The organism is Citrobacter sp. Colony219 (assembly GCF_019382635.1).
GTDB classification, from domain to species: Bacteria; Pseudomonadota; Gammaproteobacteria; order Enterobacterales; family Enterobacteriaceae; genus Citrobacter; species Citrobacter youngae.
In genome coordinates this window covers 323,790-370,698 of record NZ_CP080033.1, presented here as the reverse complement: position 1 = coordinate 370,698, position 46,909 = coordinate 323,790, and the positions used below count along the sequence as shown (strand labels likewise).

The 46,909-nt window shown below is 53.0% G+C and carries 42 protein-coding genes, 6 tRNA genes and 1 rRNA gene; 11 read left to right on the top strand and 38 right to left on the bottom strand.

The annotated features are described in order from the left end of the window. Positions 1-34: 34 nt before the first annotated feature. From yigB to JTI85_RS01610, 5 genes are read right to left on the bottom strand one after another with little or no spacing between them, the layout of a single operon-like run. Positions 35-751 (bottom strand): 5-amino-6-(5-phospho-D-ribitylamino)uracil phosphatase YigB, encoded by a 717-nt coding sequence (yigB, locus tag JTI85_RS01630; protein ID WP_219352026.1) that lies wholly within the window; start codon positions 749-751, stop codon positions 35-37. Continuing rightward, positions 751-1,653 carry a tyrosine recombinase XerC gene (gene xerC, locus JTI85_RS01625; RefSeq protein WP_115644220.1) on the bottom strand — a complete coding sequence of 301 codons (903 nt, stop codon included), beginning with the start codon at positions 1,651-1,653 and terminating at the stop codon, positions 751-753. Before xerC ends, yigB begins: the two co-directional genes overlap by 1 nt. Further along, positions 1,650-2,357 (bottom strand): DUF484 domain-containing protein, encoded by a 708-nt coding sequence (locus tag JTI85_RS01620; protein ID WP_061066917.1) that lies wholly within the window; start codon positions 2,355-2,357, stop codon positions 1,650-1,652. Before JTI85_RS01620 ends, xerC begins: the two co-directional genes overlap by 4 nt. Then, entirely contained in the window at positions 2,354-3,178 is an 825-nt protein-coding gene (gene dapF, locus JTI85_RS01615) for a diaminopimelate epimerase (protein WP_005133314.1), read from the bottom strand. The genes JTI85_RS01620 and dapF overlap by 4 nt, the downstream gene beginning before the upstream one ends. 36 nt (positions 3,179-3,214) lie before the next feature. Further along, positions 3,215-3,418 (bottom strand): lipoprotein, encoded by a 204-nt coding sequence (locus JTI85_RS01610; protein WP_005133315.1) that lies wholly within the window; start codon positions 3,416-3,418, stop codon positions 3,215-3,217. 137 nt (positions 3,419-3,555) lie between these two features. Between JTI85_RS01610 and cyaY the strand changes: the two genes are divergently transcribed. Continuing rightward, positions 3,556-3,876 (top strand): iron donor protein CyaY, encoded by a 321-nt coding sequence (cyaY, locus tag JTI85_RS01605; protein ID WP_003828967.1) that lies wholly within the window; start codon positions 3,556-3,558, stop codon positions 3,874-3,876. Between the two features lie 46 nt (positions 3,877-3,922). Here the strand turns inward: cyaY and cyaA are convergent, their stop codons facing one another. Further along, a complete protein-coding gene (gene cyaA / locus JTI85_RS01600; protein ID WP_048214075.1) occupies positions 3,923-6,469 on the bottom strand; it encodes a class I adenylate cyclase in 2,547 nt (848 codons plus the stop codon). Between the two features lie 389 nt (positions 6,470-6,858). On the opposite strand from cyaA, the gene hemC reads away from it, so the two are divergent. Genes hemC through hemY form a run of 4 tightly spaced genes read left to right on the top strand, consistent with a single transcriptional unit; the run spans position 6,859 to position 10,942 of the window. Then, entirely contained in the window at positions 6,859-7,800 is a 942-nt protein-coding gene (gene hemC / locus JTI85_RS01595) for a hydroxymethylbilane synthase (RefSeq protein ID WP_145993858.1), read from the top strand. Then, positions 7,797-8,537, top strand: coding sequence for a uroporphyrinogen-III synthase (gene hemD / locus JTI85_RS01590; RefSeq protein ID WP_048214074.1), 741 nt, complete (start codon positions 7,797-7,799; stop codon positions 8,535-8,537). The genes hemC and hemD overlap by 4 nt, the downstream gene beginning before the upstream one ends. Before the next feature lie 21 nt (positions 8,538-8,558). Then, positions 8,559-9,740 (top strand): uroporphyrinogen-III C-methyltransferase, encoded by a 1,182-nt coding sequence (gene hemX / locus JTI85_RS01585; protein WP_048214073.1) that lies wholly within the window; start codon positions 8,559-8,561, stop codon positions 9,738-9,740. Between the two features lie 2 nt (positions 9,741-9,742). Beyond that, positions 9,743-10,942 carry a protoheme IX biogenesis protein HemY gene (hemY, locus tag JTI85_RS01580; protein WP_048214072.1) on the top strand — a complete coding sequence of 400 codons (1,200 nt, stop codon included), beginning with the start codon at positions 9,743-9,745 and terminating at the stop codon, positions 10,940-10,942. A gap of 456 nt (positions 10,943-11,398) precedes the next feature. On the opposite strand, the gene JTI85_RS01575 is transcribed toward hemY, so the two are convergent. From JTI85_RS01575 to trxA, 20 genes are all read right to left on the bottom strand, one after another. Then, a tRNA-Pro gene (locus tag JTI85_RS01575) sits at positions 11,399-11,475 on the bottom strand. Between the two features lie 41 nt (positions 11,476-11,516). Continuing rightward, positions 11,517-11,602, bottom strand: a tRNA-Leu gene (locus tag JTI85_RS01570). 20 nt (positions 11,603-11,622) lie between these two features. After that, positions 11,623-11,698 (bottom strand) — tRNA-His (locus tag JTI85_RS01565). A 56-nt stretch (positions 11,699-11,754) separates the two neighbouring features. After that, a tRNA-Arg gene (locus JTI85_RS01560) sits at positions 11,755-11,831 on the bottom strand. Positions 11,832-11,933: 102 nt separating this feature from the next. Beyond that, a complete protein-coding gene (locus JTI85_RS01555) occupies positions 11,934-13,319 on the bottom strand; it encodes an amino acid permease (RefSeq protein WP_048214071.1) in 1,386 nt (461 codons plus the stop codon). A 278-nt stretch (positions 13,320-13,597) separates the two neighbouring features. Further along, complete coding sequence (wecG, locus tag JTI85_RS01550) at positions 13,598-14,338, bottom strand: lipopolysaccharide N-acetylmannosaminouronosyltransferase (protein ID WP_219352025.1); 741 nt, start codon at positions 14,336-14,338, stop codon at positions 13,598-13,600. Beyond that, the gene (gene wzyE, locus JTI85_RS01545; RefSeq protein ID WP_048214069.1) at positions 14,338-15,693 is read right to left on the bottom strand and encodes an ECA oligosaccharide polymerase; all 1,356 of its coding nucleotides are present in this window, start codon (positions 15,691-15,693) and stop codon (positions 14,338-14,340) included. The genes wecG and wzyE overlap by 1 nt, the downstream gene beginning before the upstream one ends. Beyond that, positions 15,690-16,769, bottom strand: a complete 1,080-nt coding sequence (locus tag JTI85_RS01540; RefSeq protein WP_219352024.1) for a TDP-N-acetylfucosamine:lipid II N-acetylfucosaminyltransferase — start codon at positions 16,767-16,769, stop codon at positions 15,690-15,692. Before JTI85_RS01540 ends, wzyE begins: the two co-directional genes overlap by 4 nt. Beyond that, a complete protein-coding gene (wzxE, locus tag JTI85_RS01535; protein WP_219352023.1) occupies positions 16,766-18,016 on the bottom strand; it encodes a lipid III flippase WzxE in 1,251 nt (416 codons plus the stop codon). Before wzxE ends, JTI85_RS01540 begins: the two co-directional genes overlap by 4 nt. A gap of 1 nt (position 18,017) precedes the next feature. Continuing rightward, a complete protein-coding gene (rffA, locus tag JTI85_RS01530; RefSeq protein WP_048214066.1) occupies positions 18,018-19,148 on the bottom strand; it encodes a dTDP-4-amino-4,6-dideoxygalactose transaminase in 1,131 nt (376 codons plus the stop codon). Between the two features lie 4 nt (positions 19,149-19,152). Continuing rightward, positions 19,153-19,830, bottom strand: coding sequence for a dTDP-4-amino-4,6-dideoxy-D-galactose acyltransferase (rffC, locus tag JTI85_RS01525; protein ID WP_124022127.1), 678 nt, complete (start codon positions 19,828-19,830; stop codon positions 19,153-19,155). Continuing rightward, positions 19,808-20,689, bottom strand: a complete 882-nt coding sequence (gene rfbA, locus JTI85_RS01520) for a glucose-1-phosphate thymidylyltransferase RfbA (protein WP_048214064.1) — start codon at positions 20,687-20,689, stop codon at positions 19,808-19,810. Before rfbA ends, rffC begins: the two co-directional genes overlap by 23 nt. 33 nt (positions 20,690-20,722) lie before the next feature. Next, a complete protein-coding gene (gene rffG, locus JTI85_RS01515; protein WP_200045142.1) occupies positions 20,723-21,790 on the bottom strand; it encodes a dTDP-glucose 4,6-dehydratase in 1,068 nt (355 codons plus the stop codon). Beyond that, positions 21,790-23,052, bottom strand: coding sequence for a UDP-N-acetyl-D-mannosamine dehydrogenase (wecC, locus tag JTI85_RS01510; protein WP_048214062.1), 1,263 nt, complete (start codon positions 23,050-23,052; stop codon positions 21,790-21,792). The genes rffG and wecC overlap by 1 nt, the downstream gene beginning before the upstream one ends. Next, entirely contained in the window at positions 23,049-24,179 is a 1,131-nt protein-coding gene (gene wecB, locus JTI85_RS01505; RefSeq protein WP_048214061.1) for a non-hydrolyzing UDP-N-acetylglucosamine 2-epimerase, read from the bottom strand. The genes wecC and wecB overlap by 4 nt, the downstream gene beginning before the upstream one ends. 55 nt (positions 24,180-24,234) lie before the next feature. Then, a complete protein-coding gene (gene wzzE / locus JTI85_RS01500) occupies positions 24,235-25,281 on the bottom strand; it encodes an ECA polysaccharide chain length modulation protein (protein ID WP_048214060.1) in 1,047 nt (348 codons plus the stop codon). Between the two features lie 12 nt (positions 25,282-25,293). Continuing rightward, positions 25,294-26,397 carry a UDP-N-acetylglucosamine--undecaprenyl-phosphate N-acetylglucosaminephosphotransferase gene (wecA, locus tag JTI85_RS01495; protein WP_005133353.1) on the bottom strand — a complete coding sequence of 368 codons (1,104 nt, stop codon included), beginning with the start codon at positions 26,395-26,397 and terminating at the stop codon, positions 25,294-25,296. Positions 26,398-26,636: 239 nt separating this feature from the next. Then, entirely contained in the window at positions 26,637-27,896 is a 1,260-nt protein-coding gene (gene rho / locus JTI85_RS01490; RefSeq protein ID WP_002437993.1) for a transcription termination factor Rho, read from the bottom strand. 78 nt (positions 27,897-27,974) lie between these two features. Then, positions 27,975-28,058, bottom strand: coding sequence for a rho operon leader peptide (locus JTI85_RS01485; RefSeq protein WP_101743114.1), 84 nt, complete (start codon positions 28,056-28,058; stop codon positions 27,975-27,977). A gap of 176 nt (positions 28,059-28,234) precedes the next feature. After that, positions 28,235-28,564, bottom strand: coding sequence for a thioredoxin TrxA (gene trxA / locus JTI85_RS01480; protein WP_001280776.1), 330 nt, complete (start codon positions 28,562-28,564; stop codon positions 28,235-28,237). 239 nt (positions 28,565-28,803) lie between these two features. Between trxA and rhlB the strand changes: the two genes are divergently transcribed. Both rhlB and gppA read left to right on the top strand, forming a co-directional pair. Then, positions 28,804-30,072: an ATP-dependent RNA helicase RhlB gene (gene rhlB, locus JTI85_RS01475; RefSeq protein ID WP_048214059.1), complete on the top strand. Its 1,269-nt coding sequence runs from the start codon at positions 28,804-28,806 to the stop codon at positions 30,070-30,072. Positions 30,073-30,080: 8 nt separating this feature from the next. After that, positions 30,081-31,565 carry a guanosine-5'-triphosphate,3'-diphosphate diphosphatase gene (gene gppA, locus JTI85_RS01470; RefSeq protein ID WP_048214058.1) on the top strand — a complete coding sequence of 495 codons (1,485 nt, stop codon included), beginning with the start codon at positions 30,081-30,083 and terminating at the stop codon, positions 31,563-31,565. Between the two features lie 50 nt (positions 31,566-31,615). Here gppA and rep read toward each other — a convergent pair whose 3' ends face one another. Beyond that, entirely contained in the window at positions 31,616-33,637 is a 2,022-nt protein-coding gene (gene rep / locus JTI85_RS01465) for a DNA helicase Rep (protein WP_115601246.1), read from the bottom strand. A gap of 84 nt (positions 33,638-33,721) precedes the next feature. Between rep and ppiC the strand changes: the two genes are divergently transcribed. Further along, positions 33,722-34,003 carry a peptidylprolyl isomerase PpiC gene (gene ppiC, locus JTI85_RS01460; RefSeq protein ID WP_003017999.1) on the top strand — a complete coding sequence of 94 codons (282 nt, stop codon included), beginning with the start codon at positions 33,722-33,724 and terminating at the stop codon, positions 34,001-34,003. A gap of 93 nt (positions 34,004-34,096) precedes the next feature. On the opposite strand, the gene ilvC is transcribed toward ppiC, so the two are convergent. After that, a complete protein-coding gene (gene ilvC / locus JTI85_RS01455) occupies positions 34,097-35,572 on the bottom strand; it encodes a ketol-acid reductoisomerase (protein WP_124022123.1) in 1,476 nt (491 codons plus the stop codon). Between the two features lie 156 nt (positions 35,573-35,728). Between ilvC and ilvY the strand changes: the two genes are divergently transcribed. After that, positions 35,729-36,619, top strand: coding sequence for an HTH-type transcriptional activator IlvY (gene ilvY / locus JTI85_RS01450; RefSeq protein ID WP_101743117.1), 891 nt, complete (start codon positions 35,729-35,731; stop codon positions 36,617-36,619). 55 nt (positions 36,620-36,674) lie between these two features. On the opposite strand, the gene ilvA is transcribed toward ilvY, so the two are convergent. The 6 genes from ilvA to ilvL form a co-directional block, all read right to left on the bottom strand. Further along, positions 36,675-38,219, bottom strand: coding sequence for a threonine ammonia-lyase, biosynthetic (gene ilvA / locus JTI85_RS01445; RefSeq protein ID WP_048214102.1), 1,545 nt, complete (start codon positions 38,217-38,219; stop codon positions 36,675-36,677). 5 nt (positions 38,220-38,224) lie between these two features. Continuing rightward, positions 38,225-40,075, bottom strand: a complete 1,851-nt coding sequence (ilvD, locus tag JTI85_RS01440; protein ID WP_061066909.1) for a dihydroxy-acid dehydratase — start codon at positions 40,073-40,075, stop codon at positions 38,225-38,227. 60 nt (positions 40,076-40,135) lie between these two features. Continuing rightward, positions 40,136-41,065, bottom strand: a complete 930-nt coding sequence (locus tag JTI85_RS01435) for a branched-chain amino acid transaminase (protein WP_003018014.1) — start codon at positions 41,063-41,065, stop codon at positions 40,136-40,138. Positions 41,066-41,082: 17 nt separating this feature from the next. Further along, positions 41,083-41,346 (bottom strand): acetolactate synthase 2 small subunit, encoded by a 264-nt coding sequence (gene ilvM / locus JTI85_RS01430; RefSeq protein WP_003018017.1) that lies wholly within the window; start codon positions 41,344-41,346, stop codon positions 41,083-41,085. After that, positions 41,343-42,989 (bottom strand): acetolactate synthase 2 catalytic subunit, encoded by a 1,647-nt coding sequence (ilvG, locus tag JTI85_RS01425; protein WP_219352022.1) that lies wholly within the window; start codon positions 42,987-42,989, stop codon positions 41,343-41,345. Before ilvG ends, ilvM begins: the two co-directional genes overlap by 4 nt. 139 nt (positions 42,990-43,128) lie before the next feature. Beyond that, positions 43,129-43,227 carry an ilv operon leader peptide gene (ilvL, locus tag JTI85_RS01420; RefSeq protein WP_001311244.1) on the bottom strand — a complete coding sequence of 33 codons (99 nt, stop codon included), beginning with the start codon at positions 43,225-43,227 and terminating at the stop codon, positions 43,129-43,131. 352 nt (positions 43,228-43,579) lie between these two features. Between ilvL and JTI85_RS01415 the strand changes: the two genes are divergently transcribed. Continuing rightward, on the top strand, positions 43,580-45,100 hold the full coding sequence (locus JTI85_RS01415) for a YifB family Mg chelatase-like AAA ATPase (protein WP_137364803.1): 1,521 nt from the start codon (positions 43,580-43,582) through the stop codon (positions 45,098-45,100). A gap of 24 nt (positions 45,101-45,124) precedes the next feature. Here JTI85_RS01415 and maoP read toward each other — a convergent pair whose 3' ends face one another. Beyond that, entirely contained in the window at positions 45,125-45,463 is a 339-nt protein-coding gene (maoP, locus tag JTI85_RS01410; RefSeq protein ID WP_003018025.1) for a macrodomain Ori organization protein MaoP, read from the bottom strand. Between the two features lie 106 nt (positions 45,464-45,569). Here maoP and hdfR point away from each other — a divergent pair, with 106 nt between their 5' ends. After that, positions 45,570-46,415, top strand: a complete 846-nt coding sequence (hdfR, locus tag JTI85_RS01405; protein WP_101743119.1) for an HTH-type transcriptional regulator HdfR — start codon at positions 45,570-45,572, stop codon at positions 46,413-46,415. Between the two features lie 102 nt (positions 46,416-46,517). Here hdfR and JTI85_RS01400 read toward each other — a convergent pair. From JTI85_RS01400 to rrf, 3 genes are all read right to left on the bottom strand, one after another. After that, positions 46,518-46,593: transfer RNA gene (locus JTI85_RS01400), tRNA-Trp, on the bottom strand. Between the two features lie 52 nt (positions 46,594-46,645). After that, a tRNA-Asp gene (locus tag JTI85_RS01395) sits at positions 46,646-46,722 on the bottom strand. A gap of 55 nt (positions 46,723-46,777) precedes the next feature. Then, positions 46,778-46,893 (bottom strand): 5S ribosomal RNA (gene rrf / locus JTI85_RS01390). Positions 46,894-46,909 lie beyond the last annotated feature (16 nt).

The following is a 46,909-nucleotide window of genomic DNA, read 5'->3' as shown; positions in this document are numbered from 1 at the left end:
GGGCCCCTGGGAATTTATACAGAGTTGTTGGTGATTATATCAGCGAGGTCAGAGATGCCAACTGTGAAATTTCGATATGCGGCAGCAAACGACTGTCTGCGGTGTGCATCAGGTCGGCATTTTCCGGTTTGATCCAGCAGGCCTGCATACCACAACGGATGGCGCCCGCGACGTCTGTCGTCAGGTCATCGCCCACGTGCAGAATCTCACCCACGGGCATGTTCAGTTTTTCCGCCGCCAGCGCGTACATGTCGCTGAATGGTTTTGATCGTCCGTCGGGACCGGCGCGCAGCACAAACTCAAAGTAATCACCCAGGCCAAACAGTTCCGGCTGCGCGTTACCGTTGGTGATCACCACCAGCGGCCATTTGCGAGCCAGCGCCTTCAGCGTGTCATGCGTCGTCTGCGGGACTTCAATGCGGCTACGCCATTTGGCAAAATTCATCATCGCCGCATTCGCCCCCATTCTGGCTTCTGCCGCTGACAAACCCACTTCCAGCATAGCGCGCTCTACGGCACGGTGACGCCATTGGGTAACATCGTGGTAGATTTCCGGCTCGGCGTCGCGAACGGCCTGACGTAAGCGCTGGAGGTCGCTATTTTGCAGCGAACTCAGCGCCGGATGGTAATTCTGTACAAACGCGAGCGCTTCCTGCTCGGTGCGTGTGATAACGGGACGGTTATCGTAAAGAGTGTCATCAAGGTCAAAGGTGAGCGCAGAAATGCGCCCCAAAGGCCGGTAAAAACGCATTATTTCCCCCGTTTGGCGCGCGGATGCGCCGCATCGTACACTGAAGCCAGGTGTTGAAAATCAAGATGGGTATAGATTTGGGTTGTGGAGAGATTGGCATGACCCAATAACTCCTGCACTCCGCGCAGATCGCCGCTCGACTCCAGCATATGCGTCGCAAAGGAGTGGCGTAATTTGTGGGGATGTACGTGGCTGTTCAACCCCTGCTTGATACCCCATTCAGCAAAGCGTTTCTGCACGTTCCGCGCAGAGATGCGTTTGCCCAGTTTTGACAGAAATAGCGCATCGTCATCGCAACCAAAGAGTCCGCGCAGATCCAGCCAGTGCTCAATCCACGCCACCGCATTGCGGCCAATCGGCAGGCGGCGCTCTTTACTGCCCTTGCCCATCACCCACACTTCGCCGGTGTCGAGATCGAGATGTTTAATATCCAGCCCAACCAGTTCAGATAAACGCAGCCCGGCACCGTACATCACTTCCAGCATCGCACGGTCGCGCACGGCGAGGGGATCGTTGAGATCGATATCCAGCAGGCGATTAACGTCGTCGACGTCGATATTTTTGGGTAAATGGCGCGGCGCTTTGGGTGCGGAAACGCTTTTTGCCGGATTGGCGTTCAGCTCGCCCTGACTGACCATCCAGTCGAAGAAACTGCGTAACGCGGAAAGTCGCAACGCCAGGCTCGCCGGCCCCAGCCCTTTACGACGGCTGCGAACGGCAAAACTGCGCACCATGGCGGCATCACATTGTTGCCAGCTTTGCAGACCGGTTTCTCCGGCTAACGCGATGATGGCATCAAGCTGACGCTGATAATTAAGCAATGTGATCGGGCTAAGCTGGCGCTCAACGCCCAGATAGCGCAAAAAGCGCGCCACATCCTGAGAAAGGGGTGAATCGGTCATACGCGTTCAATCCAGCGCTCCAGCAGCTCCGGCAACATCAGCGAGATTTCCTGCAGCAATTGCGTGCCTTGCCCCTGCTGGTAATGATTAACATCACGACTGCTGAACAGCATCACGCCAAGGGATCCATCCTGCCCGAGCATCGACATCGCGACTGAGCCTATGGCTTTCGCCTCCGGCATCATCACCAGCAATTCCGGGCCATTAAGCGGCCCAAGATAGTGCTGCGACTGACCCAGACGCTGGATACGCAACGGTTCAAAAGCCTGACGGCTTAATGCCAGATGGGTGAATTTTGATGGCGCGCCAAGTCGCCAGCGATCCGGGAACAGACGAACCGTCGCTCCCGCCAGCCCTAACTCACGCGCCCAGCGATGAAGTCGCATCAGCATGTCGTCGAGACTGTTCGCGGACACCAGTCGTCCTTGCAGATTTAACAGTCGATAGAACAGGCTTTCGTTGGCATTCGCTTGTTCCATCAACAGCGCCATGTTCTCTTCCAGCACGTTGATATGATTGCGTGCCCGAGCCATATGCCATTCAACTAAAGAGACCGTGCCCCGCACCGGGTGCGGGACGCGCATCGCTTCAACCGCTTGAGCATTACGGATAAAAAACTCAGGATTACGTTGCAGATAATCGACGACCGCCCGGTCGTCCAGTTCCATGAGCGTTTCCTGTAGTTCTTCCCCTGGTTGCTTCATAAGTGAATAAATCCGTCGTAGACATGTGCCGCCGGGCCAGTCATATATAACGGATGACCCGGACCTTTCCAGGCGATATCAAGTCGACCGCCCGGTAATTCCACCCTCACTTCATCTGCCAGCAGACCCTGCTGAATACCAACCGCAACAGCGGCGCACGCCCCGCTGCCGCAGGCCTGCGTTTCACCCGCCCCGCGCTCATAAACACGCAGTCGAATATGCTCACGCTTGACCACTTGCATGAAGCCGATATTGGCGCGTTCAGGGAAGCGCTCGTGACTTTCCAGAACCGGTCCCAGTGTTTCTACCGTGGCCGTATCAACATCATCAACCTGAATCACGCAGTGCGGATTCCCCATTGAAACTACGCCGCACAATACTGTCTGCTCGGCCACTCGCATAATATAGGTCTTCTCTGCTTTATTGGCACGAAAAGGGACCTGCGAGGGTTCAAAGTTGGGTTCACCCATGTTGACCCGCACCAGCTCATCATCCGTTACGCTTAATACCATCCGGCCATTCGCGGTACTGACGCGAATATCGCGCTTATTGGTCAGCCCTTTCAGGCGAACAAAGCGGGCAAAACAGCGGGCGCCATTGCCACACTGTGACACTTCACTGCCGTCGGCATTAAAAATACGGTAGTGGAAATCCAGCTCCGGATCGTATGGAGGCTCAACCACCAGCAGTTGATCAAATCCAACGCCGAGATGTCTGTCGGCCAGGCGACGGATCAGCTCGGGTGAGAAAAAGACATTCTGCGTTACCGCGTCGACGACCATAAAATCGTTGCCAAGGCCATGCATTTTAGAGAATTGCATTGTTTACTCCGTTCACGCGGGTACAGAAACTTACCGTCAGTAATTCACCTGAGAAGGTCCATCACTGATTCCACGATCGTTTTTATCTGGCGTCGTAGATTGTGCTGGTGACTGAATGCTCTTCGTCGGAGGCGGCGCGTTTTTGTCTGCTGGCGGGAAATAGAGAGGTCCCTTCAGACCACAGCCCGTCAGGCTGAACAGTGTAAAAAGTACAGCGAGTGCCTGAAACACGTTTTTCATTATGGATTGCCTGTAAGTTCATGCTTTCTGTTTTCTATCATCGCAGGAGAAGGCGTAAAAGCAAGAGTTTGGCTAAAAACTGCAACGTGATTTATTCCGCGTTATACTGCGACCATCACGAAAAACAGGATAAAAAAATGAACGACAGTGAATTTCATCGCCTTGCCGACACCCTGTGGATGACCATTGAAGAACGCCTGGACGACTGGGACGGCGACAGCGATATCGATTGTGAAATCAACGGCGGCGTGCTGACCATCAGCTTCGAAAACGGCAGCAAAATTATCATTAACCGTCAGGAGCCGCTGCACCAGGTGTGGCTGGCGACCAAACAGGGCGGCTACCACTTTGATCTGAAAGGCGACGAGTGGATCTGCGATCGCAGCGGCGAAACGTTCTGGGATCTGCTGGAACAGGCGGCAACGCAGCAGGCAGGCGAAGAGGTGAGCTTCCGCTAAGTGTGATTGCCGGATAAGGTGTTTACACCGGCATCCGGCATCATGTTCACGAAAAATACTGCTGCAACAGCGGCGTGTCGTTATCCTGACTGGTTTGCGGGACTGGACTAATCGGCTGGGTGCGGAACGGGATCACCTGCGCGCGCCCGTCAGTTTTCACAATCTGATAAAACTGCGGCAGGTTAAAGTTGATAAAACTGGAGCCGTAAGTGAAGCGATCGTGCGACGATGAATAGAAGCGGCTGACATCTCGCACCAGCTCTTCTTTACTGCCTTCACAGTGGTGATACACCTCGACACGGTTACTCTCGTCCAGAATGTAGATGTTAAAGCCCTGCTCATCACCCGTTTCTTCGAAAAAGAACTGAATGATCCCTTCACTGGCAAATCCGTCCACCACCGACGGGAGTTTCACATGGTTGGTTTCAACCTGAACGGAAAGCCCGTGCAGTTTGTTATGTGAAATCGCGCCATAGAATTCAATCGCGTTTTCCAGCTTCTGTACCGAGACGTTCAGACGTTCGAAGAACAGTCCCCATGTCTGGCCGGAAACACGCAGTGCTTTAAAGCGTCCGGTTTCCTGGCGCGTACTGGACAGGCGTAATTCGATGCACTCAGACACCAGTTGCTGTACGCGAGTACGAATTAAACCGCGCAGATGCTGGCTATAGCAGAAGACCTCGACGCTATCCGGCGGCGCGGCATCCTGATGCATTTTGCCCAGAATCGTTTTTAACGCTTCAATCATCGCCTGCTCGCCGTTGAAGTGCAGGGTTCGCACTTCATTCCACGAGTTGCGATACAGCAGGTCTACGCTACCCACCAGACAATTTTGCTCTTCGCCAAAGCTGAAGACATCCAGCTTACGGAAATCAAAATGCACCACCTGATTGCGAAACGCCGCCGTCGGGTCATATTCGAGGTTAACGATAATCGCCAGATGACGAATTTCGCACGGGCTGTATAGCGCTTTTGGCGTCGGTGCCGGCAGACGCAGCGGGAAGTGGTGCGACACATCAGCGACCATCTCCTGCAGCTTCGGCAAGTCGACAATACCGTTACCCTTAATAAACAAATGCGTACGCGAGGTCAGCAGACCGTTAAACCACGCCCACGCCACCAGCTTATTGAGGTAGCGGTTATATTCCAGCGGCTGATGGCTGATGATCGAATCCATGTTAGGCGCACGGTTGTAAAGATACCAACCCGAACGGTTGGCACGACCCGGCGGTACATGGATAAAGGTCAGATTCGGTTCCGAGAGATCCGGAGATATCTGCGGGTTCACCAGCGTGACCTTACCCGGCAACGCTTCAAACGCAGCATACAGCTTACGGGTCAGCACGCCGATATCCTGCGGGCTGGCGCTGACGCTGAGGTTATTACGCCGCGCAAAACGGATCAAATTACGATAGCTCTGCATCATTGCGTCGAGCAGTTCGTTGTGCGCTTCGCGTACCTGGTCAATTTTCCAGTTAGCGCGATTATCCAGCATGGTCAGACGGGCTTCATCCCAACCCCACTCTGTCACTAACTGACTTAATACTTCACGACGCCAGCCCACGCAGGCGCGTTCACGGCTCAGTTTCTCACAGACTTTTAAGTAGAAACATCGACGCACTAAATCCAGACGCGTCGGGTCTTCGATCGCCGTGAGGTATTCGGTCACGCGCTCCAGCATCATGCAGTATGGGTCGAGACCAAAAGAGACAATCTCGCCGTCGTGCAGGCGCTGTTTAATGTCTTTCGCCAACAGGCGTGGATTGGGGTATTCCCAGGAATAGGCTTCCAGCAGCAGCGTTTTCAGCACCGCTTTGTACGGGGAGTCGATACTCTTGTACAGCTGCCAGAGGCTGGCGCCAAAATACTCTTCGGCAGAGAGCGAACTGAGCCCGCCGAGATCCAACCATTCGTTTGGCGTTAGCACCCCTTGTGCGTAGAGCGTCATGACGTAATCGTCGTAATGCTCTTCTTCGTCGCCCGGCACCATATTCCACAGAATACGTTTACCCGCGAGGCGCACAGCGGTGCGATAGAATTCATCAAGCAGCAGAATATGCTGCGTCGAGCCACAGTCCTCACCACCCAGACTGCCGCTTTCATTGTGACGGAAACGGTTTTCGTCAATCAGGAAGAAACTGACTTCCACGCCCAGCGACGCGGCCCAACTTTCCAGCAGGCTACATTTACGCTGCAGCAACTGGCGCTCTTCGCTATCCAGCCAGGATTGATGGCAGACCCAGATATCAAGGTCAGACGAACAGCTTTGCCCTACCGAAGAGGTACTGCCCATCGAGTAAACGCCAGTGATCGGCAGTTCGCCCTTTGGGGGATCCTGCGGTGACATACCGCGGTACAGTTCCAGCTCATTCAGGTAGTGGCGTTGGGTTTCATCAGGCGTGTAAAAGCATATGCCTTTGGGAACGTTACCATCGAGGTAACCCGGCATCAGTGGGTGGTGGTAGTGCAATAATGTCGGCAGCAGACTGTATACCTGCTGGAAGGCAGGTCCCATGGCAGCAAGCGCGCGATCCACACGCAGTTGATTTATGGCATCCAGTCTCTGTTTCAGAGTCTCAATATAGAGGTACAAGACGTATCGCCTGATGTTGCATCCGTCATGGTGTCGATAGCGGCGGCGCAAACGCTCACCACCCTCGTTATCAATCCGGATAAACCGTATGTCAAAAATAACCGTTACCTTTTTCACCTGCACTTTTATTAGTTACAGATGAAAAAATGGTCTAAAACGTGATCAATTTAACACCTTGCTCATTGACCGTAAAGAAAGATGCGCTACTTACAAGTGTAGCACCGTTCGTTACGTGTAAATTCCTTCATACGGTCGGGAGGTTTCTCGTCATTAATCACTGCCAGTGATGATGCAGCGCCTTTTCCTCTCACTTACGTTTGAGCGTAACGCTGACATCCCTTTGATAAGGATGTTAGGATGGTCAATGATTGATAATGACGGTAACAAGCATGTTAGACAATGTTTTGAGAATTGCCACACGCCAAAGCCCCCTTGCGCTCTGGCAGGCACATTATGTCAAAGACGCCTTAATGGCAAACCACCCCGGTCTGATCGTGGAACTGGTTCCCATGGTGACCCGTGGCGACGTGATTCTGGATACCCCACTGGCAAAAGTCGGGGGTAAAGGTTTGTTTGTTAAAGAGCTGGAAGTCGCACTACTGGAAAAACGCGCCGATATCGCCGTGCACTCCATGAAGGATGTGCCGGTTGAATTCCCTGACGGTCTTGGACTGGTCACCATTTGCGAGCGTGAAGATCCGCGTGATGCTTTTGTCTCCAATAAGTACAACACGCTGGATGAACTCCCGGCAGGTAGCATCGTTGGAACGTCCAGCTTACGTCGCCAGTGCCAGTTGGCGAAGCGTCGTCCGGACCTCATCATCCGTTCGCTGCGCGGCAACGTAGGCACGCGTCTCGGCAAACTGGATAACGGCGATTACGACGCGATTATTCTGGCCGTCGCCGGATTAAAACGCTTAGGACTGGAGTCGCGAATCCGTACTGCTCTGCCGCCAGAAGTCTCCCTGCCTGCGGTCGGACAAGGCGCAGTTGGCATAGAATGTCGACTGGATGACATGCGCACTCAGGCGCTGTTAGCGCCGCTCAACCATGAAGAAACTGCGCTACGCGTCAAAGCCGAACGTGCCATGAACACCCGCCTGGAAGGGGGATGTCAGGTGCCCATCGGCAGTTATGCCGAACTCATCAACGGTGAGATTTGGCTACGAGCGCTGGTTGGCGCGCCTGACGGTTCGCAGATGGTATGCGGAGAACGTCGCGGCGCCGCGCAGGATGCGGAAAAAATGGGTATATCTCTGGCAGAAGAACTGCTGGAGAACGGTGCGCGCGCCATTCTGGCTGAAGTTTATAACGGAGATGCCCCCGCATGAGTATTCTGGTCACCCGCCCGTCTCCCGCTGGGGAAGAGTTAGTGAGCCGTCTGCGCACACTGGGGCAGGTGGCCTGGAGCTTTCCGCTTATTGAGTTCGCGCCGGGCCGGGAACTGCCAACGCTTGCCCCCCGTCTTTCGGCGCTCACCGAAAACGATCTGGTCTTCGCACTCTCGCAGCACGCCGTCACCTTTGCCGATGCCGAGCTTCAGCGGCAAGGGGTAAGTTGGTCCACTCTCCCGCACTATTTTGCCATCGGCCGTACAACGGCGCTGGCGTTACACACCGTGAGCGGATGCAATATTCACTACCCTCTGGATCGGGAAATCAGCGAAGTCTTGCTACAATTACCTGAATTACAAAATATTGCGGGAAAACGCGCACTGATATTACGCGGCAACGGTGGCCGCGAGCTAATAGGTGAAACCCTGACAGCACGCGGAGCTGATGTCGATTTTTGTGAATGTTATCAACGCAGTGCAAAACATTACGATGGCGCAGAGGAAGCGATGCGCTGGCAATCTCGCGGCGTGACCACGCTGGTTGTCACCAGCGGAGAGATGCTACAACAGCTCTGGTCGCTCATTCCGCAATGGTATCGTGAGCACTGGTTACTACGCTGTCGGCTGCTGGTCGTCAGTGAGCGTCTGGCGCACCTCGCCCGGGAACTGGGCTGGCAAGATATTAAGGTCGCTGATAACGCTGACAACGATGCGCTGCTACGCGCATTACAATAACTCTCATAATGGGATGCCATAATGACGGAACAAGAAAAAACCTCCGCCGTGGTTGAAGAGACCAGGGAGGCCGTGGAAACCACATCACAGCCAGTCAATACTGAAAAAAAGAGTAAGAACAGCACGGCGCTGATTCTGAGCGCGGTGGCGATTGCTATTGCGCTGGCGGCAGGTGTGGGGCTGTATGGCTGGGGAAAACAGCAGGCCACTACGCAGACAGCAACCAGTGATGCGCTGGCAAACCAGCTCATGGCGCTGCAAAAAGCGCAAGAAACCCAAAAGACCGAGCTGGAAGGCATTATTAAGCAGCAGGCAACACAGCTGGATGAAGCCAATCGCCAGCAGACTGCGCTGGCCAAACAGCTTGATGAGGTTCAGCAAAAAATCGCCACTATCTCCGGAAGCGATGCCAAAACATGGCTACTGGCGCAGGCCGATTTTCTGGTGAAACTGGCGGGGCGTAAATTATGGAGCGATCAGGACGTTACCACCGCCGCAGCGTTGCTGAAAAGCGCCGACGCCAGCCTGGCTGACATGAATGACCCCAGTTTAATTGCCGCTCGTCGCGCGATTACCGACGATATCGCCAGCCTCTCTGCGGTAACTCAGGTCGACTATGATGGCATTATCCTCAAGGTAAACCAGCTCGCTAACCAAATTGATAACCTGCGTCTGGCTGATAACGATACCGATGATTCACCGATGGATTCTGACAGCAGCGAGCTTTCCAGTTCCATTAGCGAATGGCGCGTCAATCTGCAAAAAAGCTGGCAGAACTTTATGGACAGTTTTATCACCATTCGCCGTCGTGATGAAACCGCCGTCCCGCTACTGGCGCCAAACCAGGATGTTTACTTACGTGAGAACATCCGTTCACGCCTGCTAGTGGCGGCGCAAGCCGTACCTCGCCATCAGGAAGAAACATACCGCCAGGCGCTGGAAAATGTCTCCACGTGGGTTCGCGCCTATTACGACACTGACGATGCGGCGACAAAAGCGTTCCTTGAAGAGGTCGATCAACTGAGCCAGCAAAGCATCAGCATGGACGTACCGGAAACACTTCAGAGCCAGGTTATTCTTGAGAAGCTAATGCAGACTCGCGTGCGTAATTTGCTGGCCCAGCCATCCACATCACCGGCTGAAGCCGCACCTGCACCAGTACCTCAGGCAGATGCTCCGGCAGCCGCGCCGCAAGGAGAATAATGATGCTAAAAGTATTGTTGCTCTTTGTGCTGTTGATCGCCGGGATCGTCGTCGGTCCGATGATAGCCGGTCATCAGGGCTACGTGCTGATCCAGACGGATAACTACAACATCGAAACCAGCGTGACGGGTCTGGTGATCATTCTGATCGTCGCGATGGTCATTCTTTTTGCGATTGAGTGGCTGCTGCGCCGTATATTCCGTACTGGTGCGCATACCCGCGGCTGGTTCGTGGGGCGTAAACGCCGTCGTGCGCGTAAGCAGACCGAGCAGGCGCTGCTTAAACTGGCAGAAGGCGACTATCAGCAGGTTGAAAAGCTGATGTCAAAAAATGCCGATCACGCAGAACAGCCGGTGGTGAATTACCTGTTGGCGGCAGAAGCGGCTCAGCAGCGTGGTGATGAAGCTCGCGCTAATCAACACCTTGAACGCGCAGCCGAACTCGCCGGAAATGATACGATCCCAGTCGAAATCGCCCGTGTTCGTTTGCAGCTGGCGCGTAATGAAAACCATGCCGCACGCCACAGCGTAGACAAACTGCTGGAAGTGACGCCACGTCATCCGGAAGTCTTGCGCCTGGCTGAACAGGCTTATATTCGCACCGGCGCATGGAGTTCTTTGCTGGATATCATTCCATCAATGGCGAAAGCGCATGTGGGTGATGAAGAACACCGTGCGATGCTGGAACAGCAGGCATGGGTGGGTCTGATGGATCAGGTTCGCGCCGATCAGGGCAGCGAGGGATTACGCGCATGGTGGAAAAACCAGAGCCGTAAGACTCGTCATCAGGTTGCCCTGCAGGTGGCGATGGCAGAACATCTGATTGAGTGTGACGATCACGATACGGCACAGCAAATCATCATCGATGGTCTGAAACGTCAGTATGACGACCGCCTGGTGCTGCCGATCCCACGTCTGAAAACCAACAACCCGGAACAGATAGAAAAAGTACTGCGCCAGCAAATTAAAGTGGTGGGCGACCGCCCACTGCTGTGGAGTACGCTTGGTCAGTCATTGATGAAGCACGGTGAATGGCAGGAAGCTACGCTCGCCTTCCGTGCCGCGCTTAAACAACGCCCGGATGCATACGACTACGCCTGGCTTGCCGACGCACTGGACAGGCTGCATCAGCCGGAAGAAGCCGCCACCCTGCGCCGTGATGGCCTGATGTTGACACTGCAGAACAACAATCCCCCGCAGTAACTCCTGAATGCCCGGTGACGCTTTCGCTTACCGGGCCTACATATTTTTCATCTCGTATACGCAAAATCATTCGAGAAGCAGCTCGAAGGATTTTGTTTATGCATAAAAAAACGCCCGCTCGGTAAGGAGCAGGCGTTAAACAGGTCTGTATGACAACATAAATGGGTGCTTCACTCAACGTTATGTCCATGGTGTTTGATGAAGCTAAAGCGACATCTGTCAGTGGACGATAAGCACCGTAAACGGCTCTGCATCATTCCTGAGTTTATGAGGCCTGATGGCGAACATAAGAGATGGAATGAGCATCTACACGCATATTATTACACAGCGTATGCGGTGATTGCACTGTAAAAACCAGGGATTGCGGCTTTTTAGGACTTCATGACATTTGGGGGAGAAGAGGTACAAAAGCGAAGAACAGAAAACAAAAAACCCCGCCGAAGCGGGGTTCAAAATTGGTCGGCGAGAGAGGATTCGAACCTCCGACCCACTGGTCCCAAACCAGTTGCGCTACCAAGCTGCGCTACTCGCCGTTTTACTGCTTTTTGAATTTTTAGTTCAATTCTTTAAGTCGTGGTGCGAGGGGGGGGACTCGAACCCCCACATCCTAAGGACACTAACACCTGAAGCTAGCGCGTCTACCAATTCCGCCACCTTCGCATTTCACAACTTTAAATTAATGGGGTGGCTAATGGGATTCGAACCCACGACAACTGGAATCACAATCCAGGGCTCTACCAACTGAGCTATAGCCACCACTGCAAATCTTTTACGCGGTATTAAAACCACCGCAGCTCCGGCACCTTACTAAATGGTGCGCCCGACAGGATTCGAACCTGAGACCTCTGCCTCCGGAGGGCAGCGCTCTATCCAGCTGAGCTACGGGCGCTTAGCGCCGTTGCGGGGCTGGATATTACGGAGGTCTCGGTCTGCTGTCTAGTGCTTTTTTAAAATAAATTATCGTTTGGTCACGCTTTGTGCGTTTTGTCGCTTATTCCTGCAATTTTTGGGCTGTGCCATGACGATTCAGGCCAAAAACCTTATAAATGAGCGTCACCGCCAGTAAGAAGCCGATGCCAACAAACAGCGACATTCGGGTATCTTCATTAAAGTACATGCCGATTAATACGCAAATCAGGAACGCCATCGTCAAATAATTCGCCCACGGGAACAAAATCGAGCGGAAAGGATGACTGGCGATCGCCGCCTTATGGGCCTGACGGAAACGCAGTTGGCTTATCAGGATCACAAACCATGGCACCATCCCCGGCAGTACGCTGGCGCTATAAACATAAACGAATACACGCTGCGGGTTGGGAATGATGTAGTTCAGGCACGAACCAATCAGCAGGATGGCGATAGAAATGGCCACGCCGGCAACCGGTACGCCATGACGCGAAACTTTTCCAACAGCGGCGGGTAGTTGGCGATTCTTTGCCAGCGCATAGAGCATACGGCCACAGCTGTACATCCCGCTGTTACAGCCAGATAGCGCCGCCGTCAGGACCACAAAGTTGATAATCCCAGCGGCCGCTGTAATACCAATCCTGGCAAAAGTGAGAACGAACGGGCTGCCGTTACTGCCAATCTCATTCCACGGGAAGATAGTGACGATAACAAAAATCGCCCCCACGTAGAAAATCAGGATACGCCACAGCACTTTACCTACCGCGCTACGCAGTGTGACCTGTGGATTTTTCGCTTCACCAGCCGTGATGCCGATCAGCTCCACGCCCTGATAGGAAGCAACAACGATACACAATGCTGTCAGGAACCCTTTCCAGCCCCCCGCGAAGAAACCGCCATGCTCGGTCAAATTGCCAAAGCCGATCGCCTGACCACCGTTACCAAAGCCGAAGAAAATAACCCCTACGCCAATGACAATCATCACAATGATGGTGGTCACTTTGATCATGGCAAACCAGAATTCGATTTCACCATACAAGCGAACTGCTGCCAGGTTTGCTAACGCAACCAGTCCAACAGCAATCAGTGCGGGTATCCATTGCGCCATTTCCGGGAACCAGAACTGCACGTAGACCCCAATGGCGGTAATCTCCGAGATCCCCACCGCCATCCACATAAACCAGTATGACCATGCGGTAAGATAGCCAAAGAAGGGGCTCATGTAGCGGTGAGCGTAAACGGCGAATGAGCCGGTGACCGGCTCCAGGAACAACATCTCCCCCATGGAACGCATGATGAAGAAGACGAACAACCCAGCGACGATATACGCCAGAAGAACCGACGGTCCCGCCCATTTCAGGGTACTGGCAGCCCCCATAAACAGTCCGACGCCAATGGTGCCCCCAAGGGCAATTAATTCGATGTGACGAGCCTCCAGCCCACGCTGTAGCTCAGGTTTGTTCTCGGCCATAGATCCTCTTGTTGTGTTTGCATTGTTTCCGGTATTACCGGTTATCGTTATGGGTACATCGTTTTTTGCCATAACAGGCCATTCAGCACCGACCACTTTACGGTTGGCGCCAAAAACACCACGGCACTGCAATGATTGTTGCGAATGGTTTCTTAAAATCGCCTAAATGGCAATTAAAGCATTCAAAAAATGAATAGATTGTGCGAGAAAGCAGCGATTATGTTGTGAATAAGTAGCGCGTTTAGCATAACGCGCTACTGAACAACGCAGAGGTGATGTCAGAGATTGCCGGTATAGTGCCAGCGGAGATAACGTAATAAACGAAGTTGGCGGGTGATACGACTCGGTTGCAGCAGCAAGCGATACAGCCACTCCAATCCCAGGCTCTGCCAGAATTTGGGCGCGCGCTTTACGTGCCCGGTAAACACATCGTAGGTGCCGCCCACGCCCATATACAGCGCATGCGGATGGACCTGGCGACAGTCGCGCATAAAAATTTCTTGTTTCGGCGAACCCATCGCCACGGTAACAAGTTGTGCGCCGCTGGCATGAATACGCTCAAACAGCGCCTGACGCTGATCGGCGGTAAAATAGCCGTCCTGACTGCCAACAATATTGACGTGCCATTGTGCGCGCAGTTTTCCCTCTGTTTGCGTCAGGACATCAGGCTTACCGCCCACCAGGAATACGGGCGTTCCTTCCTTCCCGGCGCGAGCCATCAGCGCTTCCCAGAGATCGGCCCCCGCCACACGTGATACCTGCGCCTGCGGGAATTTTTTACACACGGAACGCACCACGCTGATCCCATCCGCATATTTAAACTCAGCGGCCTCGATCAACGTCCGAACCTCTGGGTTATCCTCCGCTGTCAGCATTTTTTCAGCGTTAATTGCTACCAGCGTCCCCTGCCTGAGACGTCCCTCGGCAAACAGGTAATTCAGCGCATGTTGCATATCGCGCCAGCCAATCAGTTCTAATCCGCGCAGTGAATACAGCGGCGCAGTTGTGTTATCTGTCATTACGATCCTTCAACCTGTGTCCGGGGCACCGACTTTATTCGTTTATGGATGAGTCCCGCACTATCAAACAGCCAGTACAACAATTTTGCCACCAACAGACAGACGCCGAAAATCACGAGGAAAAAAACCACTCGCGAGACAAACGAATCTAACCCTTCACGTGCCAAAACGATCATATTAAAAATGGCACCGAAACAGAAACTGTGCAAAATCGCCGACTTATAGCGATTAGTTTCCCGGTTGCCTAATTCATACAACCAGTCGAACCATTTAATAATTAGGCCGACGACAATCGCGCCTAACGGTATAAACAGCGCCCCGCCCATCACCACCAGCGAACCAATTAACGTCGGCGAAATCGCCAGCCCCGAGTGGTTATTCAACACTTCCCAGGTAAAGTAGTTCGCTGAGTTGAGAACAATGCCAGGTCGTCCCGGCCACAGCCAGGAAGGGATAAAGACGTAGAAGTCACGAACAATCGGCGCCAGTCCCTGAAACTCAATATTGTGGTAATTTTGCAGCAATAGCGCCAGATTCTCCCACGGCGAGAAGGTATCGCGCGTGAGGTACAGGAAAGTATAGAACGCCTCATCACCGCTGACGTTCATCCCGTAGCGCTTCAGCGCCAGCCAGAACATCCCGACAATACCCAGGACGCCCGCCGCGGCCAGCATCCACAGCGAAATCCAGCCGCGAATAATGCCGATAAACAGGAAAATGGCAAACGCGATAATAATATTGGCGCGGGTTCCGCCAACAATCATGTACGTCAGCAACCCAAATGCAACGGTACTCACCAGGAAGAACAACCACGCTTTGCTGTCCTGACGCAGGAAGTAGACCACCAGCATCGCCGGAATGAAGAAGTAGAAGAAGCGTTTCAGAGCCACCCCGGAGACTTCACTGGAGAAAATCTGGCTATAGGATTGCAACCTGAACAGCAGGAAACCGTTGTGCATAAAGAAAATGCCCACGCTCACCAGCGCAATCGCCATCAGGATAATCCAGGTCAAATGTGCTTCAACGCGATTGATGGTAAACAGCGGTTTGCGCGTTCTCTCCGGGCTCCGTTTCCGCAGGCGTGTTTTATAGGTCACATAGTACACTGCGTAGAAGCAGGCAGCGGACAGCAACGCCTGCAGCAAAATTTCCGGCGGGGCCACCGCCACATCAAAGCGAAATACCAGCACGCTGGTCAACGGAAAACCAAAGAAAAACGTCAATAAAAACAGCAATGAGAAGAAGACATTGAAGTTAAACCGCACGCGTCGGAATTCAAACCAGGTCAGCGTGGCGATAAACAAAGTCGAGAGCAGCCACACCACCAGCAGACCGCTGAATTGCATCAGACTCATACGGTTTCTCCTGAGGCAATGCGCAGCGCGTTATGCCACGGTTGCAGATAATTCGGGCTAAAGAAAGTAATTGCACTTTTATCAACCGATGCCAGTTGGCGCTGCGCCTCGCGTACGATACCTTCATTGAGTACATCTGTCGTAAACAGAACCGGGATGTTTTGCTCTGCCATATCCTGCCAGAATGGGTTTTCACGATTGAGCACGCACGGGATCCCCGCCTGAATCAGCAGACACAATGTACCAATCCCCTGCTGACGGGCAAAAATAAAGTAACCCAGATCGCACTGACGCAGTAGCGCCAGATAGGCATCAAACTCCAGCTTTTCACTGAGAATTTGCAGGTTATCGGCGCTAAATAACGCCAGACCCGCCTGGCGCACTTCTTCAATATAGCCTGCATTATTTGCCGGGTAACCCATTGGCACAATCACGTTAACCGTGTCGCCGAACTGCTGATGGACAGCACGCAGCGCGGCAATATGCTCATTACTGCGATCGCCAGAGTTTCCGACCAGGATCGTCATTTTCCCGCGTCGCTGGCGCTCATTGCTCATATTGTTCAGCGACGGATCCATACGGGTTGGGAAATAGAGCAATTCCCCGCGAACACGCGGATGCAGCTCAGCGAAATAGCTCAGATCGCCTCGCGTGGCAAAGACACAACCCACGCGGTTTTGTGCCATTCGGCGAATCGGGTAAAACAGACGGAATTTCAGCCCACTGGAGACTTCATACAGATCGGCACCCCAAATATGCCAGTAAAACTGCTCAGGCTTAATCCCCCCGCTCAGCAATGCCAGCCACAGACTAGTATTGAACTGCCCATGAAAGAAGAAACGCTGCTGGCGATACGTCTTAGCTTTGGCGATAACGGCCTCTGCCAGCGCCTTTTTTCCACCGTAGAAACTCAGTGATAACGCCGGGTAGCTCTCGCTAAATCCCGTATCCTGACCGGCAACCATAAACACGCGCGCGTGCTCACTTGTTGCAGCCAACGCGTCGTTAAAGAACCGCAGCACGGTTTGGTTATGGTGAGGGATATCCGATCCCAGAACGTGAATCAGTACAGTCATACCCGCCTACGCCAGAGTAAAAACACGCCACAACAAAGAGAAAAATAGACGATGTACGTTGCCATATAGGCCTGTGCCGCGCCCAGAGCACCGTGCGCGGGGATCAACCAGTGGGCAAATGCCGTCAACAAAATGAACTGGCTAATTTCGGCCAGAATATAAAACCGCAGCGAGGCCTTCGCGATCACCAGATAGCCAAATACGTAGGCACCCACTTTCAGTACATCCCCCACCAGTTGCCAGGCAAACAAATCACGCATGGCGGTGAATTTAGCGGAGAAAAGCAGCCAGATAGCAAAATCACGTAACAGCCAGACGGTAAAACTCGCGGCGGCAACTGCCGGTAATACAAATTTCAGCGATTTGATAACTTCACGCGTGATGTCGCGCTTTTCAGTCAGGCGAGACAGTGTTGGCAGCAGATACACACTGAATGAAGCGGTAATAAATTGCAGGTACGCATCAGAGATACTGCTCACCCCCTGCCAAATCCCCACGTCATCCCAGCTGTATTGCACCGCCAATAGGTTTCGCATCATCACATACGCCACGGGCAGCGTCACAGAGGTAATGAGCGCCATCAACGTAAACTTGCTTAGCTGCCCTGCCAGACCGTTATCCCACGAGGGCTTCAGGTAATGCAGAGGAATAGTGCCACGCTTAATCAGCATAAGCATGGCGGGCATAACCACCAGCGCTGGCACCAGCGCCAGCCCCAGCAAAGCACCTTCGTATCCGCCCAACCGATAGCAGCCGTAGTAGGCCACGACGCCGACCAGGCTGCCAATAATCAGCGATAGCGCATTACCTGCGGCATCGCGGAATCCTTTCATCAACGCCAGCAACAGGTTTGCCCAGGCAATCCCCATCTGTACCAGCGCAACCAGGCGTACCAGCCCCTGAAAATGCGTATGACCAAACAATCCCTGACTGATAGGCGCTGCTGCCAGCAAAAAAATCGCCGCCATCAGCGTAGAGAATCCCAACACCATTGCGGACGATGTCCCCACCACCTTACGCAACCGCGCCGGGTCATCATGGTGCTGCGCAACGTATTTCGTGACGCCGTTGAAAATCCCGGCGCCCGCCAACACGCCAAGCACGGTGACCATCTGACGGAAGTTTCCCGCCTGGCCCACACCCGCAGGGCCGAAAGAGACCGCCAGCAGTTTTACCACCAACAAACCCGCACCAATTTTTACCAGCGTACTGGTAGCCGTCCACAAGGACGCTTTAGCCAGCGACATATCAGGAGAAGTAGTTGAGTAAGGTCGTAATCACTGTGCGCTGGTTCACCAGCGACAGGTTATAAAACAGCGGCAGACGCAGCAGACGTTCACTCTCTTTGGTGGTGTAACGATCGACTCCGGAAAACACGCCGAATTTATCGCCAGCCGGACAATCATGCAGCGGAATATAATGGAATACCGCCATAATTTCGGCTTCTTTCAGGAAGTTAATCAACGCCGTGCGATCGTCAATATCGCGCAGCTTGATATAAAACATATGGGCGTTCTGCGCACAACCTTCCGGGATGGCGGGTAAATCAATACGCCCGGCACGCGCCAGCGGTTCGAGGGCATCATAATAATTCTGCCACAGCACCAGGCGCTGATGATTTATACGCTCTGCCGCTTCCAGTTGCGCCCACAGATAGGCAGCCTGGAGATCGGACATCAAATAGCTGGAGCCAATATCACGCCAGGTATATTTATCAACCTGACCGCGGAAAAATTGACTGCGATTCGTCCCCTTTTCACGGATGATTTCTGCACGTTCAACTAATTTACGGTCGTTGATCAGCGTCGCCCCGCCTTCACCGCCTGCGGTATAGTTTTTGGTTTCATGGAAGCTAAAGCAGCCAATATGCCCAATGGTCCCCAGCGCACGGCCTTTGTAGGTCGACATTACGCCCTGAGCAGCATCTTCTACCACGAACAGGTTGTATTGTGACGCCAACGCCATAATGGTATCCATTTCACAGGCAACCCCGGCGTAGTGCACCGGCACAATAGCGCGGGTTTTCTCGGTGATCGCCGCTTCAATCAGCGTTTCATCAATGTTCATGGTATCCGGGCGGATATCGACAAAGACGATTTTTGCGCCACGCAGCACGAATGCGTTCGCGGTAGATACAAATGTGTAGCTGGGCATGATGACTTCATCGCCGGGCTGGATGTCCAGCAATAATGCCGCCATCTCCAGTGATGCGGTACAGGAAGGCGTCAGGAGCACTTTCTCACTGCCAAAATGCTGCTCCAGCCATTGCTGGCAACGGCGGGTAAAACCACCATCGCCACACAGCTTGCCGCTGCTCATCGCTGACTGCATGTATTCAAGCTCGGTTCCCACCACCGGCGGTGCGTTAAATGGAATCATTTTGTCACCTGTATAACCAGTACGCGGTGCTTTCCACATTTGCACCGCTCTGTATATAACGTTTAAGCGCGGCGGTGTTGCCCATCTGGGTCGCCACCCGCAATGTTGTTTTACCGCGAGCCTGTGCCCAGCAAAGCGCAGCCTGCATGAGTTCGGCACCCGCACCACGACCAGCCAGTAAGCCAATACGTGCATCAGTATCATTGACGTCACGTAGTGAGACATAACCGCGAATCCCACCTGTCTGTGTACGAAAAATGAGGCACTGATGATCGAACGTGCCCAGCACAGCGTTTTCTATCCACTGTGCATAAAAACGCGCACTGGCCTCCACGGGATACCACGGTACGCGGAAACGACTTTGGGCGAACGCCTCTCCTGCCAGTCGACGCAGCAGCGGAATATCCGCAGCTTGCGCCACCTGTGCACCGGGATTTTCACGGGCGCACGTTACCGGCAGAACAAAGTCCATCTCACCTTCGACCAGTGAAAAGCCCAACTGCTGTAAAGCATCTAATTCATACGTATTTGCAGCAGGAATTTTTGCCTGCACCCGTTCCCAGCGCTGTAAAACTTCTGCTGTCAGGATCGGTGCGTGCGGGTCAAACCGTACGATGGCGCTATTCACGCCAAAGAACGTATTTTCCCAATCCAGAGACTCAATACTGGCGCGGACGGGCACGGAGAAGCTCCAGCAAATATTGGCCGTAGCCTGTTTTAGCCAGAGAGCTGGCGGCACGTCTAACACCTTCATCATCCAGCCAGCCATTACGCCATGCTATCTCTTCCAGGCAGGCGATTTTAAAGCCCTGACGTTTCTCCACCGTCTGCACAAACGTGCTCGCTTCAATCAGACTGTCGTGCGTACCGGTATCCAGCCAGGCAAAGCCACGGCCAAGCAATTCAACGGTCAGATTGCCATCGTCAAGGTACATCTGGTTAATGGAGGTAATTTCCAGTTCCCCACGCTCAGAAGGTTTCACGCGCTTTGCGTATTCCACTACCTTACTGTCGTAGAAATAGAGTCCTGTCACCGCCCAGTTTGATTTTGGTTCTTTCGGCTTCTCTTCCAGCGAGACTGCGCGAAAATTGTCATCAAACTCAACCACACCGAAACGCTCAGGATCCATCACCTGATAGCCAAATACCGTCGCACCTTGTGTTCTGGCAGCGACGTGGCGTAGTTTTGGACTAAATCCCTGACCAAAGAAGATATTGTCCCCAAGCACCAGACATGATGGTTCGCCGTTAAGGAACGTTTCACCAATAATGAATGCCTGTGCTAAACCATCCGGGCTGGGCTGCTCTGCATAATGCAATTCAATACCGAACTCAGAGCCATCTCCCAGCAAACGCTGGAAATACCCTTTATCTTCCGGTGTGGTAATAATGAGGATCTCGCGAATTCCCGCCAGCATCAGTACCGATAGCGGGTAATAGATCATGGGCTTATCGTAAATAGGCAATAGCTGCTTCGATACGCCGCGCGTAATGGGGTACAGGCGAGTGCCTGAGCCACCTGCCAGAATGATACCTTTCATATGATCCCTCCTCCGGGCGCCAAAACCAGGTTGTTAGCCCTTCAGGCCCAAACGCTCACCCTGGTAGCTGCCATCCTGCACGGGTTTCCACCAAGCCTCATTTGCCAGATACCATTGCACGGTTTTACGCATGCCACTTTCAAACGTTTCCTGCGGCACCCAGCCAAGTTCACGCGCAATTTTCGACGCATCAATGGCATAGCGCAGATCATGGCCTGGGCGATCTTCAACATAAGTGATCAATTCACGATACCGCATAACACCTTTTGGTTTTTGCGGTGCCAGTTCTTCCAACAAGCTGCAAATCGTTTCGACCACGTCCAGGTTTTTACGCTCGTTATGACCACCAATATTATAGGTCTCGCCAACCGCGCCTGTAGTCGCGACGCAATAGAGCGCCCGGGCATGATCTTCCACATACAGCCAGTCACGAATCTGCTGTCCGTTGCCGTACACCGGCAGAGGTTTTCCCGCCAGTGCATTGAGAATCATCAGCGGGATCAGTTTTTCCGGGAAATGGTAGGGCCCATAATTGTTGGAGCAGTTAGTTATTAACGTTGGCAGCCCGTACGTACGTAGCCAGGCACGTACCAGATGATCGCTGCTGGCCTTTGACGCGGAATAAGGACTACTCGGTGCATACGGCGTTGTTTCGGTAAAGAAATCATCCGTAGAATGCAGGTCGCCGTACACCTCGTCGGTTGATATATGGTGGAAACGAAACGCCTGCTTTTTATCATCGGCTAACACATTCCAGTATGCGCGAGCGGCTTCCAGCAACGTGTAGGTTCCGACAATATTGGTTTCAATAAATGCGGCGGGGCCATCGATAGAACGATCAACATGACTTTCTGCCGCCAGGTGCATCACGCAATCCGGCTGATACTGTTGAAACACGTTGTCGAGCGCCAGGCGATCGCAGATATCAACTTGTTCAAAGGCAAAACGGGCATTCTGTGCAACCGGCGCCAGCGACATCAGGTTTCCGGCATAGGTTAACTTATCAACCACTACCACGGCATCCCGAGTCTCATTAATGATGTGACGCACAACCGCTGAGCCAATAAATCCTGCACCACCGGTAACCAGAATTCGTTTCATTAGCGCCAGACTCCTTTGGTATCAACCACGTATTGCTGGTGAACCGCATCGCCTTTAATCGCTTTAAATTCATTATGGTCAACCAGCATCACCAGCACATCGGCGCTTGCCAGCGCATCGTCCAGTTTCGCCAGTTGGCACAGGCCATCCAGTTTTTTCGGCAACTGATGGATATTCGGTTCAACCACCAGCGTCTCGCCGCTGTGCCAGCGTGCGATACTTTGCGCCACCCCCATTGCCGGGCTTTCACGTAAATCATCAATATTCGGTTTGAACGCCAGACCAAAACAGGCAATTTTTACGTCGCTGGCACGTTTATTGGTCTCCGTCAGACAATCCGCTACAGCGGCTTTTACCCGATCGACAACCCAATGAGGCTTACTATCATTTACCTCGCGCGCGGTGCGGATCAATCTCGCCTGCTGCGGGTTCTGCGCCACAATAAACCACGGGTCGACCGCGATACAGTGCCCGCCAACACCAGGTCCAGGCTGCAAAATGTTAACCCGCGGGTGACGGTTCGCCAGACGGATCAGTTCCCAGACGTTAATCCCCTGATCGGCGCAAATCAGCGACAGTTCATTAGCAAAGGCGATATTGACATCGCGGAAGCTGTTTTCGGTCAACTTGCACATTTCTGCAGTGCGGGCGTTAGTCACCACACATTCACCTTCGAGGAAGATGTTGTACAGTTCGCTGGCGCGCATAGAACAAACGGGGGTCATTCCGCCAATCACACGGTCATTTTTAATCAGTTCAACCATTACCTGGCCTGGCAGCACGCGCTCCGGACAATAAGCAATGTTCACGTCAGCCTGTTCCCCCGCCTGCTGCGGGAAAGTCAGATCAGGGCGCATTTCTGCAAGCCATGCTGCCATCTGCTCCGTTGCCCCGACGGGTGACGTCGATTCAAGGATCACCAACGCCCCTTTTTTCAGCACCGGCGCAAGCGACTTCGCTGCGGCTTCAACATAGACCATATCGGGTTCATGCTCCCCCTTGAAGGGGGTCGGCACAGCAATCAGATAAGCGTCTGCTTCAACAGGTGTCGTAACCGCACGCAGAAAGCCATTTTCGACTGCTGTTTTCACCACAGCACCCAAATCAGGTTCAACGATGTGGATTTCACCGCGGTTAATGGTATCCACCGCATGTTGATTTACATCTACGCCAATAACATGTTTTTGACGGGAAGCAAAAGCGGCCGCCGTCGGCAGTCCGATATAACCCAGCCCAATGACAGAAATGGTCGTAAAACTCATAGCGATATCCGATTATTTTTTAACGCGTGTAAAATGCGGCCACACGCCTGCCCATCACCATACGGATTATGGGCGCGGCTCATGGTCTGATATTCATTTTCGTCATGCAGCAAGCGCGTGACTTCTGCCACAATACGCTGAGGGTCAGTCCCAACCAGACGTACTGTGCCTGCGGTAATGGCTTCTGGCCGCTCCGTTGTTTCTCGCATCACCAACACAGGTTTGCCCAGAGAAGGGGCTTCCTCCTGAATCCCGCCGGAATCGGTAAGGATAAGCCAGGCATGATTCATCAGCCAGACGAATGGCAGATAGTCCTGTGGCTCAATCAGAATCACGTTCTCAACATGACCCAAAATACGATTTACCGGCTCGCTAACGTTGGGGTTCAGGTGTACGGGATAGACAATCTGTACATTCTGATTAGCCGCGGCAATTTCCGCCAGTGCATGGCAGATTTGCTCAAAGCCGCGACCAAAGCTTTCCCGACGATGACCGGTTACCAGGATCATCTTCTTATCCGCATCCAGGAAAGGATAGCGCTCAGCCAGTTCAGCGCGCAGTGCTTCATTTCCGAGTACACGATCGCGAACCCAGATCAACGCATCAATAACCGTGTTCCCCGTGACAAAAATACGGTCATCCGGAATGGTTTCACGCAACAGGTTTTGGCGTGAATTTTCAGTTGGGGAAAAGTGATACATTGCCAGGCGCCCGGTCAGTGTACGGTTTGCCTCTTCCGGCCAGGGAGAATAGAGATCGCCAGTTCGCAACCCAGCCTCAACATGCCCCACCGGAATACGCTGATAAAACGCGGCCAGGCTGGTCGCAAGGGTTGTTGTTGTATCACCGTGGACTAGCACCACATCAGGTTTGAATTCAGCGAGGATTGGCTTTAATCCTTCCAGAATTCGACAGGTAATTTCTGTCAGTCCCTGACCTGGCTGCATAATATTGAGATCGTAGTCAGGTACGATGGAAAAGAGGTGCAATACCTGATCGAGCATCTCCCGATGCTGTGCAGTGACGCAAACTTTCGCGTCGAAATCAGGATCTTTAGCCAGCGCATGAACCAGAGGAGCCATCTTAATGGCCTCCGGTCGCGTACCAAATACAGTCAGTACTTTCACATCGATTCTCTTCGGATTGGCAGTGAGAGCCCAGCCCCTCACTGCAACGGTATTGCTAAATCGAACGGCGACGGGTTAACGCGACACCAGCACCGATCAGGGCCCCAACGATGCCCCACATAATCATCAGGAAGGCACGACGTGGGCTATCACGTTTTACCGGTTCTTCCGGTGTCCGCAAATAACGATAGGTCTGAAAACGCGGATCCAGGGTCGGTCCTACGTTCAGCGTGTTCAGCATGGCTCTGTTTTGAAAATAGTCCATATCAAAATCTGGGCCAACAGATTGCAGGTTTTCGAGTCGCGCCTGCAGCATAGGGCGTCCGAGTAAAAACAACTCAGAATCAGGCAACTCTTCAGCAGGGACATCAGTAGAAGTACGCGAAATATTATGCTGCTCAGCAATTTTGAGCGCTTGTTCAATGTTATGAACACGGCGAGAGAAAATCGATTTTGCTACCTCTTCCTGCCGTTTGACCTGCGCTTTCATTTGCACCGTCCGCGCAGCCCATGCGCCTTTCAGCTCATCGTTCAGATGACGTGCTGCACGCTGGCTGGCAAAGGCCACGTACTGGCGCAGAAGATTGTTGGCATCAGGTGCCGTTTCCGCAATAAGCTTCACGCTGTCATTGGTGTTCCGCAACGCATCACCAGGCATAAACTGAATGTTGTTGATCAGTTCATCCAGCAGCGCGGCATCGGCTTTACTGTTTCCGACCATACGCTGCTTGTAATAATCAGTCTGCTGCCAGAATTCACGGCGCGTATCCCAGGAGGCAAGCTGCATGATAAATTCTTTATAGGCTTCATCCATCACCGACGGCTGGTCCGTTGATGCGAGGCTGGCCTTAATATCCAGGTTGCGCAGGAACTGTTGTTGAGAGTAATAGCCCCCCAACATATTCACCGTAGGCTTGTCTGAAATAGCCGTTGCGCTCCACTCCTGACGGGCGAAAAAAGTATAGGCGAGAGCAACAAGTGCAAATGCGAGCGCCATACCGACAATCCACACCTTCCCTGCCCATAAGGTACGAAACAACCCACGGATATCCAGTTCATTTTCAGCGCTCATGGCGTCTTCCCCCGGTAATGGTTGTGTCATCGCATCCTCAATTCACTTGGTTAAGTTTGGTTTGCCTTCACGAATTCTTCGCAGTCTGCGCTTCACTCGCTTGATAAATCTCGCCACTTTCCAGGCACGCTTGATACAGTATCCGTAGAGGCCAAATGCCATTAAAAACAGCACCAGCATGGCCCATTCCGGAACTAAACGGAAATATTCAGCCAGCACACCGATCGATGCCAGCACGGCCGCCGCCAGCGTAATCAGAACAAATGCCTGGCGGGAAGTAAACCCTGCCCGCATCACCAAATGATGAATGTGCTGGCGATCGGCTGAGAACGGGCTCATGCCCTTACGCAAACGGCGGTACATGATCGCCACCATATCCATTAACGGGATGGCGATAATCCACAGTGCGGTAACTGGGCTTATAGGATGTGTTTTGCCCTGCGTGGTTTCCAGCAGGATCCAGATGATGGTAAAACCAATCAGCGTACTGCCAGCATCACCCATGAAGACTTTATAACGGCGCCCAAGAACGCCCAGGTTCAGCAGAATATAAGGCAGAATGGCGGCGATCATCGCAAAACACCATACGGCCAGACTCGTCTGCCCATCGAACCACAGGATAAACCCCATCGCCGCGAATGAAACGCTGGACAGCCCACCTAACAGGCCGTCAATACCGTCCACCATATTGAAAGCATTAATTGCCGCCCAGACGGCAAACAGCGTCAGTAAATAGCCAAACGGGCCAAGAATCATCTCCCAGGGGCCAAAAATATACCCAAGGCTAAGAAGATAGAGTTTGCCAACCGACATCATGATAATGCCGATCGCGGCCTGGATAGTTGCGCGGATTTTTACACTGATATCAAAACGATCGTCCAGCGCGCCAACCAAAACCAGCACGCCGGCACAGGCCAGATAGAGAGAAGCATGCGGGATGTAATAATCAGCAATCACAAACGTAAAGCAAATACCTGCGTAAGCCGAAATCCCCCCAACCAGCGGGATCAATCCTTGATGCCGTTTGCGAAAGTTGGGTTTATCCACTAAACCAATCTTTTTTGCGACCTTACGCGCAAAGAAAAGAAACAGTGTTGTGAATAAAAAAATACTGATGAGATCAGTGCTTACTGTCAGTAAATTCACAATGCATGCTCTCAGAGAAAATTAATAGCAGAAGTATAACCACGAAGACCTTTATTCAGAAGGGAAACCCGTCTCCATATCCGATGGTTCTGTATAATTATCAACCACAAGATACAAATTACGAATCTTTTTCAACCTGGCGGTATGTCATACCGTATTATTGTTATTGTGTCGTTAAGATTACAGGCATAAAAGCAAAACGCCACGTAAAAACGTGGCGTTTTCGGATGATGCCTGAATTATGAGCGCTTCATCATATCGAAGAAGTCATCATTGGTCTTCGTCATCGCCAGCTTGTTAATGAGGAACTCCATTGCATCAATTTCACCCATCGGATGGATGATTTTGCGCAGAATCCACATTTTCTGCAGCTCTTCCTGGGTGGTAAGCAGCTCTTCTTTACGGGTACCGGAACGATTGTAGTCGATAGCCGGGAAGACGCGTTTTTCAGCGATCTTACGAGAGAGATGCAGTTCCATGTTGCCGGTACCTTTAAACTCTTCGTAGATAACTTCATCCATTTTAGAGCCGGTATCGATAAGCGCAGTCGCGATGATGGTCAGGCTGCCGCCCTCTTCCACGTTACGTGCCGCACCGAAGAAACGCTTCGGACGGTGCAGGGCGTTGGCATCAACACCACCGGTCAGGACTTTACCGGAAGCCGGGACCACGGTGTTGTACGCACGCGCCAGACGCGTGATGGAGTCGAGCAGGATGATAACGTCTTTCTTATGTTCAACCAGACGTTTCGCCTTCTCGATTACCATTTCCGCAACCTGAACGTGGCGAGATGCGGGTTCATCAAAGGTAGAAGCCACAACTTCACCTTTAACCAGACGCTGCATCTCGGTCACTTCTTCCGGACGTTCGTCAATCAGCAGCACCATCAGCACACAGTCCGGGTGGTTGTAGGCAATGCTCTGCGCAATGTTCTGCAGCAGCATGGTTTTACCCGCTTTTGGCGGTGCCACAATCAGACCACGTTGGCCACGACCGATCGGCGATGCCAGATCCAGTACGCGCGCCGTTAAGTCCTCGGTAGAACCATTACCACGCTCCATACGCAGACGGGAGTTTGCGTGCAGCGGCGTTAAGTTTTCGAAGAGGATCTTGTTACGGGCGTTTTCCGGTTTGTCGTAGTTAACTTCGTTAACTTTCAACAGCGCAAAATAGCGTTCACCTTCTTTTGGCGGGCGAATCTTACCAGAAATGGTATCACCAGTGCGGAGGTTGAAACGGCGGATTTGGCTTGGAGAAACGTAGATGTCATCAGGACCGGCGAGGTAGGAGCTGTCTGCAGAGCGGAGGAAACCAAATCCATCCTGCAATATCTCCAGCACACCGTCACCAAAGATATCTTCGCCACTCTTTGCGTGCTGCTTCAGGATGGCAAAAATAATGTCCTGCTTGCGCATACGAGCCAGGTTTTCAAGGCCCATATTTTCGCCGAGAGTGATCAGCTCAGAAACCGGCGTATTCTTTAATTCGGTAAGATTCATAATGGTGTGAGTTCTTAAACTTGGGGTAAATCTCGAACTTAATGTTGTGAATGGTATGGCAGGGTCATCCATGCCTGTTTACGGCCATCGACTCATGTCTGTTCGCTGTCTGGTCACAGGAAAGTACGCAGAACTGAAACGACAAGACGGATTGAGTGACAAGGCCCTGAATCTGTCTACTTCTCGCACGAGAAACAACGGGAAGTATTGGATAAAGCTAGATTCAAACTTAATAAGGTATGTTTAATACGAAGTCAACACTAACTTAGCACGACTCAAGTCGGGCGTCCAGTCATCCGAATCATTTCGAAGTATGGCCGCCCGATCATGATACTTCCTTACGCTAAGTTAGCGTCGAGGAACTCTTTCAACTGACCTTTGGACAGCGCGCCGACTTTAGTCGCCGCAACTTCGCCGTTTTTAAACAGCAGAAGGGTCGGGATGCCACGAATACCATACTTCGGCGCGGTGCCTGGGTTTTGGTCAATGTTCAGTTTAGCAACCGTCAATTTGCCCTGATATTCGTCAGCGATTTCATCCAGAATCGGAGCGATCATTTTGCACGGACCGCACCACTCTGCCCAGAAATCAACGAGGATAGCTCCGTCCGCTTTGAGTACATCCGTGTCAAAACTGTCGTCAGTCAGGTGAATAATTTTATCGCTCATAATAACTCCACAGGAATAAGCCTGGTGTGTTGGTGTTTACACATCATCCTTCAAGCCGCCTTTTTGTTGGCTGTGCGCTGCGTCCTGGTCACGTACTCAATACGCTTCTTTGGACCCATTCACTTGCCATCTCGACGCATCATGAATGAATTGTGTACAGTATTAACCAACTAAAGGTTGACTTTATTTCACCGGATACGCTTTCGTAAAGCAATAGTAAGCTGATATTCTACCACACTATGAGCAAAACACATTTAACAGAACAGAAGTTTTCCGACTTCGCCCTGCACCCGAAGGTGATAGAAGCCCTTGAAAATAAAGGGTTTCATAACTGCACGCCCATTCAGGCTCTCGCGCTGCCGCTTACGCTGGCAGGCCGTGATGTTGCAGGGCAGGCGCAAACCGGTACCGGAAAAACGATGGCGTTCCTGACGTCAACGTTTCATTATCTTCTCTCTCATCCCGCGATTGACGATCGCAAGGTGAACCAACCGCGTGCGTTAATTATGGCGCCAACGCGTGAGTTAGCCGTGCAGATCCACGCCGACGCCGAGCCGCTGGCACAGACCACCGGTCTGAAATTAGGCCTGGCTTATGGCGGCGACGGTTACGACAAACAGCTGAAAGTGCTGGAAAGCGGCGTCGATATTCTTATCGGCACGACCGGTCGTCTTATCGACTACGCAAAACAGAACCATATCAACCTGGGCGCGATTCAGGTCGTGGTGCTGGATGAAGCCGATCGTATGTACGATCTGGGCTTTATTAAAGATATCCGTTGGCTGTTCCGTCGTATGCCGCCAACCACCCAACGTCTGAACATGCTGTTTTCTGCAACCCTCTCTTATCGCGTTCGCGAACTGGCGTTTGAACAAATGAATAACGCCGAGTACGTTGAAGTCGAACCGGAACAGAAGACGGGCCACCGTATTAAAGAAGAACTCTTCTATCCTTCCAACGAAGAGAAAATGCGTTTGCTGCAAACGCTGATTGAAGAAGAGTGGCCAGATCGCGCCATTGTTTTTGCTAACACCAAACATCGCTGTGAAGAGATCTGGGGCAGTCTTGCTGCTGACGGACATCGCGTAGGCTTGCTTACCGGTGACGTGGCGCAGAAAAAACGCCTGCGTATCCTTGATGAGTTCACCCGTGGCGATCTCGATATTCTCGTCGCAACCGATGTCGCGGCGCGTGGCCTGCACATCCCAGCCGTAACGCACGTGTTTAACTATGACCTGCCGGATGACTGTGAAGATTACGTCCACCGTATTGGTCGTACAGGTCGTGCAGGCGCAAGTGGTCATTCTATTAGCCTAGCTTGTGAAGAGTACGCGCTGAATTTACCTGCAATCGAGACCTACATTGGCCACTCGATTCCGGTCAGCAAGTACAACCCGGACGCGCTAATGACTGACCTGCCAAAGCCGCTGCGCATGACGCGCCCACGCCCAGGCAATGGCCCGCGTCGTACCGGTGGTGCTCCGCGTAATCGTCGTCGTTCAGGTTAACGTAAGATATGCTCACAACCACTTCGCTGTACGCCGCAATCGATTTAGGCTCGAATAGTTTTCATATGCTGGTTGTACGCGAAGTGGCGGGAAGCATCCAGACGCTCACGCGTATTAAACGCAAGGTGCGTCTGGCCGCTGGACTCAACAGCGACAACATTCTCTCCGCTGAAGCCATGGAACGCGGCTGGCAATGCCTGCGCTTGTTTGCTGAACGTCTGCAGGATATCCCGCAACCGCAAATCCGCGTGGTCGCCACGGCAACATTGCGCATCGCGGTAAACGCCGATGTCTTTATCGCCAAAGCGCAAGAGATCCTCGGCTGCCCTGTCCAGGTCATCAGTGGTGAAGAAGAAGCACGACTGATTTATCAGGGTGTTGCCCACACCACTGGCGGTGCCGATCAGCGTCTGGTCGTTGATATTGGCGGAGCCAGTACGGAACTGGTTACCGGCTCCGGCGCCCAAACAACCTCTCTGTTCAGCCTGTCAATGGGCTGCGTTACCTGGCTCGAACGGTACTTCACCGATCGTAATCTGGCGCAGGAAAATTTTGACGAAGCCGAGAAAGCGGCGCGTGAGGTTCTGCGCCCGGTCGCCGACAAACTGCGTTTTCATGGCTGGAAAGTTTGCGTTGGTGCCTCCGGTACCGTCCAGGCGTTGCAGGAAATCATGATGGCGCAGGGTATGGATGAGCGCATTACGCTGGCCAAACTTCAGCAGCTTAAGCAGCGCGCTATCCACTGCGGTCGTCTGGAAGAGTTGGAAATCGAAGGGTTAACGCTGGAACGCGCACTGGTGTTCCCCAGCGGGCTGGCAATCCTGATCGCGATTTTCACTGAGTTGAATATTCAATGCATGACCCTGGCCGGCGGCGCACTGCGTGAAGGTCTGGTTTACGGTATGCTGCACCTGCCTGTCGATCAGGATATTCGCAGCCGTACGCTGCGTAATATTCAGCGTCGCTTTATGGTTGACACCGATCAGGCGAACCGCGTCGCACAGTTGGCTGTACATTTATTCGATCAGGTGAAAGATGAGTGGCATCTTGAGGCCATTAGCCGTGAACTGCTGCAAAGTGCCTGTCAGCTGCATGAAATAGGGCTGAGCGTGGAATATAAGCAGGCACCGCTGCATGCCGCCTGGCTGGTGCGTAATCTCGATCTTCCGGGCTTCACTCCCGCGCAGAAAAAGCTGTTAGCCACGCTGTTATTAAATCAGACCAACCCAGTCGATCTCTCTTCACTCCACCAGCAAAACGCCGTGCCGCCGCGCATCGCGGAGCACCTTTGCCGTTTGCTACGCCTAGCGATCATCTTCGCAAGCCGCCGCCGTGACGATTTAGTGCCACATATCACCCTGCAAGCTCAGGATGAAGATCTGACGCTAACGTTGCCGGAAAGCTGGCTGGAACATCATCCATTAGGTAAAGAGTTGATCGATCAGGAAATCCAGTGGCAAAGCTATGTCCACTGGCCGCTGGAAGTGCGTTAGATGCTGGCTGCCGGATGGCGCTCACGCTTATCCGGTCTACCAAATAAATATTACTTCTCTTTGGCTTTCGCCATCATTGCCCGGATATTCGCAATGCTGGCCTGCCCCTTTTGCATCCGCTCCTCAGCGCTCACCACTTTACGCTCCTGTTCCCAGATAACGTCATCCTGTGGCAGTTCCAGCAGGAAGCGGCTTGGCTCCGGACGCACCAGTTCACCGTACTGACGGCGTTCTTTGCACAACGTGAAGATAAGCTCTTTCTGTGCACGGGTAATGCCAACGTAGGCCAGACGACGCTCTTCATCAATGTTGTCTTCATCGATGCTGCTCTGATGAGGTAAAAAGCCCTCTTCCATTCCCACCATAAACACATAGGGGAACTCCAGCCCTTTTGAGGCATGTAACGTCATCAACTGCACCTGGTCCAGCTCTTCTTCACTCTCTCCACGCTCCATCATGTCGCGCAGGGTAAAGCGGGTAACGACCTGGGTCAGGGTCATTGGCTCTTCCAGCTCACTGCCTTCCAGCATCTCCGTCATCCAGCTGAACAGCGTGTTGACGTTCTTCATACGCATTTCTGCCGCTTTCGGGCTCGGCGAGGTTTCATACAGCCAGGATTCGTAATCAATGCCATGGATCAGGTCACGCACGGCAGCAATCGGTTCACGCTCCGCGAGGCGCTGGATTTCCCCCAGCCAGTGCGTAAAGCGGGTTAGAGAATCATAACCGCGGCCGGTCAGCGTCTGGCTTAGACCCATATCAAAGCTGGCAGTAAACAAGCTTTTATTACGCGTCATCGCCCACTCACCCAACTTTTGCAGTGTGGCCGGGCCGATTTCACGTTTTGGCGTGTTGACGATCCGCAAAAACGCGCTATCGTCATCCGGGTTGCTCAGCACACGCAGGTAGGCCAGCAGATCTTTGATTTCCGGACGCGAGAAAAATGATGTCCCCCCGGAAATTTTGTACGGGATGCGGTTTTGCATCAGGAATTTTTCGAACACCCGTGACTGGTGGTTGCCGCGATACAGGATCGCATAGTCCTTATACTGCGTCTTATTCACAAAGTGATGAGCAATCAACTCCCCGGTCACGCGTTCCGCTTCATGCTCTTCGTTGTTGGCACTCAGTACTTTCAGCTCAGGTCCGTAGCCCAGCTCAGAGAACAACCGCTTTTCAAAGACGTGCGGGTTGTTAGCAATGAGGATGTTCGCCGCCTTCAGGATACGCCCGGAGGAACGGTAGTTTTGCTCCAGCTTCACCACCTGCAGCGCCGGAAAATCTTTGCTCAGCAGTACCAGGTTTTGCGGACGCGCACCACGCCACGAGTAAATCGACTGATCGTCATCACCCACCACGGTAAAGCGCGCACGTTGCCCCACCAGCAGCTTCACCAGCTCGTACTGGCTGGTGTTGGTATCCTGGTATTCATCCACCAGCAGGTAGCGGATTTTGTTCTGCCAGCGCTCGCGCACCTCTTCATTACGCTGAAGCAGCAATGTCGGCAGTAGGATCAGATCGTCAAAGTCCAGCACGTTACACGCCTTCATATGCGCGTCGTACAGGCCATAGCAGTGCGCGAAAATACGATCGCGTTCGCCTTTAGCGCTGGCTGCTGCCTGCACCGGGGTCATCAGATCGTTTTTCCAGTTGGAGATCGTTGAGATCAGCTGTTGAAGGATAAGTTTATCGTCTTCAATTAGCCCTTCGGTCAGTTCCTTAAGCAGAGCCACCTGGTCGGTATCGTCAAACAGCGAGAAGTTCGACTTCATCCCCAACGCCGCAAATTCACGCTTGATGATATCCAACCCCAACGTGTGGAACGTGGAGATCATCAATCCACGCGCCTCTTTACGACCCAGCGTCTGCGCCACACGCTCTTTCATTTCACGCGCGGCCTTATTGGTAAAAGTCACCGCCGCGATATGCCGCGCCTGATAGCCACAAACGCGGATCAGGTGCGCAATTTTATTGGTGATAACGCGCGTCTTTCCGGAACCCGCCCCCGCCAGCACCAGGCAAGGTCCTGTGACAAATTCGACGGCTTGTTGTTGTCCGGGATTCAAACGCATAAAGATCACTCAATGAAAGTCAGGAGGGGAAATTTAGAGCATGGTAGTATAGCCAGCCTCAACCACCCCACTCAAGGCACGATCATGGCAAAAACAGCAGCAGCAGTGCATATCCTTGTTAAAGAAGAGAAACTGGCTTTGGATCTTCTGGAACAAATTAAAAACGGTGCCGACTTTGGCAAGCTGGCGAAGAAACACTCAATCTGCCCATCAGGCAAACGCGGCGGTGATTTAGGCGAATTCCGCCAGGGCCAGATGGTTCCGGCGTTCGACAAAGTGGTCTTCTCTTGCCCGGTGCTGGAGCCAACTGGCCCGCTGCACACGCAGTTCGGTTACCACATCATTAAAGTGCTGTACCGTAACTAATAAAAAAGCCGGGTGGCGGCTGTCGCCTTACCCGGCCTACATTCTTGGCTAAATTGTAGGTCGGGTAAGCGCTAGCACCACCCGACAATCTATTTAACCCGCTACCGCAATACGCTTCATATCCGTCATATAACCACGCAGTTTCTTACCAACCTGCTCGATAGCGTGGCCGCGAATCGCTTCGTTCACATCACGCAGCTGCGCGTTATCTACCGCACCCTCAGCAATCGCTTTGCCCAGATCGCCGGTCTGCAGAGTGGTCATGAACTCTTTCAGCAGCGGTACGCAAGCGTAAGAGAACAGGTAGTTACCGTATTCTGCGGTATCGGAGATAACCACGTTCATTTCGTACAGACGCTTACGCGCGATGGTGTTCGCGATCAGCGGCAGTTCGTGCAGTGATTCGTAGTAAGCAGACTCTTCGATGATGCCAGAATCAACCATGGTTTCGAACGCCAGCTCAACGCCCGCTTTCACCATCGCAATCATCAGAACGCCTTTATCGAAGTACTCCTGCTCGCCGATTTTGCCTTCATACTGCGGGGCGGTTTCGAACGCGGTTTTGCCGGTCTCTTCACGCCAGGTCAGCAGTTTCTTATCGTCGTTGGCCCAGTCAGCCATCATGCCGGAGGAGAATTCACCGGAGATGATGTCGTCCATGTGTTTCTGGAACAGCGGCGCCATGATCTCTTTCAGCTGTTCGGACAGCGCATAAGCGCGCAGTTTCGCCGGGTTAGACAGACGGTCCATCATCAGCGTGATACCGCCCTGCTTCAGCGCTTCGGTGATGGTTTCCCAGCCGAACTGAATCAGTTTTTCCGCATAAGCCGGGTCAGTACCTTCTTCCACCAGCTTGTCGAAGCACAGCAGAGAACCGGCCTGCAGCATACCGCACAGGATAGTCTGCTCGCCCATCAGGTCAGATTTCACTTCTGCCACGAAGGAGGATTCCAGTACGCCAGCACGGTGACCGCCGGTTGCCGCAGCCCAGGCTTTAGCGATCGCCATGCCTTCGCCTTTCGGGTCGTTTTCCGGGTGGACGGCGATCAGCGTCGGTACGCCGAAACCACGTTTGTACTCTTCACGCACTTCGGTACCCGGGCACTTCGGTGCCACCATCACAACGGTGATGTCTTTACGGATCTGCTCGCCCACTTCGACGATATTGAAACCGTGGGAGTAACCCAGCGCCGCGCCGTCTTTCATCAGCGGCTGTACGGAACGCACAACGTCGGAGTGCTGTTTGTCTGGCGTCAGGTTAACCACCAGGTCAGCCTGCGGGATCAGTTCTTCGTAGGTACCTACTTTGAAGCCGTTTTCGGTCGCTTTACGCCACGAAGCACGTTTCTCAGCGATCGCTTCTTTGCGCAGTGCGTAGGAAATATCCAGACCGGAGTCACGCATGTTCAGGCCCTGGTTCAGACCCTGAGCGCCACAGCCGACGATGACCACTTTTTTACCCTGAAGGTAGCTTGCGCCGTCGGCGAATTCTTCGCGGCCCATGAAGCGACATTTGCCCAGCTGAGCCAGCTGCTGACGCAGATTCAGTGTATTAAAGTAGTTAGCCATGATGGTGTACTCCGTGATGTTGTGTTGTGGTGCTTATTATTCGGTTCGCTTTTGCGAGAATGAACCCACTATATGACAGGAAATTTATTGCGGAAATTGATATATTCACAACGTCACATTGCAATATCTGCAACGTCAAAATAAAGAGGTTCGCCGGTGGATTTACGCGATCTGAAAATGTTCCTGCATCTGGCGGAAAGCCGCCATTTTGGCCGCAGCGCGCGGGCGATGCACGTCAGCCCCTCCACGCTCTCCCGGCAAATTCAGCGTCTTGAAGAAGACCTCGGCCAGCCGCTGTTTGTCCGCGATAACCGCACGGTGACGCTCACCGAAGCCGGTGAGGAGCTGCGCGTGTTTGCCCAGCAGACGCTGCTGCAGTATCAGCAATTACGCCATACCATTGATCAACAAGGACCGTCGTTGTCCGGTGAACTGCATATCTTCTGCTCAGTGACTGCCGCCTACAGCCATTTACCACCGATCCTCGACCGCTTCCGCGCCGAGCATCCGTCGGTGGAAATCAAGCTCACCACCGGTGACGCGGCCGATGCAATGGAAAAAGTCGTCACCGGCGAGGCCGATCTGGCAATTGCCGGTAAGCCCGAGACACTGCCCGGCGCGGTGGCATTTTCCATGCTGGAGAATCTGGCTGTGGTATTGATAGCGCCAGCACTGCCCTGCCCAGTGCGCAACCAGATTTCGGTGGATGAGCCAGACTGGTCAACGGTGCCGTTTATCATGGCCGACCAGGGGCCGGTGCGCCGCCGCATTGAGCTGTGGTTCCGTCGCCATAAAATCAGCAATCCGTCGATTTACGCCACCGTGGGCGGCCACGAGGCGATGGTGTCGATGGTGGCGCTGGGCTGCGGCGTAGCATTGTTGCCAGAAGTGGTGCTGGAGAATAGCCCGGAGCCGGTACGTAACCGCGTGATGATTCTGGAACGTAGCGACGAAAAAACACCGTTCGAGCTGGGCGTATGCGCACAAAAAAAGCGGCTGCATGAGCCGCTTATTGATGCTTTCTGGAAGATATTGCCAAATCACTAGCCGCCGAACGGCGGCGCAAGCACCTTAACCGGCAGAGAGTCAGGCTCCCCAAACATTACCCCGCGAGAAAAAAACGAAACGCGGGGTTATGTGTTTCATCATGACAGTCATAGCCCAGTTCATTTAGTCGCGTTTCGAAATCAGGTTCATGTTCACCCAGTTCAAATGCTGCCAGAACACGGCCGTAGTCAGTTCCATGACTGCGATAGTGGAACAATGAAATATTCCAGTGCGTCCCCAGTGTATGCAGAAACTTCAGCAGCGCCCCCGGCGATTCCGGGAATTCGAAGCTGAACAGTCGCTCCTGCAAGGGTTTTGACGGACGTCCACCGACCATATAGCGCACGTGCAGCTTCGCCATTTCGTCGTCGGACAAATCCACTACGCTGTAGCCGCCGTCACTAAGCAACTGGAGGATTTCTTTACGTTCTTCCAGACCACGGCTCAGGCGTACGCCGACAAAAATGCAGGCATCTTTGGCATCGGCAAAACGGTAGTTAAACTCAGTAACCGAGCGCCCACCCAGCAGTTGGCAGAATTTCAGGAAGCTGCCCTTCTCTTCCGGGATGGTCACCGCCAGCAATGCTTCACGTTGCTCCCCCAACTCGCAGCGTTCAGACACGTAGCGCAGGCCGTGGAAGTTAACGTTCGCACCGGACAGCACATGTGCCAGTCGTTCACCGCGAATATTGTGCTGGGCGATGTATTTTTTCATTCCCGCCAGCGCCAGCGCGCCCGATGGCTCAGCCACGGCTCGCACATCTTCAAACAGGTCTTTCATCGCTGCGCAAATAGCATCGCTATCAACGGTGATAATGTCGTCGAGGTATTCCTGGCACAGACGGAAGGTTTCATCACCAATGCGTTTGACCGCCACGCCTTCAGCAAAAAGACCGACGCGCGGGAGATCAACCGGATGACCGGCATCCAGCGCCGCTTTCAGGCAGGCGGAATCTTCAGCTTCAACGGCGATCACTTTGATCTGCGGCATCAGCTGTTTGATCAACACCGCCACGCCCGCCGCCAGACCGCCGCCGCCCACCGGGACAAAAACACGGTCAAGGTGAGCATCCTGCTGCAGTAACTCCAGCGCCAGCGTACCCTGCCCGGCAATCACCATCGGATGATCGAACGGCGGAACCCAGGTAAAACCCTGCTGCTGCGATAGCTCAATCGCTTTGGCTTTGGCTTCATCAAAATTCGCGCCATGCAGCAGCACTTCTCCGCCGAAGCCGCGAACGGCATCGACTTTGATATCGGCAGTAGCCGTTGGCATGACAATCAGCGCCTTCACGCCTAGTCGCGCAGAAGAGAACGCGACACCCTGAGCATGATTACCCGCCGATGCGGTGATGACCCCATGCGCTTTTTGCTCTTCGGTCAGGCCCGCCATCATGGCATAGGCACCGCGTAGCTTGAAGCTGTGAACGGGTTGACGGTCTTCGCGCTTGACCAGAATAACGTTATCGAGGCGCGAAGAGAGCTTTTCCATTTTCTGTAGCGGCGTTACCTGTGCCGCTTCGTATACCGGCGCACGCAGTACCGCTCTGAGATACTCGGCGCCCTCAGGAGCACCAGATAGAGGTTGTGAATCCGCCATGGTCATTATCCCCCGAGTTTCGACTTATCGCGCACCGCGCCTTTGTCGGCGCTGGTTGCCAGACTGGCGTAGGCGCGCAGCGCAAAGGAGACCTGACGCTGACGATCTTTAGGCGTCCAGGCTTTGTCACCGCGTGCTTCCTGTGCTTCGCGGCGTGCCGCGATTTCCGCATCGCTCAACTGCAGTTGAATACCACGATTCGGGATATCGATAGCAATCATATCGCCGTCTTCGATAATCGCGATATTACCGCCGCTGGCCGCTTCCGGGGAAACGTGGCCGATAGACAGGCCGGATGTGCCGCCGGAGAAACGGCCATCTGTTATCAGCGCACAGGCCTTGCCGAGCCCCATCGATTTCAGGAAGGTGGTTGGGTAGAGCATTTCCTGCATGCCTGGCCCGCCTTTCGGCCCTTCGTAGCGAATGACAACCACGTCGCCAGCCACCACTTTACCGCCGAGGATTGCTTCAACCGCATCGTCCTGGCTTTCATACACTTTCGCCGGGCCGGTAAATTTCAGGATGCTGTCATCCACACCTGCGGTTTTCACGATACAGCCGTTTTCCGCGAAGTTACCGTACAGGACTGCCAGACCGCCATCTTTGCTGTAAGCATGTTCCAGCGAACGGATACAGCCTTCGGCGCGATCGTCATCCAGCGTATCCCAACGGCAGTCCTGCGAGAACGCCTGAGTGGTACGGATGCCCGCCGGGCCAGCGCGGAACATCTTTTTCACCGCGTCATTCTGGGTAACGGTGATATCGTACTGTTCCAGCGTCTGCGGCAGGGTCAGACCGAGCACGTTTTTCACGTCACGGTTCAACAGGCCGGCGCGGTCCAGTTCGCCGAGGATCCCCAGCACACCACCAGCGCGGTGCACATCTTCCATATGGTATTTCTGGGTGCTTGGCGCCACTTTACACAGCTGCGGAACCTTGCGGGACAGCTTGTCGATATCACTCATGGTGAAGTCGATTTCCGCTTCCTGCGCCGCCGCCAGCAGGTGCAGAACGGTGTTGGTGGAGCCGCCCATGGCGATATCCAGCGTCATGGCATTCTCAAACGCCGCCTTGCTGGCAATGTTGCGCGGCAGCGCAGAAGCATCATCCTGCTCATAGTAGCGTTTAGTCAGCTCAACGATGCGTTTACCCGCGTTAAGGAACAGCGTTTTACGGTCGGCGTGAGTCGCCAGCAGCGAACCGTTACCCGGCTGCGATAAACCCAGCGCTTCGGTCAGACAGTTCATCGAGTTTGCGGTGAACATCCCGGAGCATGAGCCGCAGGTCGGGCAGGCGGAACGCTCAACCTGTTCGCTTTGTGAGTCAGAGACTTTCGGGTCCGCGCCCTGAATCATTGCATCAACCAGATCGAGCTTGATGATTTGGTCAGAGAGCTTGGTTTTCCCGGCTTCCATCGGGCCACCAGAAACAAAGATCACCGGAATGTTCAGACGCAGGGAGGCCATTAACATCCCCGGGGTGATTTTGTCGCAGTTGGAGATGCAGACCATCGCATCGGCGCAGTGGGCATTAACCATGTACTCAACGGAGTCAGCGATCAGCTCGCGTGACGGCAGTGAATACAGCATGCCCCCGTGGCCCATGGCGATACCATCATCCACAGCAATGGTGTTGAACTCTTTCGCTACGCCGCCAGAGGCTTCGATTTGTTCGGCAACCAGCTTACCGAGATCGCGCAGATGGACATGGCCCGGCACAAACTGGGTAAAAGAGTTCACCACAGCGATAATAGGTTTACCGAAGTCATCATCGGTCATCCCGGTGGCGCGCCACAGTGCGCGGGCACCCGCCATATTACGGCCGTGGGTGGTGGTAGCAGAACGATACTTAGGCATGCTTGATTAACTCCCGTCTGTCTAATAATTGGGACGGTGCGTGCCGTCCCAAATTTATGTTTATTGATTAACCTGATCCAACCAGCCGTATTTATCTTCCGTTTCACCGGTGAAGAGACCAAAGAAGGCCTGCTGGATGCGTTTGGTGACAGGGCCGCAGCGGCCTTCGCCCACCTGAATACCATCGACGCTGCGTACGGGCGTGATTTCGGCCGCAGTACCGGACATAAACACTTCGTCGGCCAGGTACAGCGATTCACGGGACAGCACCTGCTCACGCACTTCGATATCGAGATCTTTCGCCAGCTTAATGATTGCGTCACGGGTGATACCTGGCAGCGCGGAGGAGGTAAACGGCGGGGTAAACAGAATGCCGTCTTTTACTTCAAACAGGTTTTCACCCGCGCCTTCAGAGATGTAACCATTCACATCCAGCGCAATACCTTCCTGGTAACCATGACGACGCGCTTCGCTACCCACCAGCAGCGAAGACAGATAGTTACCACCAGCCTTAGCAGCGGTAGGGATAGTGTTCGGCGCAACGCGGTTCCAGGAAGAAACCATCGCGTCGATCCCCTGCTCCAGCGCTTCAGCACCGAGGTAAGCCCCCCACGGGAACGCGGCGATAATCACGTCGGTGGTGTAACCCGCTGGCGGGTTAACGCCCATCCCCACGTCGCCAACAAACACCAGCGGACGGATATAGGCGCTGGTCAGATTGTTTTTACGAATCACCTCACGGCAAGCTTCCATCAGCTCATCAACGCTCTGAGAAACGGGAAAACGATAGATCTTGGCTGAATCACGCAGACGCTGCATATGTTCGCGATGACGGAACACCACCGGCCCTTTGTGAGAATCGTAGCAACGGATGCCTTCAAATACAGAAGTACCGTAGTGCAGCGCGTGGGACATCACGTGAACCTTCGCGTCTTCCCAACGAATCATCTCGCCATTAGACCAAATGTAATCAGCTTTTTTCGTCGTCATTTTTCTTCCTTTTGCGCTCAGGCGCGGATTTGTTGTGATGTGGTTGTGCTCTGGCAGATGGCAACATGTGCAACGTCCACCAGTTTACTTAACTGACTAAACAGTAAGTCGACCGACCGGGGGCTGGCAACGGTCAATTCGATATTTATATTCTGCGCATCGCTGGCGGCTTCCATATTCATGGAGCACACCTGAAAACCACGATGGCGTACCACGCGTAAAACACGTTCTAACGTTTCCGGATTGAAACGAGCCTCAACGGCGACCTGATGTTGCATCATGATAATTTCTCCAGCATTTCTGAGTTGCTGGCACCTGGTGGTACCAGAGGCCAGACATTCTCAAGTTCGTCGATTGAGACATGAAGCAGGTATGGCCCCTCGCTGTTCAGCATGGTGTCGAGTGCCGCTTCAACCTGGTCTTTACGGGTGATGTGCTGACCAGGTATGCCGAAGGCGCTGGCCAACATGAGGAAATCGGGGTTATCGGTAAGGGTGGTTTCGCTATAACGTTCCTGGAAAAACAGCTGCTGCCATTGTCGCACCATGCCTAACCGCTGGTTGTCGAGTAAAACTATCTTCAGCGGCAACTGCTTGCGTTTTACGGTGCCGAGTTCCTGTACATTCATCATGAAGGAACCGTCACCGGAGATACAGATTACCGTATCGTTCGGGCGAGCAACCTGTGCGCCAACCGCGGCAGGTAAACCAAAGCCCATCGTACCCAAGCCGCTCGAGGTGATGAAATTTTCCGGGCGGGTATAGGTCATATGCTGTGCAGACCACATCTGATGCTGGCCAACATCCGTCGTAACAACGCTATCCGCTGGTTTACGGTCCGACAGTTGTTTTAACAACAACGGTGCATAGATGGCCTCACCCGGATGGTCGTAGCGCCAGGTATGCTCTGCTCGCAGTTCTGCACTGTGCTGACGCCATTCGTCAATCTTCAACGTCTGCTGTAATGCCGGCAGCAGCGAATTTAAATCGCCCTGCAGGGGCACATGCGCCTGGCGCAGTTTGTTCATTTCTGCCGGGTCGATATCCATGTGGATCACGCTGGCGTTCGGTGCGAAAGTATTCAGCTTACCAGTCACCCGGTCATCAAAACGCGCGCCAACTGCAATCAGTAAATCACACTCTTGCACCGCGAAATTTGCCGCTTTAGTCCCGTGCATTCCCAACATGCCCAAATAGTAGGGGTAGTCGGCTTCTACTGCGCCCAAGCCTTTCAGCGTGCAGGCAACCGGCATTTGAGTAAGTGCAATAAACTCACGCAGGGCCGGAACCGCCTGCGCCATACCTACGCCGCCACCGACGTACAGGATCGGTTTTTGCGCCTGCGCCAGCATGTTACGCGCCTGCTCAACGTCAGCATGCGGGAAAGCCTCAACGTTTTCGACGGTGGTAAAATACGGCTCCAGCGTACCGCTGGCTAATTGGATGTCTTTCGGGATATCCACCAGAACCGGACCCGGGCGACCGGAATTCGCCACGGCGAAGGCCTCAGCCATGATGCGCGGCAGCTCTTCCAGTGACTGCACCAGGAAGCTGTGTTTGGTGCAGGACAGCGACATACCAAGCACGTCCACTTCCTGGAACGCATCCGTTCCGATGAAAGGTGATGCCACCTGGCCGGTGATCGCGACCACTGGAACAGAATCTAACAACGCATCGGCAAGTCCGGTGATCAGGTTGGTAGCACCAGGGCCGGAAGTGGCGATACAAACACCGGTTTTACCCGTTGCACGGGCATAACCAATCGCCGCCATCGCCGCACCCTGCTCGTGTCGGCACAACAGGTGCTCTACGCCGCCGTCATACAATGCATCGTAAACCGGCATAATTGCGCCACCGGGATAACCAAAGACGGTTTGAACCCCTTGTGCACGCAACGCATGTACCACCCACTGTGCCCCATTCATAGTTACATCCCCGCCGTAAATCTTGAGAAACAGAATTTTATGCTGTCGTTCACTTTCTGCTCCTCGTTTAAGTTTTTAAGGTCAAAAAAAACCCCCGGACCTTTCGGTGCGGGGGTCTTAGTTCGTTAAGGCTTGTTTTCTAAGCCTTTCCTCGTCCAAGTGCAGCCCCGCACGGTGGGATAATAATCACCACCACGCTAATCACGACCAGGCTAATCACTCGTAGAAGGGCTGTCATTTTTGTATTTTCTTGCATCTTGTTCGAAGGAATACCTAAAGAGTTACCATAGAATTTGCGAATAGCACAAGATATTTTTGTTTTCATTTTTCTGACGCCGTTAACGGTTTAGATAAATATCGTTGTTTTTTATAAAAAAAATATAAAATGAAAATATTTCACGTTTCAGCGCATCAGCACCACCTGCGATCTCTTTCCTCGGCACACTTATACGCATTTGCGAGCGAGATTCCAGACATGGGGCAAGCAATTCCTGATTACACAAAAACACAGGAATAAGCATCTAAAAACATCAATTATGCAGAATCTTGCTGATATCTATTGCGACATAATATTCCCATCAGGAGGGGTTATGTCACTATCGATTGTTCACACACGCGCCGCCCTCGGCGTGAATGCACCAGCCATTACCATCGAGGTACATATTAGTAATGGCCTGCCTGGTTTAACCATGGTGGGGTTACCTGAAACGACAGTGAAAGAGGCTCGCGATCGGGTACGCAGTGCAATTATTAATAGCGGGTATGAATTCCCGACCAGGAAGATAACCATCAACCTGGCTCCGGCTGACCTCCCCAAAGAAGGGGGGCGATATGATTTACCTATCGCTGTTGCGCTTCTGGTCGCTTCTGAGCAGCTTACACCCCATAATCTCGATACCTATGAGCTGGTAGGCGAATTAGCGCTTACAGGCGCTTTACGCGGCGTTCCAGGCGCTATATCAAGCGCAACCGAAGCGATTCGTGCAGGCCGGCGAATCATTGTCGCTAAAGAGAATGCCGCAGAGGTTGGTCTAATACACGGCGAAGGGTGCCTGATTGCCGATCACCTGCAGGCGGTATGCGCATTCCTGGAAGGAAAGCATGATTTAGACAAACCGCAATCTGCAGACTTTACCGCCGAACCTTCACCAGAGGATCTCAGCGATGTTATCGGTCAGGAACAGGGTAAACGAGGGCTGGAGATCACCGCCGCTGGTGGTCACAACCTCCTGTTTATCGGCCCGCCTGGTACGGGCAAGACCATGCTGGCCAGCCGTCTCAGAGGGCTGCTTCCTCCACTTAGCAACGATGAGGCGCTGGAAAGTGCAGCGATCCTCAGTCTGGTTAATTCCGATACGATACAAAAACAGTGGAAGCAACGCCCTTTTCGTTCTCCCCATCATAGTGCTTCATTAACCGCAATGGTCGGTGGAGGCTCTATTCCTGCGCCAGGCGAGATCTCCCTGGCACATAACGGTATATTATTTCTGGATGAATTACCTGAGTTTGAGCGACGCACGCTGGATGCACTGCGCGAACCCATTGAGTCCGGGCAGATCCATCTATCCCGCACCAGAGCAAAAATAACCTATCCCGCGCGCTTTCAACTCATTGCTGCAATGAATCCAAGCCCGACAGGCCATTATCAGGGGAATCATAACCGCTGTACCCCAGAACAGACGCTGCGCTACCTCAATCGGCTGTCAGGGCCTTTTCTTGACCGCTTTGACCTCTCCCTCGAAATTCCCTTACCGCCACCCGGCATACTCAGCCAGAGCGTAGTGAAAGGTGAAGATAGCGCAACGGTGAAGCAACGCGTCATCGCCGCACGAGAGCGTCAGTATCGGCGGCAAAATAAGTTAAATGCGTATCTGGACAGCCAGGATATCCATAAATACTGTGTACTGCGCAGTGATGATGCGCACTGGCTTGAGGACTCGTTAGCTCGTCTTGGATTGTCCATCCGCGCCTGGCTACGCCTGATAAAAGTCGCACGTACCATTGCGGATATTGAACAGTGCGACCATATCACCCGCCAGCACTTGCAGGAGGCCGTTGCTTATCGGGCGATAGACAGGTTATTAATTCACCTGCAGAAATTACTGGCATAAAAAAAGGGCTTACGCCCTTTTTTATTAATCATCAGATTCGGTGTAGTCTTCTGCACCTTCCACCTGAGGTTTCCCACCAGACAGCGTGTGGAAGCGTTTTGGACGCTTAATGCGCGTCATGTATTTAGACCACACGCGTTCAGCTTCGGTAACTGGCTCACGTTCACCACGGCATACCGCAACAAACAATTTTTCTTCTTCAGTTACTGGCTCACGTTTACCCAGATCCAGCTCGTTGAAGGCATAGCCATGACGCTCAAGCAGCTGTGCCTCTTTAATGGTGAAATCACCATGACGGGAGAATCCACGGGGGTAATATTTATTGTCGAAATATCGATTAGTCGTCGTAAAGCTTTCCGCCATCCTGCACGCTCCTAATTCTTTGGCCGAGCTATTTATGGCGCGGAGTATTAGTTACGCTTGACAGAGCGTCAAACAAAAGATTTAAATCATCACGACAAATAATTTTATGGAGCGCGTTGTGGATACGGAATTGTTAAAAACTTTCCTGGAAGTTAGCCGGACACGCCACTTTGGTCGGGCAGCTGAAGCGCTCTACCTGACCCAGTCGGCGGTGAGTTTTCGGATCAGACAACTGGAAAATCAACTGGGTGTGAACCTGTTCACCCGACACAGAAACAATATTCGTTTGACCGCTGCAGGTGAAAAATTATTGCCTTACGCTGAAACGCTGATGAATACATGGCAAGCAGCACGTAAGGAGGTCGCGAATACCTCACGGCACAACGAGTTTTCGATCGGTGCCAGTGCATCCCTTTGGGAATGCATGCTCAATGACTGGTTGCGGCGTTTATACCAATCTCAGGAGCCACAATCCAGCCTGCAGTTTGAAGCGAGGATCGCTCAGCGCCAGTCGCTAGTAAAGCAGCTCCATGAACGACAGCTGGATCTGTTAATTACGACCGAAACCCCAAAAATGGACGAATTTAGCAGCCAACTGTTGGGATATTTCACGCTGGCGCTCTATTGTAGCTCTCCATCGCAAACCAAAGATGAACTGAATTACCTACGCCTGGAATGGGGACCGGATTTTCAGCAGCACGAAGCGGGATTGATTGCTGGAGATGAAGTGCCGGTACTTACCACCAGTTCTGCAGAACTGGCAAGACAGCAACTTTCTGTAATTAAAGGGTTTAGTTGGCTTCCCGTCAGTTGGGCCAGAACCAAAAGCGATCTTCATACAGTTACTGACAGTGCGACTCTTTCACGTCCGTTATATGCGGTTTGGCTGCAAAATAGCGACAAACATGCACTTATTCGCGATCTGCTGAAAACAAATATTTTGGAAGATTAATGAAAACGCTGGCAAGGATGCCGGGAAAAAATGAACTGGAAGATCCAGAATATGATGTTCAGGTAAAAAAAAATCCTTAGCAAGGATGCTAAGGATTGTTTCTGGCAGGGGCGGAGAGACTCGAACTCGCGACACCCGGTTTTGGAGACCGGTGCTCTACCAACTGAGCTACGCCCCTAAATTTTCTTATCATTAAGCCTGCTACTAAGCAGGCTTAATTTTCTAATAAGTGGCGGAACGGACGGGACTCGAACCCGCGACCCCCTGCGTGACAGGCAGGTATTCTAACCAACTGAACTACCGCTCCACCGAATTTCTTTGTCACTACCCGGATTATTCATCCCGGTTTACTGCAATTTGATGCCTGGCAGTTCCCTACTCTCGCATGGGGAGACCCCACACTACCATCGGCGCTACGGCGTTTCACTTCTGAGTTCGGCATGGGGTCAGGTGGGACCACCGCGCTACAGCCGCCAGGCAAATTCTGTTATCAA

What these genes read in the sequence shown, in the direction of transcription:
- yigB (WP_219352026.1), bottom strand. Translation starts at nt 751, where the DNA reads ATGCGTTTTTACCGGCCTTTGGGGCGCATTTCTGCGCTCACCTTTGAC.
- xerC (WP_115644220.1), bottom strand. Translation starts at nt 1,653, where the DNA reads ATGACCGATTCACCCCTTTCTCAGGATGTGGCGCGCTTTTTGCGCTAT.
- JTI85_RS01620 (WP_061066917.1), bottom strand. Translation starts at nt 2,357, where the DNA reads ATGAAGCAACCAGGGGAAGAACTACAGGAAACGCTCATGGAACTGGAC.
- dapF (WP_005133314.1), bottom strand. Translation starts at nt 3,178, where the DNA reads ATGCAATTCTCTAAAATGCATGGCCTTGGCAACGATTTTATGGTCGTC.
- JTI85_RS01610 (WP_005133315.1), bottom strand. Translation starts at nt 3,418, where the DNA reads ATGAAAAACGTGTTTCAGGCACTCGCTGTACTTTTTACACTGTTCAGC.
- cyaY (WP_003828967.1), top strand. Translation starts at nt 3,556, where the DNA reads ATGAACGACAGTGAATTTCATCGCCTTGCCGACACCCTGTGGATGACC.
- hemC (WP_145993858.1), top strand. Translation starts at nt 6,859, where the DNA reads ATGTTAGACAATGTTTTGAGAATTGCCACACGCCAAAGCCCCCTTGCG.
- hemD (WP_048214074.1), top strand. Translation starts at nt 7,797, where the DNA reads ATGAGTATTCTGGTCACCCGCCCGTCTCCCGCTGGGGAAGAGTTAGTG.
- hemX (WP_048214073.1), top strand. Translation starts at nt 8,559, where the DNA reads ATGACGGAACAAGAAAAAACCTCCGCCGTGGTTGAAGAGACCAGGGAG.
- hemY (WP_048214072.1), top strand. Translation starts at nt 9,743, where the DNA reads ATGCTAAAAGTATTGTTGCTCTTTGTGCTGTTGATCGCCGGGATCGTC.
- JTI85_RS01555 (WP_048214071.1), bottom strand. Translation starts at nt 13,319, where the DNA reads ATGGCCGAGAACAAACCTGAGCTACAGCGTGGGCTGGAGGCTCGTCAC.
- wecG (WP_219352025.1), bottom strand. Translation starts at nt 14,338, where the DNA reads ATGACAGATAACACAACTGCGCCGCTGTATTCACTGCGCGGATTAGAA.
- wzyE (WP_048214069.1), bottom strand. Translation starts at nt 15,693, where the DNA reads ATGAGTCTGATGCAATTCAGCGGTCTGCTGGTGGTGTGGCTGCTCTCG.
- JTI85_RS01540 (WP_219352024.1), bottom strand. Translation starts at nt 16,769, where the DNA reads ATGACTGTACTGATTCACGTTCTGGGATCGGATATCCCTCACCATAAC.
- wzxE (WP_219352023.1), bottom strand. Translation starts at nt 18,016, where the DNA reads ATGTCGCTGGCTAAAGCGTCCTTGTGGACGGCTACCAGTACGCTGGTA.
- rffA (WP_048214066.1), bottom strand. Translation starts at nt 19,148, where the DNA reads ATGATTCCATTTAACGCACCGCCGGTGGTGGGAACCGAGCTTGAATAC.
- rfbA (WP_048214064.1), bottom strand. Translation starts at nt 20,689, where the DNA reads ATGAAAGGTATCATTCTGGCAGGTGGCTCAGGCACTCGCCTGTACCCC.
- rffG (WP_200045142.1), bottom strand. Translation starts at nt 21,790, where the DNA reads ATGAAACGAATTCTGGTTACCGGTGGTGCAGGATTTATTGGCTCAGCG.
- wecC (WP_048214062.1), bottom strand. Translation starts at nt 23,052, where the DNA reads ATGAGTTTTACGACCATTTCTGTCATTGGGCTGGGTTATATCGGACTG.
- wzzE (WP_048214060.1), bottom strand. Translation starts at nt 25,281, where the DNA reads ATGACACAACCATTACCGGGGGAAGACGCCATGAGCGCTGAAAATGAA.
- rho (WP_002437993.1), bottom strand. Translation starts at nt 27,896, where the DNA reads ATGAATCTTACCGAATTAAAGAATACGCCGGTTTCTGAGCTGATCACT.
- trxA (WP_001280776.1), bottom strand. Translation starts at nt 28,564, where the DNA reads ATGAGCGATAAAATTATTCACCTGACTGACGACAGTTTTGACACGGAT.
- rhlB (WP_048214059.1), top strand. Translation starts at nt 28,804, where the DNA reads ATGAGCAAAACACATTTAACAGAACAGAAGTTTTCCGACTTCGCCCTG.
- gppA (WP_048214058.1), top strand. Translation starts at nt 30,081, where the DNA reads ATGCTCACAACCACTTCGCTGTACGCCGCAATCGATTTAGGCTCGAAT.
- rep (WP_115601246.1), bottom strand. Translation starts at nt 33,637, where the DNA reads ATGCGTTTGAATCCCGGACAACAACAAGCCGTCGAATTTGTCACAGGA.
- ppiC (WP_003017999.1), top strand. Translation starts at nt 33,722, where the DNA reads ATGGCAAAAACAGCAGCAGCAGTGCATATCCTTGTTAAAGAAGAGAAA.
- ilvC (WP_124022123.1), bottom strand. Translation starts at nt 35,572, where the DNA reads ATGGCTAACTACTTTAATACACTGAATCTGCGTCAGCAGCTGGCTCAG.
- ilvA (WP_048214102.1), bottom strand. Translation starts at nt 38,219, where the DNA reads ATGGCGGATTCACAACCTCTATCTGGTGCTCCTGAGGGCGCCGAGTAT.
- ilvD (WP_061066909.1), bottom strand. Translation starts at nt 40,075, where the DNA reads ATGCCTAAGTATCGTTCTGCTACCACCACCCACGGCCGTAATATGGCG.
- JTI85_RS01435 (WP_003018014.1), bottom strand. Translation starts at nt 41,065, where the DNA reads ATGACGACGAAAAAAGCTGATTACATTTGGTCTAATGGCGAGATGATT.
- ilvM (WP_003018017.1), bottom strand. Translation starts at nt 41,346, where the DNA reads ATGATGCAACATCAGGTCGCCGTTGAGGCTCGTTTCAATCCGGAAACG.
- ilvG (WP_219352022.1), bottom strand. Translation starts at nt 42,989, where the DNA reads ATGAATGGGGCACAGTGGGTGGTACATGCGTTGCGTGCACAAGGGGTT.
- ilvL (WP_001311244.1), bottom strand. Translation starts at nt 43,227, where the DNA reads ATGACAGCCCTTCTACGAGTGATTAGCCTGGTCGTGATTAGCGTGGTG.
- JTI85_RS01415 (WP_137364803.1), top strand. Translation starts at nt 43,580, where the DNA reads ATGTCACTATCGATTGTTCACACACGCGCCGCCCTCGGCGTGAATGCA.
- maoP (WP_003018025.1), bottom strand. Translation starts at nt 45,463, where the DNA reads ATGGCGGAAAGCTTTACGACGACTAATCGATATTTCGACAATAAATAT.
- hdfR (WP_101743119.1), top strand. Translation starts at nt 45,570, where the DNA reads ATGGAGCGCGTTGTGGATACGGAATTGTTAAAAACTTTCCTGGAAGTT.